The following is a 49,735-nucleotide window of genomic DNA, read 5'->3' as shown; positions in this document are numbered from 1 at the left end:
TGCCATATTGGCAGGACTCTCGATTTTACTAAATACTCTTCAACTGCTCTCAGAATATTCAATAGATGAACTGAATGAAATCGCAACCATTGCACTAGGTACCTAAAGATGTGTAGATACCTATGCTCTTATAATAGAAGGGAGAGTCTATTTAAGTTAAATATCACGTTGTTGTAATTGCAGTGTTGGTTGTGTATGAAGCGTAGTCCATTCTTCAAAGCTCATCCACTGTTCTGTCCCGACTTCTGATAAACGGACTTGTTCAACCCAATTTGGATCTTCAGCCAACATAATAATTTCTTCTATTTTTACAGGACCTTTTGGTGTCGAATCAGATAATAAATAGAAGAATTTAGTTGTACTTGGCTTCCCCATATAAACATTTGCTTTATCTACAATTCCTTGTACTTGTTCACTAGACGCAATTTTTTTGCTTGTATCTGCTGCTTTATCCAATACAACTTTAGAGGTTGAGGCTAAGGCTTTAGAACCATCTACAATATTATCTTTTGCTGATTTAAATAAAGCATTCAAACGCTCTCCATCATCCATTTTAAAATCTTTTAAAATAGTTTGTTCTGCATTTTCTATTGTTAAATCAAGATATGGTGCTTCAGAAAAACCCATCCCGTTAGCAACAAAAATCGTAGGGATAGATGAACGATGTGAGTTATAAGCTTTCACGCGAGCATTATATTCATTGCGCCATTGAGAAATTTCATGCTCACATTGCTCAATATTTGTAATTAAGCGATGGTATTGTTGGTCTGCCTTTAAATCAGGGTATCTCTCAGCCATACCCTGTAAGTTCGTTAACATCATATTACTATCTTGATAACTAGAATAGATAGCATTCATTCCTGTTTCTTTAACTACTGTTAAATGTGTCAATTGCTCACTTTCTTGATAACCTCGAACAACATCCATAAGCTGATTAATTAAATTAACTTTTTTACTAATTGAGACAGAAATATTGGATAAAGACTCTTTAATATCATGCGCCTTACGCTGCAGCGAATTATAAGAAGTAAGAACCAAATAAATAATCGCTGCAATTAAGGCAAGTAAAATCCATAACCACATAAATAAAACCCTCACTTTATAATGCATCTGCCTACAAAATAGGCAGATATTTAATATTGAGGGATAATTGTAACGTTATAAATTGAAAATTAAAGTAAAAAGCCTAACTTTTTCCCCATTTCCACCACAGAGTTGGCTTTGAATTCGGCATCCCACTGCATTTTATTTTCTTCAAACAAAACAATCGCGGTTGAACCCAAATAAAAACGTCCTAATTCTGCACCTTTTTCAAGGAATAATTGGTGTTGATTCAGTTCCAAACGCCCCGATGGTTTGACCTTGCCTGTCGCCACGGTTTCAATGCCCGCTACAATCATGGCACCCACTAAAACAACTGCCATACGCCCCAGTTCGGTATCAAACAAACACACCATGCGCTCATTGCGGGCAAATAAACCCGGAATATTTTCGGCTGTGGTTTGATTGACAGAAAACAACTCACCTGGCACATATAAAGTTTCGGTGAGTGTGCCTGCAAAAGGCATGTGTACACGGTGATAATCGCGCGGAGATAAATACACGGTTGCAAATTGACCATTTTTAAATGGTTCAGCCAATTGCGGGTCGGCAATTAAGTTTTCAACAGTAAATTGCTGACCTTTGGCCTGAAAAATTGCCCCATCTTCAATTTTACCCAACTGTGAAATCGCCCCATCTGCAGGCGATACAATGCTGTTCGGATTGCTGTCAATTTCCCGCACACCCTGCTTTAAAGAACGGGTAAAAAATTCATTAAAAGATTTATATTTCAAGGCATTGCTTTGTTCTGCCAAAGACATATCAATGCCGTATTGCGCCTTGAATGCAGTGATCACCGCATTTTTGAGCACAGGATGCTCACTGGCTGCAAGTTTACCCACAACACGTGATAATTGATGTTGTGGCACAACGCGTTGTGCCTGAATGAAAATTTGTTTTTTTAAACGTGATGTGAGGCTCAAGACGGCAACTCTCCAGTAATAACAGGACTGTCAGGGCGGTTGCCCCATTCACTCCACGCACCATCATAGGCCTGAATTTTCCAACCCAATAAACGCCCTAAAATGTAGGCCAAACCTGAACGGTGATGTGACTGACAATACACCACTACAGGTTCGTTTAAATTGAATCCGAGTTGTTCCAGACGCTGTCGTGTGCGTTCTAAGGGATGCAATTTTAAATGATTTTCACGATTAAGGGCAGTACTCCATTCAAAATGCAATGCCCCAGGAATGTGACCGCCGCGTCGTGCAGCCAAACGCAGCCCTGTATATTCATCTATGGTGCGGCAATCCCAAAGTTGCACCGACTGGTTTTGGCACTTTTCTAATAGCTCATCATATTGAATTCGATACTGATTTTGCTCGGCAACAGGAACAAGCATGCTGACGGGTGTTAGCGGTTCAACCTCAGAAGTAGTTGGAAAACCTGCTGCCAACCATGCGTGAATCCCACCATTTAGTAAACTGGTATTTTCAAAGCCTAAACAGTGTAAATTCCAAATCAGACGCCCTGCCCATGCGCCACCTTCATCGTCATAGGCGACCACATGATGCTCAGGGGAAATACTCAAATACTGAATCAAGTCTTGTAAAGCCTCGGGTTCAGGCAATAAACCCGATGTATCTTCATCCTGACGTAGCAACATGCTCGGTTTGACCTGTAAAGCATGCGGAAGATGCAATTGCTCGTACACCGAATTGCGGCTCAAATCGACAATGCGCAATTTTTCATGCCCTAAAAAGGGAACTAAATCTTCTGCTTCAATCAGCAGTCCAAAATTGAATGGAGAAGTGCTCATTTTTATGCGGTTCAGTCTGTTTGGCAATCAACTTTAACTTAGTATAGGTCATTTTTGATAGCATGCTGTTTTTTTCATAACTTTCGCAGAATTTTAACAATCACATGCTTTAATCTAGAAAAAAACCGAAGATTTTCTTCGGTTTTTTCAATGTGCTCAGGTTTTAAACAGGCGTTTGTATTTCAAAAACTTGGCGTAAATATGCCAAGAAGGTGTCATTATCGGTCATGGTTTTACCCGGACTATCGGACAATTTCGCCACCGACTGACCATTACATTCCACCAATTTCAACACAATATTTAGCGCAGTTTGCCCCATATCATTGGTTAAGTTGGTACCAATCCCAAAACTAACCTGAAAACGGTCTTTAAAATACTGATGCAAGGCCCATGCTTTTTCGACATTTAAGCCATCACTGAAGGTCAGCATTTTAGTTTTACTGTCAATTTTTAGCTTTTTATAATGTGCATAAGCTTTATCGCCCCACACATACGGGTCGCCACTGTCATGTCGCAAGCCATCAAATAACTTGGCAAAATACAAATCAAAGTCACGCAGGAAAGCATCCATCCCGACCACATCAGTCAAGGCAATGCCTAAATCACCCCGATATTCTTGCACCCAAGTTTCTAGTGCGGCTTTTTGGAAGTCACGTAAACGTACATCTAGCGCCTGAAATGCCTGTAAAAACTCATGTGCCATTGTCCCAATTGGGGTAATGCCTAATTCTTTAGCCAACAGTACATTACTAGTACCACGAAACACTTCAGGTACAGCTTGATGAAAAGCCGCAATCACGTGCTTTTGCCATGCAAAACTATAACGGCGGCGCGTACCAAAATCTGAAACCAAAAATGGTGGATCTTCAGGCAGTTGCTGCTGTTGGTAACTTTGAATCAGGGCAATTTTTTGCTGTAAACGGCGCTCACCTTCTGCCCAAACCTCATCATTACGGATGCGCTGAAAATACAGTTCATTGACAATTGCCAGGACAAAAATCTCGAACATCATGGCCTGTACCATCGGGCCTTCTACCCGAATATCCAAACGACCTTGCGCATCAATACTGGCGTGAATAAAACGACGCTTGAGCTGAAATAATTCTAAATAATCGACAAAGTCACTTTTAATAAAGCGTAAATTACGCAAATACTGCAATTCATCTTCTTTAAATTTCAACTGACACAAATGATCAAGCTGCGCATTCAACTCAGCTAAAATATCGCTCAGTGGATACGCGGTATCTTCAAGATTACGGCAGCGGAATTGATACACACTGTGCGTTTGCGGAAATTTATGCAGCACCACCTGTAACATGGTGAATTTATATAAATCAGTATCGAGCAGAGATTGAATAATGGGGGTCATAGGGATCATCATTTCGCGGTACTTCTTGCATTAAAGCATACTTTATTCAGCAAAAAAGGGCTTTTATCGACAATCTTGTTACAACTTTGCTGAAGTGTAGCCTTCCCAAGATATTTTACCTCTCTGCGGGCAGCTACCGTTGTGATGCTTTCGTGATTGATGTTAATGCACGCCAAAGTGCCTAAGTTTGCTACAATCTGCAGCCATCCCCCACACTGAGAAAATTAGTCCCCCATGCGCGCATTATTACAACGAGTTCTTGAAGCCAAAGTCGTGGTCGATGGTGAAATCACTGGCGAGATTCAACAGGGTATTTTGGTATTTTTGGGCTTAGGCAAAGACGATAATTTTGAGAAAGGCAAAAAGCTGATTGATAAAATTTTAAAATATCGTTTTTTTGATGATGAACAAGGCAAAATGGGTTGGAATGTCAGTCAGGCCAATGGCAGTGTGTTATTGGTTTCACAATTTACCCTCATGGCACAGACTCAAAAAGGTTTACGTCCTGATTTTGGCCCTGCGATGCCCCCAAACGATGCCAAAGCGCTGTATGAACAATTGGTGGACTATGCCAAAAGTCAGTTTGACAGGGTGGAAACAGGTATTTTCTCTGCCGATATGAAAGTGCATTTGGTAAATGACGGGCCTGTGACTTTTTGTTTGGAAGTCGAGTAAATCACATATAAAAAAACCTCTGTCAAAAATTGATCAGAGGTTTTTGTTTGGGTCTGAGCAGCTTATTTACCCGTTTTTTGTTTAATAAACTGGCGTGCCATTTTAATTTTTTCTTTTACAGGTTTTGGTAGTTTAGGTGGAATCAATTTCGCTGCTTGGTTAAACCACACCAATAAGCCAAAATCACCTTCCATTTTAATGCTGCCATTTTGCATGCCTGTCATAAATGCAGTTGGATCACCTTTCATTAAGGTTTTTACGCCTTGCTCGCTGTCTGCAAACTGCAAAATAAAATCAGCTTTTTCTGCATCGCCTGCCACAGTGTCAATATGTCCATTGTTGACAATAATTTGACGCGCCATACCCAAGTCTGTGCCAATTTGAATACGGAACTGGCGTTCATGCACCAACTCAATAAATTTTGGACTGGTACGTGCCAGTTGTTTCATACGCAATGCCAAACCTGCCACGAGAAGGTCAAGTGGATCGGTGCTGACATCAACCAAAGGAAGTTTGACCACAGGAATTGCAGAAAGTTTCATGACAGTGAAGCCTATTGTAATTGTTGGATAATGAACAGACTCATCCTATCACAACTCCCGCTTTTTGCTGCAAGGCTTTGTATAACAATCTTTAGGAGGGTGTTAAAATTTTGTCGCTGTTTGGATGGCGCAAACTGCCGTACAGATAAAGCAAAAAAGATGCAAACCAGTTGCATCTTTTTAAAGTTTTTGAATTTAGTCTGTACGATTTAGCGGCTTGAGCACTGCTGCTGATCGTCTTCATAGACTGGGGTATGTTCGATATAGCGACGTTTTGCCAAAGCACGCTCTGCCCGACGGTCTTCTCGTAATAATAATAAAGTCACCAAAGTCATCGCCAAGAAAATTGCCGACAAGTAACTGTAGGTAATTGGCAGTTCAAATACGCTTTGCACACTGTAGCGCACCACTTCCAATAAACCCCAAAACACCATACCTGCCAACATAAAGTTTAACCAGCGACGATAAGGCGAAAAGAAAACAGCAATCAACGCAGCTGCGACGAGGCTTAAGCCTACAATGGTCGCTAAATTCGCTGTTAGCATAAAAACCTCCGTCTAAAGATGCAGCCTCTTTTTGAATTGGTCTGCGACTTCAAATACCGTTTAAATAAATAATGGATGTCGATTTAAATTCTATGTCTGCATTATGCTGCGTTTTCTAGATAAAAAAAGACTTGTATTTTTATAAAGCGACACACCTTGTCGCAATATTATATTGTCATTACATTTTTTAAATTTTGTAGTTTTCGGGAAGCTAAGCTAGCTCTTTATTCGCGTGTCATTACAAAAAAACACCTTATTTTTTTGCCTTAAAAAATATTTTTTTCATTCAATGCTGTTGCGGTTTTTATCGACAGTTTTTGTTTACCGTTCATCGTTATCTGCTGATTATACAAACAAAAAACGCAGCATGACTGCTGCGTTTTTTTCATTGAATTGTCATATTAGGCACGGTTCAAGTCTTTGTCATGCACGCCCAATAAGTACAGCACACCATCTAAGCCCACGCTTGAAATGGCTTGATTGGCGTTTTGACGTACCAACGGTTTAGCACGGAACGCCACACCTAAACCTGCAATAGAAAGCATTGGTAAGTCGTTCGCACCATCACCCACCGCAATGGCTTGTTCCAAAGAAATCCCCATTTTGTCTGCCAGTTCACGTAGCAATAATGCCTTACGCGCACCATCCACAATGTGACCTTTTACTTCGCCTGTAACCATGCCATTTTCCACATCTAGAATGTTGGCATGCACTTCATCAATCCCCAATTTTTCCTGCAGATATTCTGCGAAATATTGGAAACCGCCCGACAAAATAGCGGTGCGATAACCCAAAGATTTCAGGGTTGAAATCAGGCGTTCAGCACCTTCGGTCACGGTCAGACGTTCGGCAATTTTAGGCAACACAGCAGCATCTAAACCTTTGAGCAATGCTACGCGCGCGCGGAAACTTTGCTGAAAATCCAGTTCACCCTGCATGGCACGTTCGGTAATGTCCGCCACCTGATCGCCCACACCTGCCTCAATCGCCAACTCATCAATCACTTCTTGTTCAATGAGCGTTGAGTCCATGTCAAAACACACCAAACGGCGGTTACGACGGTAGGCATTGTCTTCTTGTACCGCGACATCCACACTCAGTTCATTCGACAGGCTTAAACACGCAGCACGCATGGCAACTGCATCTAGCATTTGTCCACTTAATCCAAACTGAATGCAAGCACGTTTAGGTTCATCTTCGGCTACATTAAGCTGTGGGCGACCCGACAAACGGGTTACAGTTTCAATGTTAAAACCTTGGCTAGATACAATATGCGTGACCGCCTGTAAATGTGAGGCATTCAGCTCTGGTGCCAGTGCAGTCACGATATAACGGGTACGACCGCCTTCTTTGACCCATTGCTCATATTCAGTTGCAGAGATTGGTTTAAAACGCACAGTTAAGCCAATATCATGTGCTAAAATCAGAATCTCCTTCATGGCTAAAGCAGTTGCAGTCTGGTCTTCTGATGCAACAACAATACCTAAAGTCAGTTGATTATGAATAACAGCTTGGCCAACATCTAAGATTTGTAAGGAATGAGCGGACAATACCTGCATTAATCGAGTAAACTGATTAGGTTGGTCAGGTCCTAAAAATGATATAAGAATGATTTCTCGCATGAATTGACTCGGGTCTGAGCTACAACTATTGTGAGAATCATAATCTAAATTGAATATAAATGCCTTGGAAGTTTTACCTTGAATGCGCCTAGACAAGGGCTATTTGCTAGCCTATTGATTGTAAGTTTTGCTTTTCACACCTTTTTATTGGTGCTTGCAACAACACACCAATTAAATGAAAACCGCGCCAATCAGGGGCAGTTAATGACCAGCCAACTGGTCACAGACAGCCTTTCTGAGCTGGAACCTGCCAATACAGTATCACTGGCATTATTGGTGAATCGTTATGCCACCAATCCAAGCATTGCTTCTATTCGTATTTTAGATGCGCAAAATCAGGTCTTGGCGACAGGTGGACAGTCACGTACCCGTGAAGGTGAAGTCTTTGTCCGCGATGCAATCATCAATGAAAAGAAAGTCGGCAGCATTGAAATTACCTTAATTCAGCCAAGTATTGGTGAAATTCTGCGTACCCAATGGTTAGCGACACTTTTATCATTATTGGTTCATGGCTTGTTATGGTTGGCTTATCGCGCGATTGCCCGTCCAAGTCGTAGTGAATATTTAGCACGCATTAATAATGAATCTCGCCTTAAACACGAATTACAATTATTGACGCAAGCCCTTGAACAAGAAAAACATCAAACGGCTTTGGCACTTGCGCAGGCACAGCAACAGCCTAAACCTGTGATGTCGCCTAAAGCAAACAAAGCCATTGAGCAAAGCCAAGAGCAAAACAACATTGCGCTGAATATTCAGTTTTATGACCCGAAACAATTATTAGACACGGTCACGCAAAGTGTGTCTGTGCCTTATTTTAGCTTATGTCAGATTTTCCTGAACAAAAGCATTGAACTGTGCGTACAACACTACAAGTTAAACCGTTCCGACATTCAAACAGTACAACCATTCCATGAAGATGGCGCAACACTCAGTATTGCAGCCAATACACCAAATGCAGCAGCCTGTATGGCCATGATTGGCACGGTGTTCCAGTTATTGTCTGAAGTGCTGTATAAGCGTTATCGTGAAGAAAAGCGTTTTGTGTTGCAAACTCGCAGTGGTTTATCAACCGCAGTCGAAGCCATGCAGTTATCTGCAGTGCAGGCAGCAGAGCGTTTGGTGCATCAATTATCTGCTCGTGAAAATGCAGTGCATTTACCGAATGAATTACTAGATGAACTGTCTACGCATTATGAATTGGTGAGTATGCCAAATCCGACCAATGTGCTGATGCGCCATGCCTTTATGGTTAATGGCATGGACAGCCAATCGGCTGAGTTGGCGCAAAGCCTGCGAACTGAAATTCTAAAAGGCAAACATTCAAGAGCTTCTTAAAATAATCCATGAGATGCCTTAAAAGCATAAAAACCTGAGTATGCACACATACTCAGGTTTTTTATACTCACAGATGCTAGATCACATCCATTTACTGCAGCCCAATTTACACATTCAACTGCTTCTGCTCGACCAAATACATTTGCGCATTGTGTACAGCAGCCTGCCCCACCACAGCAGCTTTCTGCCATTCGCCATTGGCTTGTAGCTCCCACGCATTTTGATTGTCATGCAAATAACTCAGCAAGCCATCTTCTACAATACGCTGTTTAATTTTCTCATCCAAAATAGGGAAGCAAGTTTCCACCCGTGAAAATAAGTTGCGCCCCATCCAGTCTGCGCTGGCGCAGTACAATTTTTTTGCACCACCATGCTCAAAATAATACACGCGGGTATGTTCCAAAAAGCGTCCCACAATCGAACGGACATGAATACGCTCAGACATACCTTTCACTTTTGGAATCAAACAACAAATCGAGCGGATAATTAAATCGACCTGTACCCCTGCCTGCGAAGCACGGTACAAAGCCGTAATTAACTCAGGCTCAGTCAATGCATTGACTTTAATGATAATTCGGGCAGCTTTGCCTGCTTGTGCAAACCCGATTTCTTGTTCAATCAGTTTGAGCAATTCACTGTGCAAGGTAAATGGTGCATGCAGCAAGTTTTTTAATTTTGCCGATCTGCCCATGCCTGTGAGTTCCTGAAACACCCGATGCACATCTTCACAAATATCAGGATGTGTGGTCATCAAACCATAGTCGGTGTACATACGTGCATTGCCCGCATGATAGTTGCCTGTACCCAAATGCACATAGCGCACCAACTGATCTTGCTCACGACGCACAATCAAAATCATTTTGGCATGGGTTTTATAGCCGACAATGCCATACACCACCACTGCGCCTGCCTCTTGCAAGACGTTGGCGACCATAATGTTGGATTCTTCATCAAAACGTGCGCGTAGCTCGATCACGGCAGTGACTTCTTTACCATTACGTGCGGCCTCTGCAAGTACCTGCACAATTTCAGAATCTGGGCCACTGCGATACAGCGTTTGCTTAATCGCCAACACATTTGGATCTTTAGCCGCCTCTTTGAGTAAATTAATCACGGGCTGAAAAGAGTCAAATGGATGATGCAGTAACACATCCTGCTTTTTCAAAATCTCAAACATCGGCTTTTGCTTTCGAAATATTTTAGGAATCACAGGTGCAAAAGGGGGATATTTCAATTCAGGTCGGTCAAAACTACTGGTCAGACGCGACAGATTAATCGGCCCGCTAATCCGATATAGCTGCTGTTCATCTAAATCAAACTCTCTGAGCAAATAATCAATAATTTCTTGCGGGCAATCATCTTCAATTTCTAAACGTACTGCACGCCCAAAACGACGTGAAGATAATTCATCTTTTAAGGCGACTGCCAAATCATCGACATCTTCAGCCAAAATCAGGTCGGCATTGCGGGTCACCCGAAACGCATAGCAACCTGTGGCTTTCATGCCTGGGAACAGATCATTGATATGTTGCTGAATAATCGCAGTCAGGAAAATGTGTTCTGTTGCACTGCCTGCCACTTCTTTTGGCAAATTGATTAAACGTGGCAAAGAGCGTGGCGCAGGCACAATCGCCATTTCAATTTCACGTCCAAAAGCATCTTTGCCTTGTAAACTGACAATAAAGTTCAGACTTTTATTGACCAAACGCGGAAATGGATGCGATGGGTCTAGGCTAATTGGCGTTAAAACAGGCTGTACCTGACGGGCAAAATAATCGGCAATCCACGCTTTATGTTTATCCACAATGTCATGGTATTGAATAAAGTGAATCCCTAAACTTTGCAGCTGCGGCAAAATGGCATAATTTAAAGTGTCGTATTGCTGCTTCACCGCCTGATGCACTTTATCAGACAGTTCTACCAAGACCTGTTCAGTCGGAATGGCATCTGGGGTACGGGTAATGGCATTCAAATCGAGTTGCTTCATTAAACCTGCAACGCGAATTTCAAAAAACTCATCTAAATTACGTGAAAAAATAATTAAAAAATTGAGTCGCTCTAAAATAGGTAACTCTGGGTCTAAAGCTTGCGCCAAGACCCGACGGTTAAACTCAATTAAAGAGAGTTCACGATTAAAATAAGTATCAGATGAATGCTGAAAGTGTTCCATATCTTCTCTATGCTGTTTTTAAGACAGTCTGCTTATTTCGCCTCTGTGCAAGGCATGGTAGGTAGAGATTATGACAATCATGTTACACCCACAATCAATCGCAGAACATTTCGTCAAAATTGGGTATATGTAAAAAATTGATTTTTATTTATTTTATTTTACATTTAATCTATTTTTATAGCAAAAAGGAAGATTTCACCCTTCCCTTTCGCGGCCAGTTCGTTATCTAGTTTTAGCCAAGTAAGTGCTGACTTTGTACTCGCTGTACTCCTTGTGCCAACATCTGTTGCCATGCTTGTTCTAAAGAGCCATTTAAATCAATCGCTTTGGTGGCATCTTCAATCACATAGGTGCTAAAACCCAACTCACAGGCATCTATTGCCGTCCACGCCACACAAAAGTCGGTGGCAATGCCCACAATATAAACCGTATCAATTTCACGGGCTTTTAAATAGGCCGCCAAGCCTGTGGTGGTTTTGCGGTCTGCTTCCATAAAGGCAGAATAACTGTCTATTTGCTCGTGAAAACCTTTGCGTATAATCAATTGTGCTGTAGGCAAATCTAAATCTGGGTGTAATTCAGCATCAGCTGTGCCTTGCACACAATGCACAGGCCACAACACTTGCTCGCCATAACTGAGCTGAATCTGCTCATAGTCCTGTTTGCCTGCATGGTTGGCAGCAAAGGACACATGCGTTGCAGGATGCCAGTCTTGGGTGATCACAATGTTCTGAAACACACGTCCCAACGCATTAATGCAGGGAATAATTTGATCGGCATTTGCAACCGCCAAATTACCTCCTGGACAAAAACCATTTTGCACATCAACCACAATCAAGGCATTATTCAGCTGCTGCATGCTGTTTCCTTTCCCATCTTAAACGCTACCCTCAGCATAGCTGAAATTTAAGTCTGAGTTGTATCGCTTTGATAAAAATAAAAAGAATCGTTTTCGGCACAATGTTGATAGTTCGGTAGCTGTAACAATAATTGCCGTACAAAACGTGGATAGATTTTGGCTTTGCGTGCAGTCGCGGCATGAAAATAAAAATAAGGCAGTGGATGCCGAGTTAAATAATTGACCAAATGCTGTCGGGTTAAACGCATCACCTGAAAGGCATCAATACCTGCGTTGACATCTTCATAAGTAGCTTGATCGGCAAATGCCAGCCACGCGTTTTGTTTTGGAGAAGTCCGTGTTGCTCGAAAATGGCGTTTCAGTTCTAAAATAAATTCATATTCAATCAGATACAGCGAAAACTGCTGTTGATCCAACTGAAATTCTGCAATCAATTTTTTCTGCTTCAAATGATACTCTTATATTTACTGTTTTTTAGGACTTATTATACCCTGCTTGCGTCATTGCCACCCAGTAGAACAGGCAGCTTTGCGACAGTACTTGTCACACTTCATTCGAGCATTTTCTCTCAAAAATCAGCGATCAACATACAAAAAAATAGCCTGCAGGTGCAGGCTATTTGGTCTTTCAACTGTTCTCATCCTTTTAAACAGTTTGAATACGACGTACCAATAACAACATGAAAATGGCTGAAATAATAATACATGGAATGGCTGCTGAAATAACCCCAGCCGCACCAAAGCCTGCTGCCAACAACTGACCTGCAATAGCAGGGCCAAGCATTGCGCCTACACGACCAACAGCAGAGGCAACACCGACCCCAGTACCACGTACTTCGGTTGGGTAGACAATACTACCAAAAGCATATAACACGCCCTGACAGCCAATCACAAAAGCACCGACCAAAGCTGAAGCCATATACATTTGCATGAGTGAACCCGCTGCATTTAGAGCAAATAAACCTGCCAAAATACCACCATACATCAATAAAATCACGTAGGCTTTTTTCCAACGGTCGGTCAGCATACCCAAAATTACAGTACCGACTGTCGCACTCACCATGAAATAGAACTGTGCAGTACTGCCTTCTTTACGCGAGAAACCTAATTCCATAAATAAAGATGGTAACCAGCTCAACATGATGTAAACCACCATCAAGGTAAAGAAGTAACTCACCCAAATAAATAAGGTACGCAATAAGTTTTGTGAATTAAACAAATCTTTAAAAGATGCTTTTGGCGCAGCATTTTGTGCTGTGACATCTTTACCTGCCGCTTGTGCTTTTAAGAATTCACGTGATTCTGGCAATAACCACATCATCAATGGAATGACAATAAATGGCAGCAAACCACCCAAATAGAAAATGTTTTTCCAGTTTGAGCCAAAATCTGTACTGGCAATTAAAGATAAAATGGCTGCACCCACAGGCATACCACAATACATCAAGCCCACAGCACGACCACGGTTTTGTGGCGAAACAGCTTCAGATGCCAAAGTAATTAAAATTGGCATGGCTGCCCCTAAACCTGCACCTGCCAAGAAGCGCACCGCCAATAGGCTTTCAAAGCTATTCACCCACACCGTACATAAGGTAAATAAAGCAAAGACTGCTGTAGACCAGATTAATACTTTTTTACGACCAATACGGTCTGCAAAACGTCCGCCAACCAAAGCACCTGGCAATAAACCTAAAATACCCGCACTAAAAAATACCCCAAGCTGCGAGCTGTCTAAACCAAAATGCTCACGGATACCTGCCGCAGCAATACCTGCTGCCTGAATATCCAGACCTTCAATCACTGCAATTAAAAAGCAGATCGCGACGGTAATAACCGCATGCCGCTGATCGCTATGTTGTGTTGATCTATCCATTGGGTCCCTCTACTAGAATTAGATAGCCATGTGAAAGCCTGCATCTTGCGCAGTTTTAAACTGCAGCAATAGCTATCAATAAGTGTTAGACCAAAGTGAATTTTTTCAGATCAGCGCAAACGTGTTGCGCAGCATGTAGAAAAAAACATAGCGAAAAAAACAATAAATCTGGCAAATTACACGCTATTTTCCCGCTTAAAGCAGTAAATTCAGCGCAAGATTTCTCACCATTTAAGAAGTCAGCGACACCATAGGTAGACTTAAAAGCTATTATTCTTAAGAATCAAAAATCAAAATATCCCTATTAAAACAGTCAGATATAAGAGCTATAAGGTCTGAATTGAGCGTTTTTTTATATAAATATCTAGGGTCTGTTGACAATTCATCTATGTTTGCGACGTGAGAGATATATCTCGCAAGATTTTTTAGCTGATATAAGGCATGAGACAGGAAATTTAGTCATTCTAAATGACTGGCACATAACGCAATAGCAGCAAAAAATATGCTCGCCCTGAAAGGCTGTGGCTAAAACTTTCTCAGATTGCGTTATGAAACTTGGCAATAGTCTCGCTATTCCCTGCGTTTCATGCCTGATCTGCTCAGTTTTAGCCTACAGCACAAGCCATTTATGAAATGTCAACAGACCCTATATTCAGCGTTGTATTTCAAACTTGAGGCTAAAAAAGTGCTGATGAGGGTTGCGCCATACCAATGAAAATTTGGGTACAAAGGAGATGGTTATTATTTTTTTATTTTGAACAACAAGCTGCTGATCCTAAAATACTAAATTAAACAAAGTTTATGATTGCTTTGACGAAAGCATATTGTTCTGACACACTGAATCAGTCATAATTTGGCTAAGCATTATTTAATCAATTTGATTGAATTTTGACCCAAATCAAAATACTGCAACCATCCACATCTACCTTTTCTACACCTCTGTGGATGGAAAAATAGGATCTTTTTAAAAAATGACTCAGCAAGCACAGACCATTCAAGGCTCAATTGTCGCAATTGTCACCCCAATGTTAGAAGATGGCAGCGTAGATTGGAAAGGTCTCGAGAAGCTCGTTGAGTGGCACATAGAACAAGGTACCAACAGTATTGTTGCTGTAGGTACAACTGGTGAAGCATCGACCTTAAGTATGGAAGAGCACACCAAAGTGATCGCAGAAATTATTCGCGTCGCAAATAAGCGTATTCCTGTCATTGCTGGTACTGGTGCAAACTCAACGCATGAAGCCATCGAACTGACCAAAGAAGCACAACAATTGGGCGCAGATGCGGCCTTATTGGTAACGCCTTATTATAATAAGCCAACTCAGGAAGGTTTATACCAGCACTATAAAGCAATTGCAGAAGCAGTTGATTTACCTATCATTTTATATAATGTACCGGGTCGTACTGGTGTAGATATGTCAAATGAAACGGTCATCCGTCTTGCAGACATCCCAAATATTGTGGGCGTAAAAGATGCAACGGGCGATGTGCCACGTGGTCAGCAATTATTGGCTGGCTTAACAGGCAAAAACATGGTGGTGTATTCAGGCGATGACGCTACGGCATATCAATTGATGCTGCACGGTGCAAAAGGCAATATTTCTGTAACTGCCAATGTTGCACCAAAAGCCATGAGCCAAGTTTGCGCGGCTGCAATCGCAGGTGATGCTGCAGGTGCAGAGCAACAAAACAGTGCGATTGCAAATTTACACAATATTCTATTTTGTGAATCGAACCCAATTCCTGTGAAATGGGCACTTCATGAAATGGGATTAATTGGTACAGGAATTCGCCTGCCATTAACTCCGCTTGCAGAACAATATCGTGCACCGTTACGCGAAGCCCTTCAGGCTGCGGGTGTCATTCAATAAAAGAGCTTAGTATGATGCAATTACGTTTTGGTTTTATCGCCGCACTTTCAGTATTGAGTTTGGCTGGTTGTAGTTCTCTTGCCATCAATAATGGTTCATTGGACTATAAAGACGCCGCTACTTTAGCACCACTTCAATATCCAGAAGGTTCTGTGGTTCGACCTGCAACACCGTTGTATCCTGCACCAAGCGTTGACCCTTTAGCAACGGCAAATGCACCTAAGCTTGAAAATGCACGTGGCAACCGTTTTGCGATGCCACGTCCTGAAGCCATGCAAGCCAGCAGCAACACAGTTCAAGACAGTACGCAAATTGGACGTCCTCAACCCGTAGTTGACGGAAACCAAAATCCGTTGCTCAAAATTGATGGAAATTCTGCTACAATTTGGCAATACACACTTGCCACCCTCAGCAGTCTGAATTACAGCATTGTTGGTCAAAGTAAGAACCGTTACGAGGCAACCATTAAGGTCGATCAACAGATTTATGTCTTAAGATTGACCTCTGTCGGTTCGAGCAACAACCTAGCTGTATTCAATGCCGATAACAGCTTTGCAGATCAAGAAAAAGCTGCAGATCTGTTGGCCCAGATTTACCAAAATTGGCCAGCCTAGCCGTACTAGGCATTTTTTTTTGAAAAAGGTTCCCTCATGTTAAAACAAACCTTGCTCTATACTGGTAAAGCAAAATCTGTTTATACCACAGACAGTGCAGACCACCTGATTTTAGTCTTTCGTGATGATGCCTCTGCGTTCAATGGCGAAAAAATCGAACAACTAGATCGTAAAGGTAAGGTGAACAACCGTTTTAACGCCTTTATCATGGAAAAATTGGCTGAAGCGGGTATCGAAACTCACTTTGAAAAACTACTTACACCAAACGAAGTATTGGTGAAAAAGTTAGACATGATTCCTGTAGAGTGCGTTATTCGTAACTACGCTGCAGGTTCACTCTGCCGTCGTTTAGGTGTAGAAGAAGGTAAAGAACTGACCCCACCTACATTTGAATTGTTCTTTAAAGATGACGCTCTTGGCGACCCAATGGTAAACGAATCTCAAGCGATTGCTTTAGGTTGGGCCAATGCTGAACAATTGGCAAAAATGAAAGAATTAACTTACCAAGTCAACGATGTATTAAAAGCATTGTTTGATGCAGGTAACATGATTTTGGTCGACTTCAAACTTGAGTTTGGTGTATTCCACGACCGTATTGTGTTGGGTGATGAGTTCTCTCCAGACGGTTGCCGTTTATGGGACAAAGACACCAAGAAGAAACTCGACAAAGACCGTTTCCGTCAAGGTTTAGGCGGTGTGGTTGAAGCTTATGAAGAAGTTGCTGCACGTTTAGGCATCGACTTAGACAATATCTAATTCAAGCTTTTCAATTTTAAAAGCTGAATTCCCAAAACCGAGCAACATTGCTCGGTTTTTTGTATTTTGCTGTAGACCAAACAGGGTTTACAAACCAAATCTTTGAAAAAATCGCCCCATCCACAATGCCCAGTCTGTCTGCCTATTTTTAAATTTATCTGAATTTAAATTGTGTATTCTGCAATTCCGTGTATGCTTGTTGTCATACTAGAAAAATATGAAGTTCGTTTTAATCGTCTAAGTCCGTAGTTTTATTTTGTAATCCTTCGTTTGTTCAGATTTTAAGTCGCATCTTTTTCCCAGTTATTCCAAATCTTTTTTAGATTGCAACATATTAAAATTCAGCAGGATATTTCCCTATGTCAAATCCGACAATGAAAGGCACGGTAAAGTGGTTTAACGAAACTAAAGGTTTTGGTTTTATTCAACCAGAATCTGGTCCAGATGTGTTTGCGCATTTCAGCGAAATCGCACACTCAGGCTTCAAGACTTTACACGAAGGTCAGCAAGTTGAATTCAGCATTGCGCAAGGTCAAAAAGGCCCGAATGCTGTAAACATCAAACCGCTTTAAACCTTTGAATGCAGCACTCAAGGCTGCAAACAAATCTAAAAAAGCTCAAGTTGATTCTTGAGCTTTTTTTATGCCAATACTTTTACAAATATCTTTTCAGCTATACCAAATCGCTTAGGATTGAGTCTGCTGCCAACGACGTTGTTGTAAACGCTCACCTTCCACTTCACGTTTATTACGTGCCGACTCATACAACTTTGTGCCTTTCAGTTCAGGCGGCAAATAGTCCTGTAGCACAAAATGCTCTGGGTAATTGTGCGGATACAAATAATCTACGCCATAGCCTTGTTCTTTCATCAGTTTGGTCGGTGCATTACGCAAATGCAGTGGCACAGGTAAGTTGGCGGTTTTTTCAGCCAAATCCATGGCTTTATTAATTGCCAAATAAGTACTGTTACTTTTGGCACTGGTCGCCAAATATACTGCACATTGTCCTAAAATAATCCGCGCTTCGGGCATACCCAGCACTTGTACCGAGCGGAAACACTCGCCTGCCAATAACAAGGCATTGGGGTTTGAATTGCCAATATCTTCCGAAGCAGCAATCAACATGCGACGCGCAATAAAGCTCGGGTCTTCACCGCCTTTGAGCATGCGCGCCATCCAATACAATGCAGCATCGGGGTCACTGCCACGAATTGACTTAATAAAAGCCGATACCAAATCATAATGTTGCTCGCCTGACTTGTCATAACGGGCAATGTTTTGTTGCGCAACCTTGACCACAATCGCGTTGGTGATGATATTTTCCACCTCGGGTTCAAAGGTGCTTGCCACCAAGTCCAGTAGGTTTAAAGCCTTGCGTGCATCACCTGCAGCAAACTGAATCAGAGCATCAAATTCTTCAATCTGAATATAACGGTCTTTTAAGAATTGATCTTGCTGAATGGCTTGAGTAAGCAAAGTCTGAATCGAATCGGCATCTAAAGCCTTTAAGGTATAGACCTGACAACGTGAAAGCAGCGCACTATTGACTTCAAAAGATGGATTTTCAGTGGTCGCACCAATTAAGGTGATTTTGCCCTTTTCCACCGCATTTAATAAGGCATCTTGCTGCGACTTATTAAAGCGATGAATTTCATCAATAAACACCACTGGTGTGAGCAAATCGCCGCCTTCGGCAATAATTTCACGCAGCTCTTTGACCCCAGTATTCAAGGCAGAAAGGCTGATAAAAGGACGATCTACCGCCTGCGCCAACAGCAAAGCGATGGTGGTTTTCCCCACCCCTGGTGGTCCCCAGAAAATAATTGAAGGCAAATGCCCCTGATCAATCATTTGGCGTAACGGCGCTTGCTCACCTAAAAGATGATCTTGACCAATAATTTGCGATAAATCGCGTGGACGCAAACGCTCAGGCAGTGGAATATGACTCTCTGACATCTTGTTATTTCTATACTTGACTTCAACCTAGTCTACTATGATCTCAAGCTTTGGAGTATTTCTAATCGTACCGATTTATCGCTAAAACACGATTCAAAGTTTATTCTGCAGTATGAATTAACGCACCCAACGCACCACATAATCTTCTATATCTTCTTCTGCAACATCCAGTTCTGAAATACAACGCCCTGCCGCAGATTTTTTGGCTTTAATCACACTTTGGCGTGAGCCCGTATTTAAGTAATGCCAAGATGGCAAATTTTTACCCTGTTTTAAACGACGATAGGCACAACTTGGCGGCAACCAGTGAATTTTTTCTAGTTTTTCGGGGGAAAGTTGAATGCAATCGGGCACAAAGTCAAAGCGATTGGCATAATCTGAACAACGTGCTGTGTTACAGTCCAGTAACTTGCACGCCACTTTGGTATAGGCCACTTCTTGCGTGTCTTCATCTTCTAGTTTGACCAAACAGCATAAACCGCAACCATCGCACAAGGCTTCCCATTCCGCAGTATTTAAGGCATTCAGCGGATAGTTTTTCCAAAATTCAGGTCGTAATTGATCAGACATAGCGCACAGAAAATAACAAAACTGCGTCATTATAACAGCCTTGTTTCAACTTGTTGCTTTTGTTTAGTCTTTAAATGAATCAAACACTTAACTCAAACAACTGAACATTTAATACACAAAAACAAAACAGTGTGCTGCGTTCAGCTCCCTATACTAAATTCAGAAGCTATAAAAACACATGGAGAACAATTATGTTTCGTTGGGCTATAATCTTCGCAGTGATTGCGTTAATCGCGAGTTTACTTGGTTTTGGTGGTGTCGCAGGTTTATCCAAAGACTTTGCCATTATTTTATTGGTGATTGCTGTGATTTTGGCAATTGTTGGTTTCCTCTCTCGCGGAAAAATCTAGTGACCTCGTCTATAAATTCCTAAAAATCAGATAAAAAAGAAGGATTTTTCCTTCTTTTTTTATGTCCGCTTTTTACGCAACAAATGCCAATTTGGCTATTTTAAAAATATTTTCTCACATTTATAGGCAGTATTTACCCTGTTTTTAAAAATGCGTGCCATATTATTATGCTTTAATCATGGCATTGAAAACGATAAGGAATAAGGCATGGCTTTAGCAATCAAAACTCGCGAAATTGAATATACGGCTGCAGATGGCAGCAAACTGATCGGTTATTTTGCTGCACCAGAAACAGCACAAGCTGTCGCGGGGGTGATTGTCGCACCTGAATGGTGGGGACGTAACGAATACACCGAACAACGCGCGCGTGAATTGGCTGAACATGGTTTTGCAGCCTTAGCGATTGATATGTATGGCGATAAAAAAGTCACCACCACCGCAGCCCAAGCCAATGAATGGATGATGCAAACTTTTGCAGATGCTGACACAATTGTGACTCGTGCGTCTGCAGCTTTGGACACTTTAGCTGCCCAACCTGAAGTAAATCGCGATAAACTCGCTGCAATTGGTTTCTGTTATGGCGGCAAAGTCGTTCTGGATTTGGCTCGTTCTGGCGCAGCATTAAAAGCAGTGGTGACCTTCCACGCCAACCTCAGCCCGAAAGCCCCTGCACAACAAGGTCAGGTACAAGCCGAGATTTTGGTGTTGCATGGTGAACTGGACAGCATGGTGACTTTAGACGACGTCGCAAGTTTCCGTGAAGAAATGCACGCGGCTCAAGTAGAGCATGAAGTGATTATTTTTGAAGATGCCAAACACGGCTTTAGTAACCCTCAAGCTGATGAACGTGCCAAAGCCAATGGGGTCGATTTAGGCTATAACGCATCGGCAGAGCAACAAGGTTTAGCTGCCATGTATGAAGTGTTGGATCGTCGTTTAGCAGATTAATCTGCTGTTCACATTACGCAGCATATACTCAACGCAAGCCAAGAAAATTTTAAAGAAGAGGATATAACAATGACTGAGCAATGCCCTTATTGCAATTTTGATGATTATGATGTTTTGGCAAAAAATGAATTTGGGGTAATTTTGCCTGAACCCAATGCCCTGTCTAAAGGACATTGCGTGATCATTCCGCTACGTCACGTCGGCTCTTTTTTTGACATTACAGACAAAGAACGTAAAAGTTTATTGTCTTTATTAGAATTGGCGCGCAATGAGTTGCAATTGCGTCATCAACCTGCAGGTTTCCATGTGGGTTTTAATGATGGCGATGTGTTTGATGCTAAATCTGAGCATTTACACATCCACATTATTCCACGCTATGAAGGTCAGACCTTAAAATTGGATAACCGTTGGGGTATGAGCGGTCAAATTTAAACCACGACTCGTTTTATCCCAAACCAAGTGAAACCAAACCTAAAGAAGAAGATGCACGCTCATCTTCTTTTTTTATGCACGTAATTCCCACGCCAGTTTGGCTATACTAAGCCGCTACTTTACAAACTGGGTTCGCATGACTGCTTTTTCATTTTCCGATGCTCTCCTCACGTGGTTCGATCAACACGGACGCCATGACCTGCCGTGGCAAGTCGCCGATGATCCCTATGCGGTGTGGGTGTCTGAAATCATGCTGCAACAAACTCAGGTCAAAACCGTATTGCAATATTTTGAGCGTTTTTTGCAGCGCTTTCCGACAGTGCAAGATTTAGGACGTGCAACTTGGGATGAAGTTGCACCGTATTGGGCAGGTTTAGGCTATTACGCCCGCGCCCGCAACTTGCATAAAGCCGCAGCCATTGTGGCACAGCAAGGACATTTTCCAAGTACGCTCGAACAGTGGATGGCTTTGCCGGGCATTGGTCGCTCTACGGGTGGTGCCATGATGTCGCTGGGTTTACGCCAATACGGCGTCATTATGGATGGCAACGTCAAACGGGTTTTAGCACGTTTTTTTGCTATTGAAGATGATTTATCCAAACCTGTACATGAACGTGCCATGTGGCAACTGGCAGAACAGCTCTGCCCCGAAGTGCGTAATCACGACTATACGCAGGCTATTATGGATTTGGGCGCCACCATTTGTACCCCCAAAAAACCACTGTGCTTATATTGCCCAATGCAACAACACTGCAAAGCACATCAACAAGGTTTAGAGCAGGAATTGCCCTTTAAAAAACCGAAAAAAGCCGTACCCGTTAAATCTGCACAGGTCTTAGTACTGCAATGCGCAGATCAGTGGTTATGGCAACAACGTCCCAATACAGGACTTTGGGGTGGACTATGGTGTTTGCCTGTTATTGAAGATGCACAGGCTTTTGAGCAACTGTGTCAAAGCTTGAGCCTTAAACAGGTACAGCAACGCGCACAGATTTCACATAGCTTTACCCATTTCACTTGGCAGCTTGAAGCACTGTGTTTTCAGGTCGATGCTGATCTACAAGAACACTTGGCAATAGAACTGAATGCAGATTGGTATAGTCCGCAACAAGCCAGCGATTTGGGCATTCCGACGGCCATGAAAAAATTGATCTCGGCAATCAATCTGTGACATAGTCAAGCATCGTGATGAATGAAATCTTTGCTTTCACTGCCATTACAAGGATGTCTTATGTTTCGATGGATTGCTGTTTTAAGCCTGTCACTCTTTACCTTATTGATTGCGGCCTGTAGTTCTGCACCGAAACGTCCTAGTACCCCACTCCCGCCTGCCTTGGTGCAAAAACTCAATCAAATGAGTTTAAAAACTCGCTTGCCCATTCCTGTGCAGGGCATTAAAGCGCATCAGTTGAATGACACTTGGGGTGCATCTCGTAGTAGCGGACGTTTGCATGAAGGCATTGATATTCTTGCCGCCAAAGGCAGCAAAGTGTATAGCGCTACAGAAGGTTTAATTGCAGACTTACGCGATAATCGCTTAGGTGGTAAAGTAATTTGGATATTAGGGCCTGCAGGCACTTGGCATTACTATGCACACTTGGATGGACATAAACGCGGTTTAAACGTGGGCGATTATGTCAAGGCAGGAACGCATATTGGCTATGTCGGCAATACAGGCAACGCCCGACACACTGCCGCACATTTGCATTACGGACTTTATTTAAATGGTAAAGGACGCGGTGCGGTCAATCCTTATCCTTATTTACGTTAATTTTGTTAGGAACATTTCATGTCTGAAGCCTTGATAAATCGATTGGTGGAATTTGCAGAATCTGGCAATCAACAAAAAATTGTATTGGCAGGACAAGTCCATCAAGGCTGGGTCATGGAAATTACTGAAGATGCCCTGCTCATCAGCACAGGTTATTCAGATAAAGTCGGTAAAGACAACTGGATTTCCTTTCACGATCTGCAACAGGCAGAACTATATTATTGGGATAACCAACATGACCAATGGGCAGCATTTCAGCTTTAAGTCTGTCCCATTCACATCTATTCAATAAGGAGCATGACCCATGACGATACAACGCTGTGGCTGGTGTTCCGATGATCCGCTCTATATTTCCTATCATGATTTAGAGTGGGGACAAGCTGTATTTGCCGAAGCACATTTATTTGAAATGCTGTGTTTGGAAGGACAGCAAGCAGGCTTGTCTTGGATTACTGTATTAAAAAAACGTGAGGCGTATCGTCAACATTTTTTCCAATACAGCATTGCTGAAATTGCCGCATTTAGTGATGATGATCTTACGCTCAAATTACAAGATGCTGGATTAATTCGCCATCGAGGCAAATTACAAGCAATTCGTGACAACGCACGTGCATGGCAAAAACTAAAAGACGCCGATATAAACGTCGTGACATGGCTTTGGGGTTTTGTTGCACAGCAACCTATTAGGAATGATGTACCTGACTATCGTCTTGCGCCTGCACAAACCGACGCTAGTGTTGCCATGTCGAAAGCCCTAAAGAAAAATGGTTTTAAATTTGTAGGCCCGACCACCTGCTATGCTTTTATGCAAGCTGTAGGCATGGTCGATGATCATGAAAATCACTGTCACTTTAAAACAACATCTTAAAGCAACATCCAAGCTTTAGTATTCAAAACTGCTCAACCCATAATAGCAAGATCACCAATCAATACAGTCAGCCTTATGACAAGGACGGTGCAATATGAGTAATACCATTCGAGCCTATGCCGCAATGCAGGCAGGTGAAGCCCTGCAAGCCTATCAATTTGATGCGGGTGAACTGCAGGCGCATCAGGTAGAAGTCAAAGTCGAATATTGTGGCTTATGCCATTCCGATCTTTCAGTCATTCAAAATGACTGGCATTCCTCGGTATATCCTGTGGTGGCAGGACATGAAATTATTGGCACGATTACCCAATTAGGCAGTGAGGCCAAAGGCTTAACCGTGGGGCAACGTGTAGGCATTGGCTGGACTGCAGACAGTTGCCAACACTGCGATGCCTGTATTGCAGGCGAACAAGTGCTGTGCAGCAATGGCACTACCGCAACCATTGTGGGACATGCAGGTGGTTTTGCCGATAAAGTCCGTGCAGGTTGGCAATGGGTAATTCCATTACCCGATGAGGTCGATCCTGTCAGTGCAGGGCCTTTGCTCTGTGGTGGAATTACCGTATTTGATCCGATCTTGAAACATCAAATTCAGGCAGTACATCATGTTGCGGTGATTGGTATTGGTGGCTTGGGGCATATCGCCATCAAATTATTAAAAGCATGGGGCTGTGAAATTACGGCGTTCAGTTCCAATCCAGACAAAACCGCAGAATTACTGGCTATGGGTGCAGACCATGTAGTGAACAGCCGTGATGCTGCTGCCCTTAAAACCCAGCGTGGCAAGTTTGACCTGATTTTAAGTACGGTAAACGTAAGCTTGGACTGGAATGCTTATTTAAGTACGCTTGCACCACATGGCACTATTCACATGCTAGGTGTAGCGCTAGAACCCATGCAAATTAAGGCGGGCAGCTTAATTGGCGGTGCAAAATCGGTTACTGGTTCATCGACAGGTTCGCCTGCAGCGCTGCGTCAATTACTACAATTTGCCGCACGCAAACAGATTGCCCCACAGGTGGAAGTTTTTCCGATGTCACAGATCAATCAGGCAATTGAACATTTGCATCAGGGCAAGGCACGCTATCGGGTTGTGTTAAAGGCCGACTTTGACTGACTTTTAAGATAAGTCATGATAGTCAAATATATTTCTATCTTTATTTAGGTAAAACCGCTCATCTAAAAACCTAGATCACATGAGGATACTCGGAAGTGTCATCCACAACCTGCGTAGCATTAGACCATTATTGTTTCTGCGAAATAATGAATGAGATACAAGAATTAAACAGGTTTTGTGGATGACAATGGTTTTGCCCACTTTTGCCGAAACAAAAGTGGGTCGAACCGAAGGTTAATCCTATTATTGGACAACAACCCATCAGGACGCTGTCTTGATCATTTATGCGATTACAATAAAAATTTACCTACAGCCCAAACGCAATCTGACTTTTCTTAAATGACCCACATCTAGTCCTGAATTGATAAGATTTATGTATAAAAAATGTTTTAGATATTCAGTCTGTTATAGAATAAACTGCGTAAGCAGCATATATTAAAAAGTTGAATCGACACAGGCTGCAAAGCCACGTGCCAAACTAGAAAAGTCTGTGAAAAAGTCTGCTAAGATGAATGCTGCTTTTTTAACTATAAAATGAATTTGAGAAAACCTATGAGTAAAGCCTTACCCATCGCTGTTGCTGTAATTTTAGGCGGTGCTGCACTTGTTCCTGTTTATTATGCCTCTCAAAACCCAGCAGTGGCGACCTCTAAAGCGTCGGCAAATGCTTCTGCGGTTGAAAAAATCAGCTACGCTTTGGGTTATGAAGTGGCACATCAAACCCCACCAGAGCTAGACATCAACAGCTTTGTAACAGGTGTGCGTGAAGGTCATGCGCGTAAACAACCTGCCTACACCGAAGAAGAATTACAAAAAGCCTATGAGCAATTCCAGCAAGAGTTGCAACAAAAACAAGCCACTCAAGCGCAAGCTGCGCAAACAGCCAGTGATTCATTCTTAACTGAAAATGGCAAAAAAGCAGGCGTACAAACCACAGCTTCTGGCTTGCAATATCAAGTGATTAAAGAAGGCACAGGCAAACAGCCAACGGCAAGCTCTGTGGTCAAAGTGCACTACACGGGTAAACTGGTCGATGGCAAAGTATTTGACAGCTCGGTACAACGTGGTGAGCCAATTGAATTCCCACTGAATCAAGTCATTCCGGGCTGGACTGAAGGTTTACAGCTCATGAAGGAAGGCGGTAAAGCTACGCTGTATATTCCATCGAAACTGGGCTACGGCGAACAAGGTGTACCAGGCATGATTCCTGCCAACAGCACCTTAATTTTTGATGTTGAACTGATTGAAGTGAAATAACAACATCACCCTTTCAGGAGAGCTTGGCTCTCCTGTATGGTCTTAGGACGAAAAGAATGAAAAAACACCTTGCCCTTGTGTGTATCGCACTGCTCAGCAGTGGCAGTTTTGCCAAAACCGTGACCAATAAAAGTCCTGTTGCAGATCAGGTCGGTTATAGCTTTGGTTATTTAATGGGGCGCAGCAATGCGGAAACCTTAAAAGATATTGATCTCGAAGCCTTCATTGCTGGCTTAAAAATGGCAACACAAGACCAAGCCGCCAGTTTAAGCGATGAAGAAATGGCACGAGTGCTGACTCAATTCAAAAAGCAAGCCGAAGCCAAACAACTGATTGAGCTTAAAAAAGTAGCCGATAGCAATGCTAAAATTGGGCAAGCCTTTTTAAACAATAATGCCAAAAAGGCAGGGGTCAAAGTCACCAAGTCTGGCTTGCAATATCAAGTCTTACAGGCAGGTACGGGCAAATCACCCAAAGCCACCTCTACCGTTAAAGTCCATTATGAAGGTCGTTTAATTGATGGTACGGTATTTGACAGTTCTATCGCCCGCGATCAAGCTGCAGAATTTCAGGTCAGCCAAGTCATTCAAGGTTGGACTGAAGGCTTACAACTCATGAAAGTTGGTGCCAAATATCGCTTCTTTATTCCTGCTGCTCTAGCCTACGGTCAAATTGGCTCAGGCGATGCAATTGAGCCAAACAGCACGCTTATTTTTGATGTGGAACTTTTAGAAATTGTAAAATAATCCAAAGCCGCATCATCTTTAAACAAAAAAATACCGCAATTTAAATTGCGGTATTTTTTCAGATCAACTTCGCTTCATTAAGGTTTTAAATGACGTGGTCTAAAACCCGTTGCCAACAATCCAACCCCATAGGCCACTACGCCCACCACACACAGCGCAGTGACTTCTGCCACACGCATCCATTGTGATACATCACCGTTATACCAAGTTAAGGCATACCACAACGCAGCAATCATCACGGCATTTGCCACTGCAAACTGCACCATGAGTTTTTTCCAGTGCGCACCAAAACGGAAAATCTTGCGTTGATGCAAATAGAAATACAACATGCCTGCATTCACCAAAGCCGAACCTGATGATGCCAGTGCCAATGCCATGTGTTCAGCTTGCCAGTCAATCAGTTTAAAGAAGCCAATGAACACCACGTTTAAAATGGCATTGGCTGCTACGGCCATTAAACCAACACGTACTGGGGTTTTGGTGTCTTGCTGCGCATAAAAGCCTGGTGCAAAAACTTTAATCAGCATGAATGAAATCACCCCTGCACTCATACATTGCAAGGCCAAAGCGGTCATTTGCGTATCTTTAAAACTAAACTGACCACGCTCAAACAAGGCTTGGATAATAGGCGTTGATAACATAAACAGTGCAATACTGGCAGGGACACCTACCAAAATAATCACCCGTGCAGCCCAGTCCATCATGCCGCGGAATTTATCCATATTTTGTTCTGCATGACGCGCAGACAGTGACGGTAAAATGACCGTCCCAATCGCTACACCAATTAAGCCCAAAGGTAGCTCTGTCATACGTTCCGCACTATACAACCACGACACCGAACCATCCTGCATAAAAGATGCCCAAATGGTGTTGAGTAGCAGGTTAATTTGCGTGACCGATACCCCAAATAAAGCAGGCAGCATCAGCTTCATAATCCGATCCACCCCTTCATGCTTGAAATCAACTTTAGGGGGAATCAGCAGCTTTTTACGCCATAGTTCTGGAATTTGAATCGCAAGTTGTAAAGCACCCGCGATAATCACCGCCCAACCCAGTGCCATAATCGGCTCTGCCATGTACGGTGTGAGCCATAATGCACCTGCAATCATCGCCACATTCAGCAATACAGGCGCAAAGGCAGGCGTGGTAAATGAGCCATAGCTGTTCAAAATACTGCTGGCAAATGCCGTCAGCGACATAAACAACAAATAAGGAATGGTCAGGCGGAACATATCGGTGGCTAGCGCAAACTTTTCAGGGTCGCTATGGAAACCCGGTGCGTAGATATACATCACCGCAGGCGCAGCCACCATGGCGGTAAAGGTTAGCCCTGTCATTACCGTCATTAAACAGCCAAAAACCCGACTAATTAAAATTTGTACTTCGGCATGAGTGCGGCTGGTTTTATATTCGGTCAATACAGGAATAAATGCCTGCGAAAACGCCCCTTCGGCAAACAGTCGCCTGAAAAAGTTGGGGATACGAAACGCCACCACAAAGGTATCGAAATCTTTACCTGCACCAAACACATTCAGCAATACCACATCACGGACTAATCCTAGCACCCGTGACAGCATGGTCATTGCACTGACAATAAAGGTCGATCGCCAAAGCGCCATCGTTACCACCCAATTAAAAATTTAGTCGCTATTGTAATCAAAGCATCAACAAAGTTTTGTTATTGATTGATCAATTTTTCCTGTGATGTCGAAGCTTTAAGTTGAGATAACTGTTCACGAAAATACTGCCAGTCAAAATACGGCCCTGGATCAGTTTTACGTCCCGGTGCAATATCGGAATGTCCTGCAATATGCTGCTGAATACGTGGATAGGCCTGCTGCAAACTGTGTACCACCTGCACCAAACTCTGATATTGCGCTGTTTCAAAAGGCAAGTCATCACTGCCCTCTAATTCAATCCCAATTGAATAGTCATTACATTCAGGCTGTGCCAAATAACTAGAACGCCCCGCATGCCACGCCCGATCTGCAAAATTAACAAATTGCAGCACCTCGCCTGTTCTTAAAATCAACAAATGTGCCGAAACCTGCAGGCCCTGAATGGTCTGAAAGTAAGGATGCTGCGACCAATCCATTTGGTTCTGAAAAAATTGCTCAATATAACCACCACCAAATTGTGACGGCGGCAAACTAATATTGTGAATGACCAGCAATTGAATCTCTTGGTCTGTCGGACGGGCGTTGAAATTCGGAGATGGGACTTGTCTTGCCCCTTGTAATTGACCCTCAACCACCTGAAACGACGGCACATGCTGCATAAGGCAATCCCCAAACCATTAGAATAGAAAAATAGAACAGAAATTTCAGTTTAATGCCAACGCGTGACAATGAACATCTTAAATTACACCCGAACGTGGCTAAAAAACACATCCTGACGCAGAACAGTGTTAATATAACGCGCAATTTTCATGGGCAAGATCGACACGGAAAATCTTATGAGCATCTCTCCAGCTTTGCTTGAACAATCCATCCAAATCAATATTCAGCAAGCCTTGCAAGAAGATATTGGCGATGGTGATATTACCGCATTATTGACCCCTGAAGATGAGCAGGCCACTGCCACCATTATTAGCCGTGAAGACATGATTTTGGCAGGTCAACCGTGGGTAAATGCCCTGATTCAAGCATACGATGCCAATGTGCAAGTCACGTGGTTAAAAAATGATGGCGACCACGTTGCTGCCAATGAAGCCTTTTTGAAATTGGCAGGTTCTGCACGCAGCCTGTTAACGGTAGAACGCCCTGCGCTGAATTTTGTGCAAACCCTGTCTGCTGTTGCGACTAAAACCGCAGCCTATGTGCAACAACTTGAAGGCTTAAATACCAAACTGCTAGATACCCGTAAAACCTTACCGGGTTTACGCATTGCACAAAAATATGCTGTCACGGTCGGTGGTGGACAAAACCATCGTTTAGGCTTATTTGATGCCTTTTTGATTAAAGAAAATCACATTATGGCAGCAGGCGGCATTACTCAGGCAATTGCCAAAGCACATGCCATTGCTCCGGGCAAACCTGTAGAAGTTGAAGTGGAAACTTGGGATGAACTAAATCAAGCCCTTGAAGCCAAAGCTGATATTGTGATGTTGGATAACTTTAGCCAGCAACAAATGATTGATGCGGTCAAGCATGTGGCAGGTCGTTGTAAACTTGAAGCGTCGGGCAACATCACCATTGAGAATTTACGTGAAGTGGCTAGTACAGGCGTAGATTATATTTCGATGGGTGTTTTAACCAAAGATGTCAAAGCTGTGGATTTATCAATGCGTTTTAATGCGTAAACGATTACTTTTAAAATTAAGGGTGCAATCTGCACCCTTAATTTTTTCCAAAAATTGATTTTAAGGAGGCAAATGAGCCTCCTTTTTTTATGCCTCAATTTTGAATTTAATCATCGTCCTTGTTGTCGTTGTCGTTGTCGTTGTCATTGTCATTGTCATTGTCATTGTCATTGTCATTGTCATTGTCATTGTCAGAAGCTTGACCGAGTACACTACGATTGTCTTCATTTTCACGCTCAGTACGTGAATCACATGCAGTTAAAAACAACATCATGGCAGACATTAAAATAATTAGTAGTTTCATGCTTTCCTCCTCTTTTCATTCAGTCTCTTTGCATACAGTTTTCCATCTTAAAAGAACGCATCCTGCAATATTGTAGTTTTTTGCTTCACGCCTCCTATCGCAATCTAAACCTCATCCATAAAAAAACGCATCCGAAGATGCGTTCTTAAACAATAGAAAAACTTTAAAAAATTCAGCTTACCAACCTAAAGCCTGCTGCTGTTTTTTTACCAATTCCTGAATACCTTTTTCTGCCATTTCCAACATGGCATTACATTGCACACGATTAAACGGCTTATCTTCAGCAGTACCCTGAATTTCAATAAATTCACCTGCTTGTGTCATCACCACGTTTAAATCAGTTTGGCAATTTGAATCTTCTTCATAGCACAAATCCAATAACACTTGGTCTTGGTACATGCCCACAGAAATTGCAGCCACCAAACCCTTTAATGGGTCATGCTTAATTTTTTTCTTTTCCAGCAACACATTCATAGCATCAATCAATGCCACTGCTGCACCTGTAATGGCTGCAGTACGGGTACCGCCATCGGCCTGAATCACATCGCAGTCAATGGTAATGGTGTTTTCACCCAGTTTCTTCAAATCGACCATGGCACGCAAGCTACGACCAATTAAGCGCTGAATTTCCTGTGTACGTCCGCTTTGTTTACCACGCGCCGCTTCACGGTCACTACGGGTATGAGTTGAACGTGGCAACATGCCATATTCTGCAGTTACCCAACCTTGTCCCTGCCCTTTTAAAAAGCGCGGTACAGAGTTATCAATACTTGCGGTACACAAAACTTTGGTATGACCAAACTCTACCAACACTGAACCTTCAGCATAGCGAGTATAGTTACGGGTAATTTTTACCTCACGTAATTGATCTAAAGCTCGTTGGTCAATACGCATAATGTGTCCTTATTTTTGGCTCAAATAAATTGCCCGCAAGTATAACAGATGCCACAGCGCAGGTCGCTTTTCCAAAGCTTGACGTGTGCTGTTTCGGTAAATTTTGCCTGTATTTTTACAAAGTGGCTTCATTCATCTTTTAGTATTATCGTGAAACACAGGTTTTTGTTAGACTGCGCGGCACTGGCAGAATCAGGAAATACAATGTCGATTCGGGAAGAACGAAAACAACAAAGTCGTCAGGCAATTATGGAGGCAGTGCTGCAACTCAGCAGCGCAGGACGTGCATTTAGCAGCATTAGCTTAAGAGAAATTTCACGACAGATTGGACTGGTGCCCACCGCATTTTATCGGCATTTTCAAGATATGGATGAGTTGGGGCTAGATTTGGTCGATCAAGTTGCCTTGCACATTAAAGGTATTTTGTATCAGTTGGGACAAGCTTATTTATACCAACCCGATGCACAGACCGAAAAGGCATTGACCCTATTTTTTAAATCTGTCGATCAACATCCACAACAATGGATTTTTTTAATTGCCGAACGCTGGGGCGGTTCGACCATTTTACGGCAAGCCATCGCCCGTGAAATTGATTTTTTAATTGAAGATTTAGCTAATGATTTACAACGGGTCGAAAGCGTACAACATTTTCAGCATGCTGAAGATTTTCACATTCTGGCCAATATTTTAATTAATTTATCGTTAAATTGGGCAATGAGCTGGATTGGTTTAGAACGCCAATTTGAAGCCGAAAAATTACCTGAACAACAGCAGCGTTTTATTCAACAAACCATTACTCAAGTACATTTATTATTTCGTGGCATTTGCCACTGACAACGTCCGCAGCCTGTCGCAGATTAAACATACAACACACTTTTAACCTGCATTAAAAAAACCGCAATGACGTTGCAATCATTGCGGTTTTTAGCGATGCGCTGCTGATTCAGCCTTGCATCATCTTGTTATTGCATCTGCTTATTTCTTAGCTTTACGCTCTTGATCAACCAAGTAGTTCACTACTTGAATCACTTTGCCGTTATCGCCTTGAACGATATATTTACCATTCACCACCACCGCAGGTACACCTGTCAATTGGTACTGACGCGCCAATTGTTTAGCTTGTGAAATTTTAGAGGTGATCGCAAACGAGTTAAACATGCTGTTAAATTTCGCTTCAGGTACACCATATTTCACAAAGAATTTAGCTTGTGATTGTTGGTCAAAAATTTGCTGACCTTTGTCATGAATGGCATGGAAAAGTGGCAAGTGAGTTTTCTTGCGCACACCCAAAGCTTCAGACACATAATAACCACGTGCATTCATTTCCCAAACAGGATTCATGGCTGCAGGAGTACGCACAAAATTCACATCTTTAGGTAACTGGCGTAACCATGTTTGCATATATGGTTCTAAAGTAAAGCAGTGACCACAGCCATACCAAAAGAACTCACGCACTTCAATTTTACCTGGTACATCAACCTTACCCGGGTTGGCGACAACGCTATAATCTTTACCTGCTACAAAATTTGCCGCCATAGTGCTACCAGAAATAGCAAAGATGGCAGTTGCCAAACTACCTAAAAGGAATTTTTTCATTGCGTTTATAATCCTCTAAATCATTCTGTTTAGTGTATGGCAACACTATAAATCAATTATGCTGATTTCGTTTTCCTTCTGTGAACTTTTTTACAGCTTTTATCGCTTTTTTTAGAATTAACGCTACACTAGGGTTTATACATATTTTTACCATCATCACGATTAAATTGAGGTGACACCCATGTCGCAACTGAATGTTGATCCACAAGAAATTGCCAAATTTGAAGCATTTGCAGCCATATGGTGGGATCAGCATTCCGAGTTCCGTCCCCTGCACATGATTAACCCACTGCGCCTGAACTGGATTGATGAACATGCAGGCGGTTTAGCAGGCAAAAAAGTGCTAGATGTCGGTTGCGGCGGCGGGATTTTGGCAGAAAGCATGGCACGTCGTGGTGCCAATGTACTTGGCATTGATATGGGCGAAGCACCTTTAAATGTGGCGCGTATCCATGCTGAGCAAGAAGGCGTACACAATATTGAATATCGCCAAATTCCTGTTGAGCAATTGGTAGATGAGCAAGCTGGTCAATACGATGTGGTGACTTGCATGGAAATGTTAGAGCACGTACCTGATCCGGCCTCGATTATTCAAGCCTGCCAAAAACTGGTCAAGCCGGGCGGTCATGTATTTTTCTCGACCATTAACCGCAACCCTAAATCATACCTATTTGCCATTATTGGGGCAGAATACGTGCTGCGCATGTTAGCCAAAGGCACACACGATTATCATAAATTTATTAAACCGTCTGAATTGGCACACGACATTCGCCAAGCGGGTTTAAAACTTAAAGATATGACAGGCTTACACTACAACCCGCTCACCAAGCGCTATTGGTTAGCACCAAATGTGGATGTGAACTACATGGTTTACACGGTCAATGAGGCAACAGAATGAAGGCAGTTTTATTTGACCTCGATGGCACCTTAATTGATACCGCTGCAGATTTTATTCGCATCATTCAAGACATGTGCCACGATAAAGGCTGTGAGATTGTGGCAGCAGAAGCCATTCGCACGCAGGTGTCTGAAGGTGCACGGGCGATGGTCAAATTGGTCTATCCAGAACTTGAGGTAGATGACCCTGTATTTTTGGCCCATCGACAACGCTTTTTAGACCTGTACGGTGCAGATATTGCAGTCGAAACTGATCTGTTTGAAGGCATGTATCCACTGCTTGATGCGTTGGAACAGCGTCAAATTCCGTGGGGTATTGTCACCAATAAACCGCGCTGGCTCAGTGAAGCCTTACTCAAGGCACTGAATTTAACTGAACGCTGTGCAGTTTTGGTCTGCCCTGAAGATGTTAGCCGTACCAAGCCAGACCCAGAACCTATGTATTTGGCGGCCAAACAGATTGAAATTGCCCCAGAACATTGTATTTATGTGGGCGATCATCCACGTGATATCGATGCAGGTCGTAACGCCAATATGTATACCATTTTGGCAGCATACGGTTATTTACCCTTGCAACACAAAGATGACTTAACAGCATGGCAAGCAGATTGTATAGTGGATTCAGTGACTGAATTACATACGGTTTTAGACAAATTGGTGCTGCAAGCTGCAACGCAAAACAGCAGTGCCAATGCTTGAATCAGTCCTGTAAAGCGATGACATGAAACTCAACCCATAAGCAATAAGAAATGAACAGGAGGGATGCCCATGAAATACTCAGAATATCAACCTCGCCCCGATCTTCTCAAAGATCGTATTATCCTGATCACAGGTGCGGGTGATGGTATTGGACGAGCGGCTGCCCTCAGTTATGCGCTACACGGAGCAACCGTAGTGCTGCATGGTCGTACCTTAAATAAACTTGAAGTGATTTATGATGAAATCGAAAGTTTAGGCGCACCACAACCTGCTATTTTGCCGCTGCAGCTTTCAAGTGCTTCACCACGAGATTATGAATTACTGGTCGATACTCTAGAGAAACAATTCGGACGTTTGGATGGTATTTTGCATAATGCAGGCATTTTAGGCGAACGGACTGAGTTGGCAAATTACCCTGCCGATGTTTGGGATGACGTCATGGCAGTGAATTTACGTGCGCCATTTGTACTCACTCAGGAATTATTACCACTTTTGGCAAAATCGGAACATGCTTCAGTCGTGTTTGCCAGTTCAGGTGTAGGTCGTGAAGCACGTGAACGCTGGGGTGCTTATTCGGTGTCTAAAATTGCAATTGAAGCGGTGAGCCAGTTATTTGCCAAAGAACAGGTGCATCCAAATATTCGCTACAACTGCATTAACCCGGGTGCAACCCGCACTGCCATGCGTGCCAAAGCCTATCCTGATGAAGATCCAAAAACTTTACCTACACCCGATGCCATCATGCCTGCCTATTTATATTTAATGGGCGATGACAGCTTGCACATGAATGGTCAAAGTATTGATGCACAGGATTAGTTCTGTCGTTTGATCCGAAGAAAGGAAGCGCTTGCTTCCTTTTTTATGGACTTAACCTAGCATATTGCCAATTTTTGCACATTGATTTGCGGTAAAATGGCATCGCACAAGCATTTTCAGGTTTCTATCCTGCCTATTTTTGGCAATGCAAAGCCTGATTACCATGCTTCCACATCTCAATTCAACCTCAACGATGCAGAGAGCAACATGACTGAATTAAACAACATCACCGTGACACCACTTGAAGATGGTATGGTGTCTTTACTGATTGATGGTCAGCCTATTTCTGAAAAATATGGCATGAAGTTTGAAGCCAGCATCGTAGATGACATTCAGGCACTCGACAACGGTCAGAAAATCAAACTGTTTGATCAGTTTGTATTTTCACATACCGACCTTAATTTTGAACATGCTTACCACTATGTCACAGGCATTGAAAAACTGGACGATGCCTACAAAGTGGTTAAAAACTTTGTTTATCGTATTAAAATTGAAGGACAACCTGAAATTGAACACGTGATTAGCAAGCAAGGCGCACCAATGAGTACTGAAGATGTACGCGAATTTATCAATGCACATATTCAAAAATCATTGACCGACTACACCGATTTAAACTACGCCTATTAAGCAAAACTCATGGCAACGGTGGCAATAATCGTTTTATTGGATTGTTTTTATAAAATTATACGGTTTTCCAAATCAATATACATCACCTATGCTTGATGTATCTCCACAACAAGCATTAGGTAAATTGTGATGACTGATATTCAACGTAAAACTGCCGTGATTCAAAGTATTGAAAGCTTGCAATTAGGTCAGCATTTAATTGTGGCTTTGGATGATCGTGAAACAGCCGAATGTGTTGCCATCGCTGTGCAATCTTTACAAGGCTTAACTGAACATTGGAACTAAAGCAGACCATAGCAGTACGCTGCTATGGTGATGTCTCATCCTTTCCTTAGCACAAGAAAAATCATCCCACCCCTATTTTCTGAGCGATAGCTACTAAATTTCGTATTTTGTCGCATAATAGAATCAATACCATGCCGCATCCTGCAGAGCGTATTTAAAAAATTCATGTGCTTTCTTCACAGTTTCTCTGCATTTAATGGTTAAAGTATGAACTGTGATATCAAGATGAGAGAATGAGGGGTTTACATGAAAAAGATTTTGACAGTTCTGGCAATGTCTTTCAGTGCTTTACTAAGCAGCAATTTTGCAACTGCCGCTCCTCAATTTGATCGAGACTCAGCTGACCATCCTCGTCACCAAGCACACAATAAACGTGAATTTCGTGCCGATGCTGAAGAGCGTATGCAAGACAAACGCCGCATGCGTGAAGAACGTGGTGTAAAACGTCTACAGCAACATAAATGGCAAACGGGTTATGTCATGCCGCAGCATTATCGTGGCAATGGTTATAAAGTCGATTATCAGGAACATAACTTGCCCCGCCCTGAACGCAAACAACAATGGTATAAAATCAACCAAGACTACATTTTGGTCGATGTCGAAAATCACCAGATTTTGCGTATCGCAGGTTTATAGACCTACTGCTGTACATACACAAGCTCTAAATCCATAGCCCAAAGTCCACTTTGGGCTTTTTTATAGGATGATGCTCACACTCATCTTATTGTTGTGAAATATCCCGCTCGGGCTCTCCTTGTTTTCTCCATAAAATTCACAATTCACCTCAATTTCCACCATCGTTTATCTTGAGTATTTGATTAATTTGGACACATCTACCCCATATCTAAAACTGAAGGTAAATCCCATGAAAAAATTACTCAGCACCTTAGCACTGTCTTTAAGCGCAATCATGGCAACATCGGCTATGGCAGCACCCGACCATCGTTATGATGATCGTCGTCATCAAGCAAGTGCAGCATATAAACATCACGACAAGCGCTGGGACAATCCACGTCATCCTGCACAGTGGGAACAAAAGCGTTATGATCAAAAACGCGTAAATCCAAGTCGTGACTGGCGTGTAGGTCAAAACCTGCCACGTGGATATTACGCGAACCGCTATAAAGTCAGTGATCGTGAAGCACGTCGTTTACCTAACACAGGCCGCTATCAGCAGTGGTATAAAGTCAACGGTGACTATGTGCTGATTAATGAACGTACCCAGCGTATTATTCGTATTATTGGCTAAAACCGTTCAGCCTAAGCTGAAAAACAGCATTTCTCCACAACACCTGAAGCACCATTCAGGTGTTTTTTTATATTTAGACTTCCGCTGCAGAATTTTTTGATTAGAATCAAAGACAGCACCATCGACCATTACAGCAGGCCAACGAATGACTCCAACTGAAAACCCGCACAGCACAACCTTACAATATGTGCATTGGTTTAGACATTCTGCGCCTTATATCAATGCCCACCGCAATAAAACCTTTGTGATTATGTTCGATGGTGAAGCGGTTTTGCATGAAAACTTTCAGCACATTATTCATGATATTGCCCTACTACACTCGCTTGGTATTCGTTTGATTTTGGTACATGGTGCGCGTCCACAAATTAATCAAAACTTAAAATTCAGCCAAATTGATACACCGTTTCATTTGCAACGTCGTGTCACCACTCGTGAATCTTTATCGTGTGTCATGAATGCTGTCGGTTCAATTCGCCTGCAAATTGAAGCCTTATTGTCGATGGGGCTAGCTAACTCCCCTATGTACGGCGCACGGATTGATGTGGTGTCGGGTAACTTTATCACCGCCAAACCGTATGGCATTCGTGATGGGGTCGATTATCAACTGACTGGCGAAGTCCGCACTGTAGATGTCGATGCCATTCAACGCCATTTAGAAAATCATAATATTGTGTTGCTCGGTCCAACAGGTTATTCCACCACAGGTGAAGTGTTTAACTTGTTGGCTGAAGAAGTGGCAACTAAAACTGCCATTCAATTAAAAGCTGACAAACTGATTTTCTTAGGCGCGCAGCACGGTTTGCAGAATGCCGAAGGTCAATTGCAACGTGAAGTTCATCCGCAACATTTAAATCCATATATTGAAGATGCTCAGCGACATCATCCTGAATTGGCTTTACACTTAAATGCAGCCCAAGATGCCTCATTAAACGGCGTACATCGGGTACATCTCATTTCCTATGCCTACGATGGTGCTTTACTCGAAGAACTGTTTACCCGTGATGGTTCAGGGACGATGGTGAGTGATGCACATTATGAAGAAGTGCGTACGGCCAATATTCAGGATGTAGGCGGTTTGATTCGTTTATTACGTCCTTTAGAAGAAGAAGGCGTGTTGGTATATCGTTCACGTGAGCGTCTGGAAAATGAAATTGGACAATTTGCAGTGATTGAACGTGACGGCATGATCCTCGCCTGTGCCGCCTTGTACCCCATTCCGACCACAGGTCATGAACTCAAGTCGGCCGAAATTGCCTGTGTCGCGGTGCATCCTGCTTATCGTAAATCCAACCGTGGTCGCCAAATTCTGGATTATTTAGAAGATAAAGCCAAAACCATGGGTATTCAGCAATTATTTATTTTAACCACTCGCACCGCACACTGGTTTTTAGAACAGGGCTTTGCACCTGCCAGTGTCGATGATTTACCCGATGCACGTCAGGCTTTATATAACTATCAACGCAACTCAATTGTGTGTAAAAAACGGCTCTAAGCGAAACTTTTGGTACGCTGAATGACACAGCACAATCAAAACCCAGAAATGTTTCACGTGGAACATGCTGCCGATTAAATCAGGTCATCACACCTATACCTGTCAGCACGACAGTGTAGGGATGATCAAAATTGGCAGCATCCACACCACTGTTTAGTTTTTTTAAATAAAATTGATGCAAGGCAGGAAGAAACTTTACTTTTATCATTTATATAGAAAATTCAAAAAACTTATTCATTCAGTCAGAAAATACAAAAACAAGATACTCCCCCTCTCTAATCATGCTTTTCACGGATTTAATAGCTAAACTACAGAATAAACTAAAAATATTTTAAAAATACATCTTTAAAAGATGCACAAGCCTGATGATTTGCCGTACAATTAATAATTCCCTTTTTTCATTGTTTTAAAATTACGAATGGAACAAAAAAAGAGTACACAAAAACGCCATCAGCTTCTCAATGCTGCACTCGACGTATTTTCTTTATACGGATTTAGCGGCGCGAGTTTGGACGAAATCGCACAAATTGCAGAGATGCATAAGTCGAATATTTTCTATTATTATGAAAATAAAGAAGCCTTATATGTTGAAGTACTAACTACAGTACTACAAAAATGGCTTGCACCTTTGCAAATGCTCGAAGCTGAACTCGAGCCTGATGAAGCAATTACCAATTATCTGCTGCAGAAAATTGAGGTTTCACGTACTCAGCCGAAAGCATCACGTCTATTTGCATTAGAAGTGATTCAAGGTGCGCCACATATTCAGGAAATTTTAAAAGGCCCTCTGAAAAAACTGGTCAAACGCAAAGCCAAAGTCATTACCATGTGGCAAGAGCAAGGCAAACTGTCTAAGCAGATTGATCCTGAATTGCTTATTTTGAATATTTGGGCGATTACCCAAAACTATGCCGACTTTGCAACGCAAATGGAAATGGTGACAGGTAAAACCCTGCGCAACCGCAGCATGTTGCAACGTGTCTTGCAACATACAGTTCACATGATGCTCTACGGTATTATGCCGCGTCAGGACGAAGTGGATGCACCTCAAGCCGCTGTGGTCACTGCCACACCTGAACAAGAATCAGAAGACTAATTGCACAGCACTAACTAAGATACGCACTTTTACTCACGACCCTAGTTATGACTAGGGTCGTGGCGTTTTGGCAACGATATTATTTAAGACCCTGATACAAAGACAATAGTTTTTGCGCACCCAACAACAAGTTTTCTTCCCAGTCTAAATGCGCTGTATCATTGGCACCATCGGTAATATATTTCACCGACAGCATCCGCACCCCTAATTTTTTACAGACTTTGGCAATCGCATAGCCTTCCATGTCAACCAACTGACACGGTACTTTGGGCGTACCCGTTTCAAAGCTATCCCCCGTACCACAAATACCACTTGGCAAATGCTCAAAATAGCGTTCCAAATGAATTTCTGCAGGATGTTCCTGATCCATTGGCGTGACCCCCACCTGAAAACCCAACGGAGAAACATCCATATCGCGCTGCACAAACTGGCAGACTTCCACCAAAGCATGTGCATCAAAATGTGAGCTGCCAGCTGTGCCTAAATTCAATAAAGTTTTACAACCTGTCTTTTGAATCACTTCAAAGGCTTTAAATGCAGCATTGACCTTGCCAATGCCACTGTAATGCACCTGAATCCCAGCCTGCTCAAACAAGCCTTTAGACTCACTGGGCAATGCCATAATTAAAGCGAAATCAGAATTCATCACTATTTACTCGTACAGATCATTGAAACTGGGCACATTAGAAAAGAAAATCTGACGCGGTGCAAATCCAGTTCACCTTTAGCGCTCAAATAGTCGGATTTTGCCTGATTTTCAGATAATTTTTCAGGTTAAAAACACAACAACAAGACGAAAGCGCGAGAATATGGCAATATATAGCTCTTACAAATTTTCAACTTTCATTCGACCATGCAGCTGCTCCGCCTGAATGCTTTATCTTCTACCACCGACTTAGCTCAAACTGCCGTGACCATTGGTAATTTTGATGGTGTGCATGTCGGTCATCAGGCGATGATTCAACAACTCAAAGCAGTGGCTGCCGCACAACAACTAAAAACCGTGGTGATGCTATTTGAACCACAACCACTGGAATTTTTTAAAGGTTATGATGCCCCGCCACGTATCAGTTCTTTGCGGGAAAAAGTTGAATATCTGACCGAATTGGGCATCGACTATATTGCCGTGGCCAAGTTTGACAATCACTTTCGTAGTTTAAGTGCTGAAGCCTTTGCCCACCTTTTAAAAAATAGTTTAAATGCCACACATTTAGTTTTGGGTGATGATTTTCATTTTGGCAAAAACCGTCAAGGCAACAGTGATTTTTTACGCGACTTTGGTTTTCAAGTTACCAATTTAAGTACTGTAAATTTATCGGGTGAACGGGTCAGCTCCACACGTATTCGCCAAACCCTACAAGCAGGTGACTTGGCTCTCGCTGCCCAACTACTCGGACGTCCTTATAGTATTACGGGGCGCGTACAATATGGCGATCAAATTGGTCGTACCCTGGATTTCCCCACCATTAACGTACGCTTAAACCGTCATCGTCCTTGTTTGAACGGTATTTATGGTGTTGAAGTGGTCTGTGAAACCACCTCTTTAACCGGCACAGTCAGCAATGCACATCCTAGCAAAGTAGGTGTTGCAGGCTACAGCCCAAACAGTTTATTTGGTGCAGGGCATGTCGGAACACGTCCTGCCATCAAGCAAGAACATCCCGAATGGCGATTAGAAGTACATTTCCCCAATGTTTCTGCTAATCTGTATGGCTTGTTAATGCGGGTCACGTTTTTAAACTATTTACATGGCGAAAAAAACTACCCTTCGCTTGAAGCACTCAAAGCGGGAATTGATGATGATGTTGAAAAACTTCTTGAATTTCGACAAGATCATCCCGATTTCCCTTTTTAATTTTACCCTGAATATTTAATGTAAAACGCGTCAGTCCATGGGCTGATTCAACTGGAAGACAACTTGCATGAGCGATAAGCAAACTCCTGAAAATGCAGTGGATTATAAAGCCACGCTGAACCTCCCAGGTACTGAATTTGCAATGAAAGCAAATCTGGCAGTACGTGAAGCGAAATGGTTAGAAGAGTGGTATGCCGACAACATTTATCAGCAGATTCGTGCATCGCGTATTGGCAAGAAAAAATATGTGCTTCACGATGGCCCTCCATACGCCAATGGTCAAATCCACTTAGGTCATGCGGTCAACAAAGTCCTCAAAGACATCATCATTAAAAGCCGTGTCATGGATGGCTATGATGCCCCTTATGTTCCAGGCTGGGACTGCCACGGTCTACCAATTGAGCTCAAAGTAGAAGAAAAAGTCGGTAAAGTTGGCGTTAAAGTTGATGCCTCAACTTTCCGTAAAGCCTGCCGTGAATATGCTTACACCCAAGTTGAATTACAGAAAAAAGACTTTGTGCGTATGGGCGTATTTGGTGATTGGGATAACCCTTACCTCACCATGAACTTCAAGCAAGAAGCAGACATCGTACGTTCATTGGGTGCAATTGCTAAAGCAGGTCATATTGAACCGGGCCTTAAACCTGTGAACTGGTGTTTGGACTGTGGTTCTGCATTGGCAGAAGCCGAAGTTGAATATGAAGATAAAAAATCCGATGCAATTGATGTCGGTTTTGCTGTGGTCGATTTAGCCGATTTATCTGCACGTTTGGGTGTGCAAGTGAATGATACCACTGACATCGTCATTTGGACGACTACACCGTGGACTTTGCCTGCGAACCAAGCCGTTGCATTGCATGCCGAAATTGAATATCAATTGGTGAAAGCACGTGCCGATGAAAAAGCACCACAAAACTTTATCTTAGCCAAAGAATTAGTACAGTCAGCGACTGAACGCTACGGCTTTAGCAGCTATGAAGTATTGGCTGACTTCACAGGTGACAAACTCGAAAACCTGATCTTGCAACATCCACTGATTCAAGCACGCCAAGTGCCTGTAATTTTAGGCGAACACGTGACCGCAACAAGCGGTACAGGTGCAGTACATACCGCGCCTGGACATGGTGTGGACGACTATAAAGTTGGCCTACAATACAACCTAAAAGTTGACAATCCTGTTGGTGGCAATGGCGTATATTTACCTACTGCACCAATCTTTGCAGGCGAACACATCTACAAAGCCAATCCACAAATTATTGCGACTTTGGCAGAAAACAATAAGCTGTGGGCACATCACCCAATCAAACACAGCTATCCACACTGCTGGCGCCATAAAACTCCAATTATTTTCCGCGCGACACCACAATGGTTTATCAGCATGGATGCCAAAGGTTTACGTCAAGGCGCACTGAATGCGATTGAAAATGACATCAGCTTTGTACCAGATTGGGGTAAAAACCGTATCCAAGCGATGATTGAAGGTCGTCCAGACTGGTGTATTTCACGTCAACGTACTTGGGGTGTGCCAATTCCATTCTTCGTACATAAAGACACCAACGAATTGCACCCTCGCACACCTGAATTGATTGAAGAAGTTGCGAAACTGATCGAACAAGAAGGGATTGATGGTTGGTATAACCGTGAAGCCAAAGACTTCATTGGCGATGATGCCGAGCACTACAATGCAGTACGTGACACCTTAGACGTTTGGTTCGATTCAGGTACGACTCACTATGCAGTTCTACGTGAGCGTGAAGAGTTGCAAGACCCAGCCGATTTATATCTTGAAGGTTCAGACCAACACCGTGGTTGGTTCCAATCTTCATTACTCACCTCGATTGCAATCAATGAACGCGCACCATATAAAGGCTTGTTAACACACGGCTTTGTGGTGGATGAAAAAGGTCGCAAAATGTCGAAATCGTTGGGTAACATCATTACTCCACAAGACATTATTAAAGACATGGGTGCAGACGGCTTACGCTTCTGGATTGCATCGGCAGATTACCGCTATGAAATGACCGCAGGTAAGGAAATCTTTAGCCGTGCCTCTGACGGTTATCGTCGTATCCGTAACACCTTGCGTTTCTTGTTGGCCAACTTAAATGGCTTCAAACCCGCTACAGATGCACTGCCTGTAGATCAGTTGATTGCACTGGATCAATACATCCTGCAACGTGCCGCAGAAGTACAGAAAACCATTCAGCAAGCCTATGAAGATATGAACTTCCATATCGTGACCAGTGCACTGACCAACTTCTGTATTAATGACTTGGGTGGTTTCTACCTCGATATCATCAAAGACCGTCAGTACACCACCAAAGCAGACTCGCAAGCACGTCATTCTGCACAAACCGCTTTGTATCACTTGGTTCAGGCTTTCGTTCGTTGGATGGCGCCAATCTTAAGCTTTACTGCACAAGAAGCATGGCCGCTAATTCCTGAGCAATCAGAAAAATATGTCTTCACTGCAGAATGGTATGACATTCCAGTGGCTTCTGAAGCTAACATCTTGGCAGAAGCGGAATGGCAAACCCTGATTGCAGTGAAATCTGCCGTCAATAAATTCATTGAAGCAGCACGTACCGCCAAAACAGTCGGTTCCAACTTATCTGCTAAAGTTGAACTTTGGGCGAATGACGAACTCAAAGCCGTATTGGATAAACTAGGCGATGAGCTGCGTTTTGTCCTCATTACCTCACAAGTAATTGTGAATGGCTTTGATGCTGCACAAGGTGAAGCCTCTGATTTAGACGGCTTGAACGTGAAAGTTTCTGCAGCAGATGGCGAAAAATGCGTACGTTGCTGGCATGTACTTCCTGATGTGAATACACATTCTGCACACCCAGGTTTATGCTCACGTTGTATTATCAACCTTCCAACAGGTCAAGGCGAAGAGAGAAAATATGCCTAATCCACAACACAAAAAGGGCTTATTCCAGTTCTATCCACATAATTTATGGTGGGTGGGCTTGTCCATTGTCGCGATTATTCTCGACCAATGGACCAAATGGATTGCAGTATCGCATCTGAATTACGCAGATCCAGTGCCTGTATTGCCCTTTTTGAATTGGACTTTACTGCATAACTATGGCGCTGCCTTTAGTTTCTTGTCCGATGCAGGTGGATGGCAACGTTATTTCTTTACCTCACTGGCAGGTTTAGTGTCTGTAATTTTTGTATTTTGGCTAATGCGTATGCCAAAAAATGTCATCGTACTGCCTTTGGCGATTGCCTTGATTTTAGGCGGTGCGATTGGAAATTTAATTGATCGGGTCAGTCTTGGCTACGTGGTCGATTTTATTCACGTGTACTACAACAACAGCCACTTCCCTGCCTTTAATATTGCAGACAGTGCCATCACACTTGGCACCATTCTGCTGTTAATTGATACGTTTTTCCTAGAAAAGCACCGAATTGAACGAGCGCAGGCGCAACATGACTGAAATTATTAATCCAAATGATGAAACTCGTATTGAAGATGGCTCAAAAGTCGAATTGCACTTTTCTGTCGCCATTGAAAATGGTGTAGAAATTGACAACACCCGTAGCCGCGCTGAACCTGTAAGTTTGGTCATGGGCGATGGCAGCCTATTACCTGGTTTTGAAAAGTCATTATTTGGTTTACGTGCAGGTGACCGTCGTACCGTGAGTCTTCCACCTGAAGAAGCATTTGGTCCATGGAATCCTGAAAACGTACAAACTTTTGATACGGTTAAATTTGAGCAACATCCAGTTGAAGGACACATGATTGAATTTGAAGATAAAGCCAAACAAAGCCTCTATGGCGTGGTGAAATCTGTCAACGATGATGTGACTGAAGTAGACTTTAACCACCCTTTAGCGGGTAAAAATATTACCTTTGAAGTTGAAATCTTTAGAGTGACCCCAGCAGGACAACAAGGTATTAAGTTGATGTAATCAATTTGCATACTTACTGCATCTTTCTGCTGTTCAAATCTCCCAAGTACAAGAAAATGAATTTGGGAGATTTTTTATTGAATAAGATAATTATTAAATATAATCAAATACTTAAAATTAAATAAATCCAGTTTATTGATCTATATTTTACCGATATATCGTTGTACGTTTTAGCTTACATGCACTGCAGAAAATTGACGCTAGGCAAAGATCAGCTTTCATTTTATATTTAACACATACAGAAACAGGATGTTTCTAAAAGCAAGAATAACAATAATAAATAATATAACGGCAGGACGCTGAAAGGTATAACAGGAGTAATACCTAAACATAAATCTGAAAAAGCCCCGACATGATGTTGGGGCTTTTTTCTATTTGTTTTTTGTCCTACTTTGAAATAAGTTTAGACCTGAAGAAATTTATTTTATGGAGCCACCAATTTAAGCAATCTGGCAGATTGACCATCTTCAATCACCCAAATATTGCCATCCTGTGCTTGAAATACGCCACGAATCGCTGACCCATCTCGATACGCTGTAACTCCCGAACAGGCTGTGCTTGCGTATCCACCACAATAATTGCTTTTGAAGATAAACCACCAAGAATGGCTTTATGCTTCCAGTGTGGAAATACATCTCCCGTATAAAACATCAAACTTGAGGGAGAGATGACAGGCGTCCAATCCAGCACTGGGGCTGTAAATTCAGGACGAGTCGCATGGTCTGGAATTGGCAAACCATTATAATGATCACCGTTCGACACCAACGGATAGCCATAGTTTTCGCCTTTGGCAATCAGATTCAACTCATCACCCCCTTTAGGTCCCATTTCTGCAACCCAAAGCTGCCCTGTAGAATCGAATGCCATGCCTAAAGGGTTGCGATGCCCCAAACTCCAGACTTGCTTGGCAATCTCTCCATGTGTTTGAAATGGATTGTCTAAAGGTGTTGTACCATCTGTATTTAAACGTAAAATTTTACCTAAATTAGATTTTAAATCCTGAGCAGGTTCAAACTTTTGTCGCTCACCAGAACTTATCCATAATTTGCCATCTGCCCCAAACTTTATACGATGCGCATAATGTCCTTGTCCCGATACTTTCGGCACTTGCTGCCAGATTCTTTGAGTTTCGGTGAGTTTTGGCGTGGGTTTAGCATCTAATACAAGCTTGCCCCGAATCACGACTGCACCGTAACCACCCGTACCCACTTCGGCATAACTTAAATAAATCTGCTGATTCTGTTGAAATTCAGGATCTAAAATGACATCACCCAAACCACCTTGTCCGCCATAGGCGACTTCAGGGATAGCTTGAACATCTAAGCTTTGACCTGTTTTTGGATCAAAAAGTTTTAATTTCCCCGCTTTTTCTGTAATTAATAGGCGTCCATCGGGTAATTCTGCCAATGCCCACGGCTCATTAAAATCTGCAATTGGCTGTATTTGATAGCGTTGTAAATTTTGTGCAGAAGTTGATTTTGACTCTAAAGCAGCCGTGTTCTGTTTCGGCTCAACTTGCGCATTACACCCTGTAGTTAAACCCAATACAACTAGACATATAAATCCATAGTATTGCCGATTTATCTTGAGCATCCTAATTGCTCCTCTATTCATTCAATCTTTGCTTGTGCTAATCAAGACATCATAATCAATGAAATGTACCTCGTGCACAGTAGAAATGTAGCGATACACACTTTCTTACTTAAATCTTCTACAAAGTGAATTGGCAAAAAATTAAGGAGCAATGCTCCTTAATTTCAAAGTCCCAAAACACTAACGATCAATTAACTATAAGATCGGCTGGCTTTTTTAACCACGCTTGGCTCACTCACCACCTGTGATGTACTTTGTAAACGAATCAGTGCTACTGCAATTGCACCAATCACTGCAGGAATCGCCACCGCCAAAAAGTTCATTTTATGTGGTAAATCCATGCCCAAAAGTACGCCAATAATAATAGGGCCTACAATCGCACCGACACGCCCCACTGCAGAAGCACAGCCGATACCTGTAGAACGAATCGTAAGTGGATAATACTGAGCAACAAAGCTATACAATAAAATACTGCTGCCAATGGCAGAAGCACCTGCTAAGCCCACCAATAAATAAATCACAGGCTGTGGTGAATTAAAGCCTAGACCCACTAGAGAGAATGCGCCCAATAAAAACATGCCAATAATCACAGGTTTTAAGTGGAAACGGTCTGCTAAAATCCCGCCACTGATGGTTCCGATCACAGCACCAATGTTCATCGCCATTAAGAACATTAAACTGTTACCCAGCGAATAACCTGCTGCCATCATCAGTTTTGGCAACCAACTGCCCAAAGCATAAACCATCAACAAACACATAAAGAAGCAGCACCAAAACAGCAAAGTACTCATGCCACGGTTATTTTTAAATAAGGCTGCAATTGAGGCATCTGCGGTTTGTACTTCATTTAATACAAATTGTGTTTGTGGGCTGATATTTTCTTGTGGGCTAATTTGCTGGACGATGTGACGCGCTTTTTCATGTTGCTGTTTTTTCACCAAAAAAGTTAAAGATTCTGGTAAGAAAAACCACAATAAAGGCAAAATAAGTAACGGTAATCCCGCAATATAGAACATCACTTCCCAGCCAAAGCTAGGCGTCAACCATGCACCAAGTAAGGCTGCCATAATGCCGCCCACGGCATAGCCGCTGAACATGGTGGTAACTAAGGTACTACGCATTTTTTGTGGTGCATATTCAGAGGTTAAAGCCACGAGGTTAGGCAATACCCCGCCAATCCCTAAACCTGCAATAAAACGTAAAATACCAAACTCTGTTGGGTTGGATGCAAAGCCGCCCCAAAAAGTAAAGCCACTAAATAACGTCACACAAATTAATATGACATTTTTACGGCCAATTTTGTCTGCCAACATGCCAAACAGCATGGCACCAAACATCATGCCTGCCAGTGCCGTACTCGCAAGCATACCTGCCTGTACAGCCGTCATATTCCATTCTTGCATCAGTAGTGGTAAAGCCACACCGTTAATCGCCAAATCATAACCGTCAAAAATAACGACAAATACGCACCAAAGTACAATTTTTAAATGAAAAGGTTTAAACTTTGCTTGATCCACTACAGCATTCACATTCATTGTTGTTGCTGTCATTTTTCCCTCACCTCCAATTGTGAGCTTTTTATTTTATAAAAAATGAATGGTTATTCACTTTTGTATATAAAATGAATCAATATTCACTTTTTGTCTACAGCAAAAACTTAACTCTGGTTAATTTTCTTAAAAACCTAGACTAAAGTTGTAGATAAATTCGACTAAATAGACTTGCAGTAATTTATGATATTTTGATATATGCTATATTTTTCACATAATTTATTATTGTAAATATATTGTTTTAAACTTCTTTCTTCTACTTTTCTTCTTAAAGTTTTCTTTCCTGCATAAAAAAACACCCCCAACGCTAGTTGAGGGTGTTTGAATAATGAGCTGGCGATGACTTACTCTCACATGGGTAACCCCACACTACCATCAGCGCGAAGAGGTTTCACTTCTGAGTTCGGGAAGGGATCAGGTGGTTCACTCTTGCTATGGTCGCCAGCACAA

The 49,735-nt window shown here is 42.5% G+C and carries 51 protein-coding genes, 1 rRNA gene and 1 pseudogene; 31 read left to right on the top strand and 22 right to left on the bottom strand.

The window, feature by feature from the left end:
• Positions 1-156: 156 nt before the first annotated feature.
• From FTU39_RS10535 to pncB, 4 genes are all read right to left on the bottom strand, one after another.
• Positions 157-1,083: a LemA family protein gene (locus FTU39_RS10535; RefSeq protein WP_158660398.1), complete on the bottom strand. Its 927-nt coding sequence runs from the start codon at positions 1,081-1,083 to the stop codon at positions 157-159.
• Between the two features lie 89 nt (positions 1,084-1,172).
• A complete protein-coding gene (gene asd, locus FTU39_RS10530; RefSeq protein ID WP_104852745.1) occupies positions 1,173-2,024 on the bottom strand; it encodes an archaetidylserine decarboxylase in 852 nt (283 codons plus the stop codon).
• Positions 2,021-2,863, bottom strand: a complete 843-nt coding sequence (locus FTU39_RS10525) for a sulfurtransferase (RefSeq protein ID WP_167846417.1) — start codon at positions 2,861-2,863, stop codon at positions 2,021-2,023. The genes asd and FTU39_RS10525 overlap by 4 nt, the downstream gene beginning before the upstream one ends.
• A 163-nt stretch (positions 2,864-3,026) precedes the next feature.
• Positions 3,027-4,232 carry a nicotinate phosphoribosyltransferase gene (gene pncB, locus FTU39_RS10520; protein WP_131261228.1) on the bottom strand — a complete coding sequence of 402 codons (1,206 nt, stop codon included), beginning with the start codon at positions 4,230-4,232 and terminating at the stop codon, positions 3,027-3,029.
• 234 nt (positions 4,233-4,466) lie between these two features.
• Between pncB and dtd the strand changes: the two genes are divergently transcribed.
• On the top strand, positions 4,467-4,907 hold the full coding sequence (gene dtd / locus FTU39_RS10515) for a D-aminoacyl-tRNA deacylase (protein ID WP_004974142.1): 441 nt from the start codon (positions 4,467-4,469) through the stop codon (positions 4,905-4,907).
• A gap of 62 nt (positions 4,908-4,969) precedes the next feature.
• Here dtd and FTU39_RS10510 read toward each other — a convergent pair whose 3' ends face one another.
• The 3 genes from FTU39_RS10510 to serB all read right to left on the bottom strand — a co-directional run bounded on the left by FTU39_RS10510 (position 4,970) and on the right by serB (position 7,616).
• Entirely contained in the window at positions 4,970-5,449 is a 480-nt protein-coding gene (locus FTU39_RS10510; RefSeq protein ID WP_004974140.1) for a hypothetical protein, read from the bottom strand.
• 209 nt (positions 5,450-5,658) lie between these two features.
• The gene (gene aciT / locus FTU39_RS10505) at positions 5,659-5,994 is read right to left on the bottom strand and encodes a ciprofloxacin tolerance protein AciT (RefSeq protein WP_004974137.1); all 336 of its coding nucleotides are present in this window, start codon (positions 5,992-5,994) and stop codon (positions 5,659-5,661) included.
• A 401-nt stretch (positions 5,995-6,395) separates the two neighbouring features.
• Positions 6,396-7,616 (bottom strand): phosphoserine phosphatase SerB, encoded by a 1,221-nt coding sequence (gene serB, locus FTU39_RS10500; RefSeq protein WP_004974136.1) that lies wholly within the window; start codon positions 7,614-7,616, stop codon positions 6,396-6,398.
• 78 nt (positions 7,617-7,694) lie between these two features.
• Between serB and FTU39_RS10495 the strand changes: the two genes are divergently transcribed.
• Complete coding sequence (locus FTU39_RS10495; RefSeq protein ID WP_004974135.1) at positions 7,695-8,954, top strand: hypothetical protein; 1,260 nt, start codon at positions 7,695-7,697, stop codon at positions 8,952-8,954.
• Positions 8,955-9,060: 106 nt separating this feature from the next.
• On the opposite strand, the gene ppk1 is transcribed toward FTU39_RS10495, so the two are convergent.
• The 4 genes from ppk1 to mhpT all read right to left on the bottom strand — a co-directional run bounded on the left by ppk1 (position 9,061) and on the right by mhpT (position 13,855).
• Positions 9,061-11,124 (bottom strand): polyphosphate kinase 1, encoded by a 2,064-nt coding sequence (gene ppk1, locus FTU39_RS10490; RefSeq protein WP_180052148.1) that lies wholly within the window; start codon positions 11,122-11,124, stop codon positions 9,061-9,063.
• Positions 11,125-11,356: 232 nt separating this feature from the next.
• The gene (gene pncA / locus FTU39_RS10485; protein WP_104852749.1) at positions 11,357-11,983 is read right to left on the bottom strand and encodes a bifunctional nicotinamidase/pyrazinamidase; all 627 of its coding nucleotides are present in this window, start codon (positions 11,981-11,983) and stop codon (positions 11,357-11,359) included.
• Between the two features lie 47 nt (positions 11,984-12,030).
• Positions 12,031-12,432: a hypothetical protein gene (locus FTU39_RS10480; RefSeq protein ID WP_131261230.1), complete on the bottom strand. Its 402-nt coding sequence runs from the start codon at positions 12,430-12,432 to the stop codon at positions 12,031-12,033.
• Between the two features lie 196 nt (positions 12,433-12,628).
• Entirely contained in the window at positions 12,629-13,855 is a 1,227-nt protein-coding gene (gene mhpT, locus FTU39_RS10475) for a 3-(3-hydroxy-phenyl)propionate transporter MhpT (protein WP_131261231.1), read from the bottom strand.
• A gap of 971 nt (positions 13,856-14,826) precedes the next feature.
• Here mhpT and dapA point away from each other — a divergent pair.
• The 4 genes from dapA (at position 14,827) to FTU39_RS10455 (ending at position 17,668) form a co-directional block, all read left to right on the top strand.
• A complete protein-coding gene (gene dapA / locus FTU39_RS10470; protein ID WP_131261232.1) occupies positions 14,827-15,726 on the top strand; it encodes a 4-hydroxy-tetrahydrodipicolinate synthase in 900 nt (299 codons plus the stop codon).
• A 14-nt stretch (positions 15,727-15,740) separates the two neighbouring features.
• Positions 15,741-16,340: a hypothetical protein gene (locus tag FTU39_RS10465; protein WP_026438344.1), complete on the top strand. Its 600-nt coding sequence runs from the start codon at positions 15,741-15,743 to the stop codon at positions 16,338-16,340.
• 36 nt (positions 16,341-16,376) lie between these two features.
• Complete coding sequence (gene purC, locus FTU39_RS10460; RefSeq protein ID WP_004974116.1) at positions 16,377-17,096, top strand: phosphoribosylaminoimidazolesuccinocarboxamide synthase; 720 nt, start codon at positions 16,377-16,379, stop codon at positions 17,094-17,096.
• A 359-nt stretch (positions 17,097-17,455) separates the two neighbouring features.
• Positions 17,456-17,668 carry a cold-shock protein gene (locus FTU39_RS10455; protein ID WP_004974113.1) on the top strand — a complete coding sequence of 71 codons (213 nt, stop codon included), beginning with the start codon at positions 17,456-17,458 and terminating at the stop codon, positions 17,666-17,668.
• Between the two features lie 114 nt (positions 17,669-17,782).
• Here the strand turns inward: FTU39_RS10455 and FTU39_RS10450 are convergent, their stop codons facing one another.
• Both FTU39_RS10450 and FTU39_RS10445 read right to left on the bottom strand, forming a co-directional pair.
• Positions 17,783-19,051 carry a replication-associated recombination protein A gene (locus FTU39_RS10450; RefSeq protein ID WP_004974112.1) on the bottom strand — a complete coding sequence of 423 codons (1,269 nt, stop codon included), beginning with the start codon at positions 19,049-19,051 and terminating at the stop codon, positions 17,783-17,785.
• 117 nt (positions 19,052-19,168) lie between these two features.
• Positions 19,169-19,621, bottom strand: coding sequence for a YcgN family cysteine cluster protein (locus tag FTU39_RS10445; protein ID WP_026438343.1), 453 nt, complete (start codon positions 19,619-19,621; stop codon positions 19,169-19,171).
• 191 nt (positions 19,622-19,812) lie between these two features.
• Between FTU39_RS10445 and FTU39_RS10440 the strand changes: the two genes are divergently transcribed.
• From FTU39_RS10440 to FTU39_RS10395, 10 genes are all read left to right on the top strand, one after another.
• Complete coding sequence (locus FTU39_RS10440) at positions 19,813-19,971, top strand: DUF1328 domain-containing protein (RefSeq protein ID WP_004974108.1); 159 nt, start codon at positions 19,813-19,815, stop codon at positions 19,969-19,971.
• 207 nt (positions 19,972-20,178) lie between these two features.
• Positions 20,179-20,919 carry a dienelactone hydrolase family protein gene (locus FTU39_RS10435; RefSeq protein ID WP_136144130.1) on the top strand — a complete coding sequence of 247 codons (741 nt, stop codon included), beginning with the start codon at positions 20,179-20,181 and terminating at the stop codon, positions 20,917-20,919.
• A gap of 69 nt (positions 20,920-20,988) precedes the next feature.
• Positions 20,989-21,351, top strand: a complete 363-nt coding sequence (locus FTU39_RS10430; RefSeq protein WP_070155794.1) for an HIT family protein — start codon at positions 20,989-20,991, stop codon at positions 21,349-21,351.
• 136 nt (positions 21,352-21,487) lie between these two features.
• Complete coding sequence (gene mutY, locus FTU39_RS10425) at positions 21,488-22,522, top strand: A/G-specific adenine glycosylase (protein WP_131261235.1); 1,035 nt, start codon at positions 21,488-21,490, stop codon at positions 22,520-22,522.
• 60 nt (positions 22,523-22,582) lie between these two features.
• Positions 22,583-23,122 (top strand): M23 family metallopeptidase, encoded by a 540-nt coding sequence (locus tag FTU39_RS10420; RefSeq protein ID WP_131261236.1) that lies wholly within the window; start codon positions 22,583-22,585, stop codon positions 23,120-23,122.
• A gap of 18 nt (positions 23,123-23,140) precedes the next feature.
• Entirely contained in the window at positions 23,141-23,386 is a 246-nt protein-coding gene (locus FTU39_RS10415; protein ID WP_104852758.1) for a hypothetical protein, read from the top strand.
• A 40-nt stretch (positions 23,387-23,426) separates the two neighbouring features.
• Positions 23,427-23,990: a DNA-3-methyladenine glycosylase I gene (locus tag FTU39_RS10410; RefSeq protein ID WP_179996513.1), complete on the top strand. Its 564-nt coding sequence runs from the start codon at positions 23,427-23,429 to the stop codon at positions 23,988-23,990.
• Between the two features lie 94 nt (positions 23,991-24,084).
• Entirely contained in the window at positions 24,085-25,107 is a 1,023-nt protein-coding gene (locus FTU39_RS10405) for an NAD(P)-dependent alcohol dehydrogenase (RefSeq protein WP_004974093.1), read from the top strand.
• A gap of 552 nt (positions 25,108-25,659) precedes the next feature.
• Positions 25,660-26,364, top strand: a complete 705-nt coding sequence (locus FTU39_RS10400) for an FKBP-type peptidyl-prolyl cis-trans isomerase (protein ID WP_004974091.1) — start codon at positions 25,660-25,662, stop codon at positions 26,362-26,364.
• Positions 26,365-26,420: 56 nt separating this feature from the next.
• Positions 26,421-27,110 carry an FKBP-type peptidyl-prolyl cis-trans isomerase gene (locus FTU39_RS10395; RefSeq protein WP_004974089.1) on the top strand — a complete coding sequence of 230 codons (690 nt, stop codon included), beginning with the start codon at positions 26,421-26,423 and terminating at the stop codon, positions 27,108-27,110.
• Positions 27,111-27,187: 77 nt separating this feature from the next.
• On the opposite strand, the gene murJ is transcribed toward FTU39_RS10395, so the two are convergent.
• Positions 27,188-28,738 (bottom strand): murein biosynthesis integral membrane protein MurJ, encoded by a 1,551-nt coding sequence (gene murJ / locus FTU39_RS10390; RefSeq protein WP_171287394.1) that lies wholly within the window; start codon positions 28,736-28,738, stop codon positions 27,188-27,190.
• A 50-nt stretch (positions 28,739-28,788) separates the two neighbouring features.
• Complete coding sequence (gene ampD / locus FTU39_RS10385) at positions 28,789-29,388, bottom strand: 1,6-anhydro-N-acetylmuramyl-L-alanine amidase AmpD (RefSeq protein WP_180052147.1); 600 nt, start codon at positions 29,386-29,388, stop codon at positions 28,789-28,791.
• A gap of 177 nt (positions 29,389-29,565) precedes the next feature.
• Here ampD and nadC point away from each other — a divergent pair, with 177 nt between their 5' ends.
• Positions 29,566-30,411: a carboxylating nicotinate-nucleotide diphosphorylase gene (gene nadC / locus FTU39_RS10380; protein WP_004974082.1), complete on the top strand. Its 846-nt coding sequence runs from the start codon at positions 29,566-29,568 to the stop codon at positions 30,409-30,411.
• A 106-nt stretch (positions 30,412-30,517) separates the two neighbouring features.
• On the opposite strand, the gene FTU39_RS10375 is transcribed toward nadC, so the two are convergent.
• Both FTU39_RS10375 and rph read right to left on the bottom strand, forming a co-directional pair.
• Positions 30,518-30,715, bottom strand: a complete 198-nt coding sequence (locus FTU39_RS10375; RefSeq protein WP_042068620.1) for a hypothetical protein — start codon at positions 30,713-30,715, stop codon at positions 30,518-30,520.
• 177 nt (positions 30,716-30,892) lie between these two features.
• A complete protein-coding gene (gene rph, locus FTU39_RS10370; protein WP_004974074.1) occupies positions 30,893-31,609 on the bottom strand; it encodes a ribonuclease PH in 717 nt (238 codons plus the stop codon).
• A gap of 204 nt (positions 31,610-31,813) precedes the next feature.
• On the opposite strand from rph, the gene FTU39_RS10365 reads away from it, so the two are divergent.
• Complete coding sequence (locus tag FTU39_RS10365; protein ID WP_180052146.1) at positions 31,814-32,443, top strand: TetR family transcriptional regulator; 630 nt, start codon at positions 31,814-31,816, stop codon at positions 32,441-32,443.
• Positions 32,444-32,584: 141 nt separating this feature from the next.
• Here FTU39_RS10365 and FTU39_RS10360 read toward each other — a convergent pair whose 3' ends face one another.
• Positions 32,585-33,205, bottom strand: coding sequence for a thiol:disulfide interchange protein DsbA/DsbL (locus tag FTU39_RS10360; protein ID WP_004974070.1), 621 nt, complete (start codon positions 33,203-33,205; stop codon positions 32,585-32,587).
• A 181-nt stretch (positions 33,206-33,386) separates the two neighbouring features.
• Here FTU39_RS10360 and ubiG point away from each other — a divergent pair, with 181 nt between their 5' ends.
• The 9 genes from ubiG (at position 33,387) to FTU39_RS10315 (ending at position 40,366) form a co-directional block, all read left to right on the top strand.
• Positions 33,387-34,103, top strand: a complete 717-nt coding sequence (gene ubiG, locus FTU39_RS10355) for a bifunctional 2-polyprenyl-6-hydroxyphenol methylase/3-demethylubiquinol 3-O-methyltransferase UbiG (RefSeq protein WP_180052145.1) — start codon at positions 33,387-33,389, stop codon at positions 34,101-34,103.
• On the top strand, positions 34,100-34,801 hold the full coding sequence (locus FTU39_RS10350) for an HAD family hydrolase (RefSeq protein ID WP_179990219.1): 702 nt from the start codon (positions 34,100-34,102) through the stop codon (positions 34,799-34,801). The genes ubiG and FTU39_RS10350 overlap by 4 nt, the downstream gene beginning before the upstream one ends.
• A gap of 69 nt (positions 34,802-34,870) precedes the next feature.
• Positions 34,871-35,617 carry a YciK family oxidoreductase gene (locus tag FTU39_RS10345; RefSeq protein WP_131261239.1) on the top strand — a complete coding sequence of 249 codons (747 nt, stop codon included), beginning with the start codon at positions 34,871-34,873 and terminating at the stop codon, positions 35,615-35,617.
• Positions 35,618-35,824: 207 nt separating this feature from the next.
• Positions 35,825-36,244, top strand: a complete 420-nt coding sequence (locus FTU39_RS10340) for a hypothetical protein (RefSeq protein WP_004974057.1) — start codon at positions 35,825-35,827, stop codon at positions 36,242-36,244.
• Positions 36,245-36,373: 129 nt separating this feature from the next.
• On the top strand, positions 36,374-36,529 hold the full coding sequence (locus tag FTU39_RS10335) for a hypothetical protein (protein WP_004974054.1): 156 nt from the start codon (positions 36,374-36,376) through the stop codon (positions 36,527-36,529).
• Positions 36,530-36,775: 246 nt separating this feature from the next.
• Entirely contained in the window at positions 36,776-37,165 is a 390-nt protein-coding gene (locus tag FTU39_RS10330) for an RcnB family protein (RefSeq protein ID WP_180052144.1), read from the top strand.
• Positions 37,166-37,394: 229 nt separating this feature from the next.
• Positions 37,395-37,778 (top strand): RcnB family protein, encoded by a 384-nt coding sequence (locus FTU39_RS10325; protein ID WP_180052143.1) that lies wholly within the window; start codon positions 37,395-37,397, stop codon positions 37,776-37,778.
• A 145-nt stretch (positions 37,779-37,923) separates the two neighbouring features.
• Positions 37,924-39,270: an amino-acid N-acetyltransferase gene (argA, locus tag FTU39_RS10320; RefSeq protein WP_004974049.1), complete on the top strand. Its 1,347-nt coding sequence runs from the start codon at positions 37,924-37,926 to the stop codon at positions 39,268-39,270.
• 418 nt (positions 39,271-39,688) lie between these two features.
• A complete protein-coding gene (locus FTU39_RS10315; protein WP_136144515.1) occupies positions 39,689-40,366 on the top strand; it encodes a TetR family transcriptional regulator C-terminal domain-containing protein in 678 nt (225 codons plus the stop codon).
• Between the two features lie 79 nt (positions 40,367-40,445).
• Here FTU39_RS10315 and FTU39_RS10310 read toward each other — a convergent pair whose 3' ends face one another.
• The gene (locus tag FTU39_RS10310) at positions 40,446-41,012 is read right to left on the bottom strand and encodes a 5'-methylthioadenosine/S-adenosylhomocysteine nucleosidase (protein ID WP_136144516.1); all 567 of its coding nucleotides are present in this window, start codon (positions 41,010-41,012) and stop codon (positions 40,446-40,448) included.
• Positions 41,013-41,219: 207 nt separating this feature from the next.
• On the opposite strand from FTU39_RS10310, the gene ribF reads away from it, so the two are divergent.
• From ribF to FTU39_RS10290, 4 genes are all read left to right on the top strand, one after another.
• Positions 41,220-42,221, top strand: a complete 1,002-nt coding sequence (ribF, locus tag FTU39_RS10305) for a riboflavin biosynthesis protein RibF (RefSeq protein ID WP_168419355.1) — start codon at positions 41,220-41,222, stop codon at positions 42,219-42,221.
• A gap of 67 nt (positions 42,222-42,288) precedes the next feature.
• Positions 42,289-45,135, top strand: a complete 2,847-nt coding sequence (ileS, locus tag FTU39_RS10300) for an isoleucine--tRNA ligase (RefSeq protein WP_180052142.1) — start codon at positions 42,289-42,291, stop codon at positions 45,133-45,135.
• A complete protein-coding gene (lspA, locus tag FTU39_RS10295) occupies positions 45,128-45,667 on the top strand; it encodes a signal peptidase II (protein ID WP_004974039.1) in 540 nt (179 codons plus the stop codon). The genes ileS and lspA overlap by 8 nt, the downstream gene beginning before the upstream one ends.
• Complete coding sequence (locus FTU39_RS10290; RefSeq protein WP_004974037.1) at positions 45,660-46,142, top strand: peptidylprolyl isomerase; 483 nt, start codon at positions 45,660-45,662, stop codon at positions 46,140-46,142. The genes lspA and FTU39_RS10290 overlap by 8 nt, the downstream gene beginning before the upstream one ends.
• 424 nt (positions 46,143-46,566) lie before the next feature.
• Here FTU39_RS10290 and FTU39_RS10285 read toward each other — a convergent pair.
• From FTU39_RS10285 to rrf, 3 genes and pseudogenes are all read right to left on the bottom strand, one after another.
• Positions 46,567-47,735: pseudogene (locus tag FTU39_RS10285) on the bottom strand (PQQ-dependent sugar dehydrogenase).
• 191 nt (positions 47,736-47,926) lie between these two features.
• Entirely contained in the window at positions 47,927-49,285 is a 1,359-nt protein-coding gene (locus FTU39_RS10280; RefSeq protein ID WP_004974034.1) for an MFS transporter, read from the bottom strand.
• Positions 49,286-49,616: 331 nt separating this feature from the next.
• A 5S ribosomal RNA gene (gene rrf, locus FTU39_RS10275) occupies positions 49,617-49,731 on the bottom strand.
• Positions 49,732-49,735 lie beyond the last annotated feature (4 nt).

The sequence above is a fragment of the Acinetobacter sp. YH12099 genome (genome assembly GCF_013419195.1).
In the GTDB taxonomy this organism is placed as follows: domain Bacteria; phylum Pseudomonadota; class Gammaproteobacteria; order Pseudomonadales; family Moraxellaceae; genus Acinetobacter; species Acinetobacter towneri.
This window is presented reverse-complemented; position numbering and strand designations above follow the sequence as displayed.

What these genes read in the sequence shown, in the direction of transcription:
- FTU39_RS10430 (WP_070155794.1), top strand. Translation starts at nt 20,989, where the DNA reads ATGACTGAGCAATGCCCTTATTGCAATTTTGATGATTATGATGTTTTG.
- mutY (WP_131261235.1), top strand. Translation starts at nt 21,488, where the DNA reads ATGACTGCTTTTTCATTTTCCGATGCTCTCCTCACGTGGTTCGATCAA.
- FTU39_RS10400 (WP_004974091.1), top strand. Translation starts at nt 25,660, where the DNA reads ATGAGTAAAGCCTTACCCATCGCTGTTGCTGTAATTTTAGGCGGTGCT.
- dtd (WP_004974142.1), top strand. Translation starts at nt 4,467, where the DNA reads ATGCGCGCATTATTACAACGAGTTCTTGAAGCCAAAGTCGTGGTCGAT.
- FTU39_RS10350 (WP_179990219.1), top strand. Translation starts at nt 34,100, where the DNA reads ATGAAGGCAGTTTTATTTGACCTCGATGGCACCTTAATTGATACCGCT.
- FTU39_RS10525 (WP_167846417.1), bottom strand. Translation starts at nt 2,863, where the DNA reads ATGAGCACTTCTCCATTCAATTTTGGACTGCTGATTGAAGCAGAAGAT.
- purC (WP_004974116.1), top strand. Translation starts at nt 16,377, where the DNA reads ATGTTAAAACAAACCTTGCTCTATACTGGTAAAGCAAAATCTGTTTAT.
- FTU39_RS10365 (WP_180052146.1), top strand. Translation starts at nt 31,814, where the DNA reads ATGTCGATTCGGGAAGAACGAAAACAACAAAGTCGTCAGGCAATTATG.
- rph (WP_004974074.1), bottom strand. Translation starts at nt 31,609, where the DNA reads ATGCGTATTGACCAACGAGCTTTAGATCAATTACGTGAGGTAAAAATT.
- FTU39_RS10440 (WP_004974108.1), top strand. Translation starts at nt 19,813, where the DNA reads ATGTTTCGTTGGGCTATAATCTTCGCAGTGATTGCGTTAATCGCGAGT.
- FTU39_RS10510 (WP_004974140.1), bottom strand. Translation starts at nt 5,449, where the DNA reads ATGAAACTTTCTGCAATTCCTGTGGTCAAACTTCCTTTGGTTGATGTC.
- FTU39_RS10395 (WP_004974089.1), top strand. Translation starts at nt 26,421, where the DNA reads ATGAAAAAACACCTTGCCCTTGTGTGTATCGCACTGCTCAGCAGTGGC.
- FTU39_RS10335 (WP_004974054.1), top strand. Translation starts at nt 36,374, where the DNA reads ATGACTGATATTCAACGTAAAACTGCCGTGATTCAAAGTATTGAAAGC.
- aciT (WP_004974137.1), bottom strand. Translation starts at nt 5,994, where the DNA reads ATGCTAACAGCGAATTTAGCGACCATTGTAGGCTTAAGCCTCGTCGCA.
- pncA (WP_104852749.1), bottom strand. Translation starts at nt 11,983, where the DNA reads ATGCAGCAGCTGAATAATGCCTTGATTGTGGTTGATGTGCAAAATGGT.
- mhpT (WP_131261231.1), bottom strand. Translation starts at nt 13,855, where the DNA reads ATGGATAGATCAACACAACATAGCGATCAGCGGCATGCGGTTATTACC.
- ampD (WP_180052147.1), bottom strand. Translation starts at nt 29,388, where the DNA reads ATGCAGCATGTGCCGTCGTTTCAGGTGGTTGAGGGTCAATTACAAGGG.
- nadC (WP_004974082.1), top strand. Translation starts at nt 29,566, where the DNA reads ATGAGCATCTCTCCAGCTTTGCTTGAACAATCCATCCAAATCAATATT.
- FTU39_RS10345 (WP_131261239.1), top strand. Translation starts at nt 34,871, where the DNA reads ATGAAATACTCAGAATATCAACCTCGCCCCGATCTTCTCAAAGATCGT.
- FTU39_RS10375 (WP_042068620.1), bottom strand. Translation starts at nt 30,715, where the DNA reads ATGAAACTACTAATTATTTTAATGTCTGCCATGATGTTGTTTTTAACT.
- FTU39_RS10455 (WP_004974113.1), top strand. Translation starts at nt 17,456, where the DNA reads ATGTCAAATCCGACAATGAAAGGCACGGTAAAGTGGTTTAACGAAACT.
- dapA (WP_131261232.1), top strand. Translation starts at nt 14,827, where the DNA reads ATGACTCAGCAAGCACAGACCATTCAAGGCTCAATTGTCGCAATTGTC.
- ileS (WP_180052142.1), top strand. Translation starts at nt 42,289, where the DNA reads ATGAGCGATAAGCAAACTCCTGAAAATGCAGTGGATTATAAAGCCACG.
- FTU39_RS10405 (WP_004974093.1), top strand. Translation starts at nt 24,085, where the DNA reads ATGAGTAATACCATTCGAGCCTATGCCGCAATGCAGGCAGGTGAAGCC.
- FTU39_RS10450 (WP_004974112.1), bottom strand. Translation starts at nt 19,051, where the DNA reads ATGTCAGAGAGTCATATTCCACTGCCTGAGCGTTTGCGTCCACGCGAT.
- FTU39_RS10465 (WP_026438344.1), top strand. Translation starts at nt 15,741, where the DNA reads ATGCAATTACGTTTTGGTTTTATCGCCGCACTTTCAGTATTGAGTTTG.
- FTU39_RS10325 (WP_180052143.1), top strand. Translation starts at nt 37,395, where the DNA reads ATGAAAAAATTACTCAGCACCTTAGCACTGTCTTTAAGCGCAATCATG.
- pncB (WP_131261228.1), bottom strand. Translation starts at nt 4,232, where the DNA reads ATGACCCCCATTATTCAATCTCTGCTCGATACTGATTTATATAAATTC.
- FTU39_RS10445 (WP_026438343.1), bottom strand. Translation starts at nt 19,621, where the DNA reads ATGTCTGATCAATTACGACCTGAATTTTGGAAAAACTATCCGCTGAAT.
- ribF (WP_168419355.1), top strand. Translation starts at nt 41,220, where the DNA reads ATGCAGCTGCTCCGCCTGAATGCTTTATCTTCTACCACCGACTTAGCT.
- lspA (WP_004974039.1), top strand. Translation starts at nt 45,128, where the DNA reads ATGCCTAATCCACAACACAAAAAGGGCTTATTCCAGTTCTATCCACAT.
- FTU39_RS10280 (WP_004974034.1), bottom strand. Translation starts at nt 49,285, where the DNA reads ATGACAGCAACAACAATGAATGTGAATGCTGTAGTGGATCAAGCAAAG.
- FTU39_RS10535 (WP_158660398.1), bottom strand. Translation starts at nt 1,083, where the DNA reads ATGTGGTTATGGATTTTACTTGCCTTAATTGCAGCGATTATTTATTTG.
- FTU39_RS10410 (WP_179996513.1), top strand. Translation starts at nt 23,427, where the DNA reads ATGACGATACAACGCTGTGGCTGGTGTTCCGATGATCCGCTCTATATT.
- FTU39_RS10415 (WP_104852758.1), top strand. Translation starts at nt 23,141, where the DNA reads ATGTCTGAAGCCTTGATAAATCGATTGGTGGAATTTGCAGAATCTGGC.
- FTU39_RS10360 (WP_004974070.1), bottom strand. Translation starts at nt 33,205, where the DNA reads ATGAAAAAATTCCTTTTAGGTAGTTTGGCAACTGCCATCTTTGCTATT.
- FTU39_RS10310 (WP_136144516.1), bottom strand. Translation starts at nt 41,012, where the DNA reads ATGAATTCTGATTTCGCTTTAATTATGGCATTGCCCAGTGAGTCTAAA.
- ubiG (WP_180052145.1), top strand. Translation starts at nt 33,387, where the DNA reads ATGTCGCAACTGAATGTTGATCCACAAGAAATTGCCAAATTTGAAGCA.
- FTU39_RS10435 (WP_136144130.1), top strand. Translation starts at nt 20,179, where the DNA reads ATGGCTTTAGCAATCAAAACTCGCGAAATTGAATATACGGCTGCAGAT.
- FTU39_RS10330 (WP_180052144.1), top strand. Translation starts at nt 36,776, where the DNA reads ATGAAAAAGATTTTGACAGTTCTGGCAATGTCTTTCAGTGCTTTACTA.
- FTU39_RS10420 (WP_131261236.1), top strand. Translation starts at nt 22,583, where the DNA reads ATGTTTCGATGGATTGCTGTTTTAAGCCTGTCACTCTTTACCTTATTG.
- FTU39_RS10290 (WP_004974037.1), top strand. Translation starts at nt 45,660, where the DNA reads ATGACTGAAATTATTAATCCAAATGATGAAACTCGTATTGAAGATGGC.
- argA (WP_004974049.1), top strand. Translation starts at nt 37,924, where the DNA reads ATGACTCCAACTGAAAACCCGCACAGCACAACCTTACAATATGTGCAT.
- FTU39_RS10315 (WP_136144515.1), top strand. Translation starts at nt 39,689, where the DNA reads ATGGAACAAAAAAAGAGTACACAAAAACGCCATCAGCTTCTCAATGCT.
- serB (WP_004974136.1), bottom strand. Translation starts at nt 7,616, where the DNA reads ATGCGAGAAATCATTCTTATATCATTTTTAGGACCTGACCAACCTAAT.
- FTU39_RS10340 (WP_004974057.1), top strand. Translation starts at nt 35,825, where the DNA reads ATGACTGAATTAAACAACATCACCGTGACACCACTTGAAGATGGTATG.
- ppk1 (WP_180052148.1), bottom strand. Translation starts at nt 11,124, where the DNA reads ATGGAACACTTTCAGCATTCATCTGATACTTATTTTAATCGTGAACTC.